The sequence below is a fragment of the Nitrobacter vulgaris genome (genome assembly GCF_031453995.1).
GTDB lineage: Bacteria > Pseudomonadota > Alphaproteobacteria > Rhizobiales > Xanthobacteraceae > Nitrobacter > Nitrobacter vulgaris.
On sequence record NZ_JAVDPZ010000009.1, the window covers coordinates 1 to 57,345 of the forward strand.

53 protein-coding genes and 1 tRNA gene are annotated in these 57,345 nt (G+C 58.9%); 25 read left to right on the forward strand and 29 right to left on the reverse strand.

The window, feature by feature from the left end; all coding sequences use genetic code 11:
* Positions 1-174 precede the first annotated feature (174 nt).
* Complete coding sequence (locus tag GGQ85_RS07465) at positions 175-483, reverse strand: hypothetical protein (protein ID WP_309773981.1); 309 nt, start codon at positions 481-483, stop codon at positions 175-177.
* A gap of 500 nt (positions 484-983) precedes the next feature.
* Positions 984-1,073: transfer RNA gene (locus GGQ85_RS07470), tRNA-Ser, on the reverse strand.
* 352 nt (positions 1,074-1,425) lie between these two features.
* Between GGQ85_RS07470 and GGQ85_RS07475 the strand changes: the two genes are divergently transcribed.
* The 13 genes from GGQ85_RS07475 to GGQ85_RS07535 all read left to right on the forward strand — a co-directional run bounded on the left by GGQ85_RS07475 (position 1,426) and on the right by GGQ85_RS07535 (position 14,324).
* On the forward strand, positions 1,426-1,629 hold the full coding sequence (locus tag GGQ85_RS07475) for a cold-shock protein (RefSeq protein ID WP_079446424.1): 204 nt from the start codon (positions 1,426-1,428) through the stop codon (positions 1,627-1,629).
* Positions 1,630-1,727: 98 nt separating this feature from the next.
* Positions 1,728-2,060, forward strand: coding sequence for a heme-degrading protein HmuQ (gene hmuQ, locus GGQ85_RS07480; protein WP_309773982.1), 333 nt, complete (start codon positions 1,728-1,730; stop codon positions 2,058-2,060).
* A 352-nt stretch (positions 2,061-2,412) separates the two neighbouring features.
* Positions 2,413-2,676 carry a PilZ domain-containing protein gene (locus GGQ85_RS07485; RefSeq protein ID WP_079446415.1) on the forward strand — a complete coding sequence of 88 codons (264 nt, stop codon included), beginning with the start codon at positions 2,413-2,415 and terminating at the stop codon, positions 2,674-2,676.
* Positions 2,677-2,858: 182 nt separating this feature from the next.
* Complete coding sequence (locus GGQ85_RS07490) at positions 2,859-3,791, forward strand: septal ring lytic transglycosylase RlpA family protein (protein ID WP_309774083.1); 933 nt, start codon at positions 2,859-2,861, stop codon at positions 3,789-3,791.
* Positions 3,792-3,914: 123 nt separating this feature from the next.
* Positions 3,915-5,156 carry a D-alanyl-D-alanine carboxypeptidase family protein gene (locus tag GGQ85_RS07495; RefSeq protein ID WP_309773983.1) on the forward strand — a complete coding sequence of 414 codons (1,242 nt, stop codon included), beginning with the start codon at positions 3,915-3,917 and terminating at the stop codon, positions 5,154-5,156.
* Entirely contained in the window at positions 5,156-5,830 is a 675-nt protein-coding gene (tmk, locus tag GGQ85_RS07500; protein ID WP_309773984.1) for a dTMP kinase, read from the forward strand. The genes GGQ85_RS07495 and tmk overlap by 1 nt, the downstream gene beginning before the upstream one ends.
* The gene (locus GGQ85_RS07505; RefSeq protein ID WP_309773985.1) at positions 5,827-6,867 is read left to right on the forward strand and encodes a DNA polymerase III subunit delta'; all 1,041 of its coding nucleotides are present in this window, start codon (positions 5,827-5,829) and stop codon (positions 6,865-6,867) included. Before tmk ends, GGQ85_RS07505 begins: the two co-directional genes overlap by 4 nt.
* Before the next feature lie 52 nt (positions 6,868-6,919).
* On the forward strand, positions 6,920-8,953 hold the full coding sequence (metG, locus tag GGQ85_RS07510; RefSeq protein ID WP_309773986.1) for a methionine--tRNA ligase: 2,034 nt from the start codon (positions 6,920-6,922) through the stop codon (positions 8,951-8,953).
* 430 nt (positions 8,954-9,383) lie between these two features.
* Positions 9,384-9,566 (forward strand): hypothetical protein, encoded by a 183-nt coding sequence (locus GGQ85_RS07515; RefSeq protein WP_079446410.1) that lies wholly within the window; start codon positions 9,384-9,386, stop codon positions 9,564-9,566.
* A 410-nt stretch (positions 9,567-9,976) separates the two neighbouring features.
* Positions 9,977-11,416 carry a porin gene (locus GGQ85_RS07520; protein WP_244553447.1) on the forward strand — a complete coding sequence of 480 codons (1,440 nt, stop codon included), beginning with the start codon at positions 9,977-9,979 and terminating at the stop codon, positions 11,414-11,416.
* A gap of 628 nt (positions 11,417-12,044) precedes the next feature.
* A complete protein-coding gene (locus tag GGQ85_RS07525; RefSeq protein WP_309773987.1) occupies positions 12,045-12,317 on the forward strand; it encodes a hypothetical protein in 273 nt (90 codons plus the stop codon).
* A gap of 415 nt (positions 12,318-12,732) precedes the next feature.
* Positions 12,733-13,524 (forward strand): TatD family hydrolase, encoded by a 792-nt coding sequence (locus GGQ85_RS07530; protein ID WP_309773988.1) that lies wholly within the window; start codon positions 12,733-12,735, stop codon positions 13,522-13,524.
* Entirely contained in the window at positions 13,521-14,324 is an 804-nt protein-coding gene (locus GGQ85_RS07535) for an MBL fold metallo-hydrolase (protein WP_079446406.1), read from the forward strand. Before GGQ85_RS07530 ends, GGQ85_RS07535 begins: the two co-directional genes overlap by 4 nt.
* Before the next feature lie 49 nt (positions 14,325-14,373).
* Here the strand turns inward: GGQ85_RS07535 and GGQ85_RS07540 are convergent, their stop codons facing one another.
* Positions 14,374-15,018, reverse strand: coding sequence for a cation efflux transmembrane domain-containing protein (locus GGQ85_RS07540; protein WP_309773989.1), 645 nt, complete (start codon positions 15,016-15,018; stop codon positions 14,374-14,376).
* A 522-nt stretch (positions 15,019-15,540) separates the two neighbouring features.
* A complete protein-coding gene (locus tag GGQ85_RS07545; protein WP_309773990.1) occupies positions 15,541-16,188 on the reverse strand; it encodes a TetR/AcrR family transcriptional regulator in 648 nt (215 codons plus the stop codon).
* 380 nt (positions 16,189-16,568) lie between these two features.
* Here GGQ85_RS07545 and GGQ85_RS07550 point away from each other — a divergent pair, with 380 nt between their 5' ends.
* Entirely contained in the window at positions 16,569-16,913 is a 345-nt protein-coding gene (locus tag GGQ85_RS07550) for a carboxymuconolactone decarboxylase family protein (protein ID WP_079446403.1), read from the forward strand.
* A 145-nt stretch (positions 16,914-17,058) separates the two neighbouring features.
* Here the strand turns inward: GGQ85_RS07550 and queC are convergent, their stop codons facing one another.
* Positions 17,059-17,775 carry a 7-cyano-7-deazaguanine synthase QueC gene (queC, locus tag GGQ85_RS07555; protein ID WP_309773991.1) on the reverse strand — a complete coding sequence of 239 codons (717 nt, stop codon included), beginning with the start codon at positions 17,773-17,775 and terminating at the stop codon, positions 17,059-17,061.
* 134 nt (positions 17,776-17,909) lie between these two features.
* Between queC and mazG the strand changes: the two genes are divergently transcribed.
* A complete protein-coding gene (gene mazG, locus GGQ85_RS07560; protein ID WP_309773992.1) occupies positions 17,910-18,758 on the forward strand; it encodes a nucleoside triphosphate pyrophosphohydrolase in 849 nt (282 codons plus the stop codon).
* Positions 18,759-18,830: 72 nt separating this feature from the next.
* Here the strand turns inward: mazG and GGQ85_RS07565 are convergent, their stop codons facing one another.
* The 9 genes from GGQ85_RS07565 to dusB form a co-directional block, all read right to left on the reverse strand.
* Positions 18,831-20,267 (reverse strand): NAD-dependent succinate-semialdehyde dehydrogenase, encoded by a 1,437-nt coding sequence (locus GGQ85_RS07565; RefSeq protein ID WP_309773993.1) that lies wholly within the window; start codon positions 20,265-20,267, stop codon positions 18,831-18,833.
* A 201-nt stretch (positions 20,268-20,468) separates the two neighbouring features.
* Positions 20,469-21,848: a GTPase HflX gene (gene hflX / locus GGQ85_RS07570; protein WP_374708857.1), complete on the reverse strand. Its 1,380-nt coding sequence runs from the start codon at positions 21,846-21,848 to the stop codon at positions 20,469-20,471.
* A gap of 23 nt (positions 21,849-21,871) precedes the next feature.
* Positions 21,872-22,120, reverse strand: coding sequence for an RNA chaperone Hfq (hfq, locus tag GGQ85_RS07575; RefSeq protein WP_079446421.1), 249 nt, complete (start codon positions 22,118-22,120; stop codon positions 21,872-21,874).
* 180 nt (positions 22,121-22,300) lie between these two features.
* The gene (locus tag GGQ85_RS07580) at positions 22,301-23,158 is read right to left on the reverse strand and encodes a D-amino-acid transaminase (RefSeq protein WP_309773995.1); all 858 of its coding nucleotides are present in this window, start codon (positions 23,156-23,158) and stop codon (positions 22,301-22,303) included.
* A gap of 22 nt (positions 23,159-23,180) precedes the next feature.
* On the reverse strand, positions 23,181-24,551 hold the full coding sequence (ntrX, locus tag GGQ85_RS07585) for a nitrogen assimilation response regulator NtrX (RefSeq protein WP_309773997.1): 1,371 nt from the start codon (positions 24,549-24,551) through the stop codon (positions 23,181-23,183).
* Positions 24,552-24,568: 17 nt separating this feature from the next.
* On the reverse strand, positions 24,569-26,869 hold the full coding sequence (locus GGQ85_RS07590) for a sensor histidine kinase NtrY-like (RefSeq protein WP_309773998.1): 2,301 nt from the start codon (positions 26,867-26,869) through the stop codon (positions 24,569-24,571).
* Between the two features lie 181 nt (positions 26,870-27,050).
* Positions 27,051-28,490: a nitrogen regulation protein NR(I) gene (ntrC, locus tag GGQ85_RS07595; RefSeq protein WP_309773999.1), complete on the reverse strand. Its 1,440-nt coding sequence runs from the start codon at positions 28,488-28,490 to the stop codon at positions 27,051-27,053.
* Between the two features lie 7 nt (positions 28,491-28,497).
* Positions 28,498-29,673, reverse strand: a complete 1,176-nt coding sequence (locus tag GGQ85_RS07600; RefSeq protein ID WP_309774000.1) for a two-component system sensor histidine kinase NtrB — start codon at positions 29,671-29,673, stop codon at positions 28,498-28,500.
* Positions 29,670-30,719 (reverse strand): tRNA dihydrouridine synthase DusB, encoded by a 1,050-nt coding sequence (gene dusB, locus GGQ85_RS07605; protein ID WP_309774001.1) that lies wholly within the window; start codon positions 30,717-30,719, stop codon positions 29,670-29,672. The genes GGQ85_RS07600 and dusB overlap by 4 nt, the downstream gene beginning before the upstream one ends.
* Positions 30,720-30,910: 191 nt before the next feature.
* Between dusB and GGQ85_RS07610 the strand changes: the two genes are divergently transcribed.
* Positions 30,911-32,107: a bifunctional 2-C-methyl-D-erythritol 4-phosphate cytidylyltransferase/2-C-methyl-D-erythritol 2,4-cyclodiphosphate synthase gene (locus GGQ85_RS07610; protein ID WP_079446393.1), complete on the forward strand. Its 1,197-nt coding sequence runs from the start codon at positions 30,911-30,913 to the stop codon at positions 32,105-32,107.
* Position 32,108: 1 nt separating this feature from the next.
* Positions 32,109-32,735, forward strand: a complete 627-nt coding sequence (locus GGQ85_RS07615) for a CinA family protein (RefSeq protein ID WP_079446392.1) — start codon at positions 32,109-32,111, stop codon at positions 32,733-32,735.
* Positions 32,736-32,747: 12 nt separating this feature from the next.
* Here GGQ85_RS07615 and GGQ85_RS07620 read toward each other — a convergent pair whose 3' ends face one another.
* Both GGQ85_RS07620 and lipA read right to left on the reverse strand, forming a co-directional pair.
* Positions 32,748-33,215: a type II toxin-antitoxin system RatA family toxin gene (locus GGQ85_RS07620; RefSeq protein ID WP_079446391.1), complete on the reverse strand. Its 468-nt coding sequence runs from the start codon at positions 33,213-33,215 to the stop codon at positions 32,748-32,750.
* Positions 33,216-33,226: 11 nt separating this feature from the next.
* Positions 33,227-34,186, reverse strand: coding sequence for a lipoyl synthase (lipA, locus tag GGQ85_RS07625; protein ID WP_079446419.1), 960 nt, complete (start codon positions 34,184-34,186; stop codon positions 33,227-33,229).
* A gap of 126 nt (positions 34,187-34,312) precedes the next feature.
* On the opposite strand from lipA, the gene GGQ85_RS07630 reads away from it, so the two are divergent.
* On the forward strand, positions 34,313-34,936 hold the full coding sequence (locus tag GGQ85_RS07630; protein ID WP_079446390.1) for a DNA-3-methyladenine glycosylase: 624 nt from the start codon (positions 34,313-34,315) through the stop codon (positions 34,934-34,936).
* On the opposite strand, the gene GGQ85_RS07635 is transcribed toward GGQ85_RS07630, so the two are convergent.
* From GGQ85_RS07635 to GGQ85_RS07650, 4 genes are all read right to left on the reverse strand, one after another.
* Positions 34,917-36,083 (reverse strand): MFS transporter, encoded by a 1,167-nt coding sequence (locus GGQ85_RS07635; protein ID WP_309774002.1) that lies wholly within the window; start codon positions 36,081-36,083, stop codon positions 34,917-34,919. The two genes, GGQ85_RS07630 and GGQ85_RS07635, sit on opposite strands and share 20 nt — an antisense overlap.
* Positions 36,080-38,938 (reverse strand): valine--tRNA ligase, encoded by a 2,859-nt coding sequence (locus tag GGQ85_RS07640; protein ID WP_309774003.1) that lies wholly within the window; start codon positions 38,936-38,938, stop codon positions 36,080-36,082. Before GGQ85_RS07640 ends, GGQ85_RS07635 begins: the two co-directional genes overlap by 4 nt.
* Positions 38,939-39,251: 313 nt before the next feature.
* Entirely contained in the window at positions 39,252-39,908 is a 657-nt protein-coding gene (locus GGQ85_RS07645) for a PopZ family protein (RefSeq protein WP_309774004.1), read from the reverse strand.
* A gap of 287 nt (positions 39,909-40,195) precedes the next feature.
* Entirely contained in the window at positions 40,196-41,605 is a 1,410-nt protein-coding gene (locus GGQ85_RS07650; RefSeq protein WP_374708859.1) for a TolC family outer membrane protein, read from the reverse strand.
* A gap of 525 nt (positions 41,606-42,130) precedes the next feature.
* Between GGQ85_RS07650 and rpmG the strand changes: the two genes are divergently transcribed.
* Positions 42,131-42,298 (forward strand): 50S ribosomal protein L33, encoded by a 168-nt coding sequence (rpmG, locus tag GGQ85_RS07655; RefSeq protein WP_007603295.1) that lies wholly within the window; start codon positions 42,131-42,133, stop codon positions 42,296-42,298.
* Positions 42,299-42,604: 306 nt separating this feature from the next.
* On the opposite strand, the gene GGQ85_RS07660 is transcribed toward rpmG, so the two are convergent.
* Positions 42,605-43,978 (reverse strand): PleD family two-component system response regulator, encoded by a 1,374-nt coding sequence (locus tag GGQ85_RS07660; protein WP_309774011.1) that lies wholly within the window; start codon positions 43,976-43,978, stop codon positions 42,605-42,607.
* Between the two features lie 10 nt (positions 43,979-43,988).
* Positions 43,989-44,354: a response regulator gene (locus GGQ85_RS07665; RefSeq protein ID WP_011314701.1), complete on the reverse strand. Its 366-nt coding sequence runs from the start codon at positions 44,352-44,354 to the stop codon at positions 43,989-43,991.
* 228 nt (positions 44,355-44,582) lie between these two features.
* Between GGQ85_RS07665 and GGQ85_RS07670 the strand changes: the two genes are divergently transcribed.
* Together GGQ85_RS07670 and GGQ85_RS07675 are read left to right on the forward strand one after the other, a co-directional pair.
* On the forward strand, positions 44,583-44,885 hold the full coding sequence (locus tag GGQ85_RS07670) for a DUF3572 domain-containing protein (RefSeq protein ID WP_079446384.1): 303 nt from the start codon (positions 44,583-44,585) through the stop codon (positions 44,883-44,885).
* The gene (locus GGQ85_RS07675; RefSeq protein ID WP_309774013.1) at positions 44,882-46,174 is read left to right on the forward strand and encodes a DNA polymerase IV; all 1,293 of its coding nucleotides are present in this window, start codon (positions 44,882-44,884) and stop codon (positions 46,172-46,174) included. The genes GGQ85_RS07670 and GGQ85_RS07675 overlap by 4 nt, the downstream gene beginning before the upstream one ends.
* An 88-nt stretch (positions 46,175-46,262) precedes the next feature.
* On the opposite strand, the gene GGQ85_RS07680 is transcribed toward GGQ85_RS07675, so the two are convergent.
* Positions 46,263-47,150, reverse strand: coding sequence for a cell envelope integrity EipB family protein (locus GGQ85_RS07680; RefSeq protein WP_079446382.1), 888 nt, complete (start codon positions 47,148-47,150; stop codon positions 46,263-46,265).
* Between the two features lie 222 nt (positions 47,151-47,372).
* On the opposite strand from GGQ85_RS07680, the gene GGQ85_RS07685 reads away from it, so the two are divergent.
* From GGQ85_RS07685 to GGQ85_RS07695, 3 genes are all read left to right on the forward strand, one after another.
* Entirely contained in the window at positions 47,373-47,840 is a 468-nt protein-coding gene (locus tag GGQ85_RS07685; RefSeq protein WP_079446381.1) for a RidA family protein, read from the forward strand.
* Between the two features lie 5 nt (positions 47,841-47,845).
* The gene (locus GGQ85_RS07690; RefSeq protein WP_309774014.1) at positions 47,846-48,598 is read left to right on the forward strand and encodes a glycerophosphodiester phosphodiesterase; all 753 of its coding nucleotides are present in this window, start codon (positions 47,846-47,848) and stop codon (positions 48,596-48,598) included.
* Positions 48,599-48,755: 157 nt separating this feature from the next.
* The gene (locus GGQ85_RS07695) at positions 48,756-50,000 is read left to right on the forward strand and encodes a GNAT family N-acetyltransferase (protein ID WP_309774015.1); all 1,245 of its coding nucleotides are present in this window, start codon (positions 48,756-48,758) and stop codon (positions 49,998-50,000) included.
* A 67-nt stretch (positions 50,001-50,067) separates the two neighbouring features.
* Here GGQ85_RS07695 and tsaA read toward each other — a convergent pair whose 3' ends face one another.
* The 4 genes from tsaA to rplM form a co-directional block, all read right to left on the reverse strand.
* On the reverse strand, positions 50,068-50,559 hold the full coding sequence (gene tsaA / locus GGQ85_RS07700; RefSeq protein ID WP_309774016.1) for a tRNA (N6-threonylcarbamoyladenosine(37)-N6)-methyltransferase TrmO: 492 nt from the start codon (positions 50,557-50,559) through the stop codon (positions 50,068-50,070).
* 130 nt (positions 50,560-50,689) lie between these two features.
* Positions 50,690-51,703: a lytic transglycosylase domain-containing protein gene (locus tag GGQ85_RS07705; RefSeq protein ID WP_309774017.1), complete on the reverse strand. Its 1,014-nt coding sequence runs from the start codon at positions 51,701-51,703 to the stop codon at positions 50,690-50,692.
* A 138-nt stretch (positions 51,704-51,841) separates the two neighbouring features.
* Entirely contained in the window at positions 51,842-52,318 is a 477-nt protein-coding gene (gene rpsI / locus GGQ85_RS07710; RefSeq protein ID WP_309774018.1) for a 30S ribosomal protein S9, read from the reverse strand.
* A gap of 2 nt (positions 52,319-52,320) precedes the next feature.
* Complete coding sequence (rplM, locus tag GGQ85_RS07715) at positions 52,321-52,785, reverse strand: 50S ribosomal protein L13 (protein WP_079446375.1); 465 nt, start codon at positions 52,783-52,785, stop codon at positions 52,321-52,323.
* Between the two features lie 499 nt (positions 52,786-53,284).
* On the opposite strand from rplM, the gene GGQ85_RS07720 reads away from it, so the two are divergent.
* On the forward strand, positions 53,285-54,562 hold the full coding sequence (locus tag GGQ85_RS07720; RefSeq protein ID WP_079446374.1) for an O-acetylhomoserine aminocarboxypropyltransferase: 1,278 nt from the start codon (positions 53,285-53,287) through the stop codon (positions 54,560-54,562).
* Positions 54,563-54,645: 83 nt separating this feature from the next.
* Here GGQ85_RS07720 and GGQ85_RS07725 read toward each other — a convergent pair whose 3' ends face one another.
* Positions 54,646-55,902 (reverse strand): MFS transporter, encoded by a 1,257-nt coding sequence (locus GGQ85_RS07725; protein WP_309774019.1) that lies wholly within the window; start codon positions 55,900-55,902, stop codon positions 54,646-54,648.
* Positions 55,903-56,189: 287 nt separating this feature from the next.
* Positions 56,190-57,272 carry a COX15/CtaA family protein gene (locus GGQ85_RS07730; protein ID WP_309774020.1) on the reverse strand — a complete coding sequence of 361 codons (1,083 nt, stop codon included), beginning with the start codon at positions 57,270-57,272 and terminating at the stop codon, positions 56,190-56,192.
* Positions 57,273-57,345: the final 73 nt, after the last annotated feature.

Consider the following 57,345-nt stretch of genomic DNA (forward strand, 5'->3'; position numbering starts at 1 on the left):
CGCTTCGCCGCCATGATCTGCTCCGTGACGAATCACGGAGCTCTATGAATCAGCGATCAAACCGATTGGGAATCCTGAATGTCGATCGGTTCTAGCCACCGACTTACTAATCCATAAGACAAAAAAAGCCCGCCGGCTAACCCCGGCGGGCTTCCCTTGTCGCTAAATCTTCTACTAGCGGCGATAACCTCGGTGATATCCGTAACCCCGGCGGTATCCGTAACCCCCGTGGTACCCGTAACCTCTGTGCGCGTAACCATAGCGGCGGACACCGCCGCCACCATAGCCGTAGCCACGATATCCGTAGCCGTATCCTCGGTAGACGGGCGCCGTGCGGATACAACCGTTGGGGCCGCAAGCCACGACAACATTCTCGACGTTTGAAGCGGGAGAAAGTGGAGCGACCGGCATTGCAGATGCGCTTCCCGCCGCCGCAAGGCCGAAGAGTGCCGTCAATCCAACAATTGCAAATTTAAGCTTCATGGTCTCCTCCTGTGGCATTCCGATCTTCACACAAAGTAGGAGGTTTAATGTGAACCCGGGATGAGCAACCCGGCCTCACTTAAATCATAAACAGTGCGCTGGGGAGGAGCTCAGTCGCTAAAGCCCGCCGGTCTCGACCGGCGAGTTATCGATCGTCGCTCTCAAACAGCGCATCAATGCGTGCGCATCGCGTCGTATGCGTGAGCAATGAATACGACGGCGCTGACCAAAAGCAGTGCGGCGACTGCGGCTTCCAACATGACGGCTTCCCATTATCGTTTTGGGGAGACGTAGCCGCTCAACGTTTCAGATAGACTTCATGAGACCAGGAAATTGGTTTCATTCCTAAGCCGGCAAGACGCTCGTTGGGTTTGACCAACCGGACCAATGTTTTCCCTTGGATGGATGTGCCGGCGTCGTCGGGCATTCTTCTCAGTCCAAGTCACTTGTTATGTCATGAGAAGAAAATACGACATAACCAATTGATTTTATTGATGATATGGCGGAAGGGGTGGGATTCGAACCCACGGTGGGCTTGCACCCACGCCGGTTTTCAAGACCGGTGCCTTAAACCACTCGGCCACCCTTCCAAACGGTTGACACTGTTTAGCTATCGTCGCGAGGCCGGTTGTCGAGAAAGGCCATTTGCTATTCAACGTCTCTGGTGCGCTTGTTTATGGCGGCACGTAACGCATCGTCAACCTGCGCCACGGCGTCGGCCTCCATATTCGGCAGGACATGCGAATAAAATCCAGCGTGATCCCGACCTTGCTATGGCCAAGCCGTCGCTGGCGATCTTCGGATCTGCCTCTTACAGCATACTGCAGGTCTCTTCGATGGCGCCGAGCAAAGAGACTCGCCGGCTTGAGCCGGCGGTTTTCCTTGCGGCCAGCGAAGCGAGCGCTCATGATAGCTCGATCGTTCCAAAAGGGAGTTGCGGCTGTGGCGACAGGTACAGTGAAGTGGTTCAATGCGACAAAGGGTTTCGGGTTTATTCAGCCCGACAGTGGCGGTAAGGACGTGTTTGTCCATATCTCAGCCGTGGAGAAAGCGGGCCTTAGCTCACTCAACGAGGGCGCCAAAGTGAGCTACGAGGAAGTAGCGAACAGGGGAAAGACCTCAGCAGAAAACCTGCGGGTAGGCTGATCTTCTTGCCCGCCGGCACTCGCCGGCGGGTGATTTTTCGTCGAAGGGAACGCGTTCTACACTCCCGAGACCGGTACAAATTACCAGGAGACTTTCCGATGTTCATTGCCATGAATCGCTTCCAGGTCATCAAGGGAAATGAAAAGGCTTTTGAACAAATCTGGTTCTCGCGTGACACCTATCTAGGGAGTGTGCCTGGATTCGTTGAATTTCATCTTTTGCGTGGACCTGAAGCTGAGGATCACACGCTTTATGCCTCGCACACGATCTGGAAAAGCCGCGACTCTTTCTATGCATGGACGAAATCAGAGGCGTTCCGAGCCGCTCACGCGAACGCTGGCAGCAATAAGCCACTCTATCTGGGTCATCCTCAATTGGAGGGATTCGAAACGCTCCAGACCGTGACTGGTTCTACAACTCAAGGTGAGTAACCCATTGGAAGTCACTCAGCGATTCGCTATCGACACTGCCGATTCCTTCAGCAGAAGGTCAGCTGCTTAATAGAAGGCTTTACGAAATATATTAAATTGCCGATCTTGATTTTAAGCTGCTCCCCATATTCCTCCCTTACCACCCTAAGGCGCCGCTGAACTCTTATAGAGTGTCGCGACCCGCTTCCGCGAGGAGGGCACCTGGCGCGTCCTGCACGGGGATGAGTGCGGCCCGAACATGTCGGAATTTCTTGCGATTTGTGTATTAGCTGGCCGCATGGAGCCATCCCGCACCTTCGGATGACGATCATAATGACGCTGTAAAACAGACACGCGTGCGGACGTACAGGCAATGAATGCACCAACAGAAGACCGCCGCAAACATCCGCGCGTCGAAATCGACGAGCCGGCTTACATTTCTACAAGCGGATTAAGCATGCGGTGCCGGCTGTTGAACGTATCTTCGCAAGGAGCCGCCATCGAGGTCCCAAATCCGGCCCTTGTCCCGTCGCGTTTCCAGCTGATGACCGAAAAGGATCGGGTGATTCGATTCTGCCGGGTCATCTGGATCAAGCAGGACCGGATCGGAATTACTTTCGATCCGCCAACTGCCTAGGCGGGCTCCGGCGTCCGAGTCGCGACCTTGATTGACCACCCGTTTCGCTTCTGAAGGGCTCACCCCATTTCCGCCTTGTTTGCTCTGCGATATGTTCACGGCTTGGTATGGTTATGGACCATATCGTGCTGACCGGCGCGGTGAAGTGGGGCAGTCTGCCGGGGACCGGGTCTTGGGGACGGATGAGGAAACCAAATTCAGATCGAGTTGGGCATGCTGCATGCGCTGTGGCCGTCGCGGGCGCGTGCCTGATGCTGGCCAATTGCGGTTCATCAAACAACCTCAGCCGGATCGATCCTAAGTATGGAGTTTCGAGCAGCCCTCGGGTGATCGCCTCTGGCGAGGCGGTGCCAAAAGGCGGCGGCACTTACCGGGTCGGCAAGCCCTATACAGTCGCCGGGCGCATTTACGTTCCCGAGGAAAACACCAAATATCGCGCCGAAGGTCTCGCTTCCTGGTATGGCGATAACTTCCATGGCCGTCTGACAGCCAACGGCGAGGTTTTTGACATGGCCTCGCTGTCTGCTGCGCATCCAACCCTTCCCTTACCGTGTTATGTCCGGGTGACAAACCTGGGCAACAGCAAATCCCTGGTGGTCCGCGTCAACGATCGCGGGCCGTATCACGGTAACCGGCTGATCGATGTCTCGAACAAGGCCGCCGAGTTGCTGGAGTTCAAGCAAAATGGTGTCGCGTCGGTGCGGGTCGAATACGTCGGACGCGCGCCGCTTGAAGGTTCTGATGATCGGCAATTGATGGCGACCCTGCGAACGGGCGTGCCCGCGCCGTCGCCGTCCACCGTCAGGATCGCCTCCGCGCGGCCGTTTGTCCCTGAACTCACGCCATCCGAACGCTCAACCGGTGGCGATGTCGCGACTCCGCGAGGCCGCTCCTATACGCCCGACCATACCTTGATGGACGTCGCATCGATCAACGCCGATTCCGAGATGTCTGCGTCCGGCCGCACCCCGGCGCGTCGGCAGGCCATGGAAGGACCGCGGGAGGTTTCATACGGCGAGGGCAACGTTGCAGGCCATGTCCGCCCCGTCACCGCTTATGCGCCGGTGGACCAGCGCGGACCGAGCGAGCTACTCTCGGGCCGAGGGCTCTATTAAGGGTCGCGCACCTACCGGGAAAGCTTGAAATCTGCTTTGATTTTGTCCGGCCGCGCCATAGGCGCGGCGCCATGTTGTTTGCGACCATTCCAACTGATAAAAGGATCTACTCGGAATCGCACCATGACAACCAGATCTTCCACGCCCGACAGACGCGGGGGATTCGCCTGGCGCAGTCTGGTGGCCGCCGCCGTCCTCACGATCGGCCTCGACGGAATCGTGCTGGCTGCCAACAATAGCGTTCAGGGTGCCAAGAAGGAAGAGATCTACGAGACCAGCGCCCCGACCGCAATTTTGATCGAAGCAAAAAGCGGCAGCGTTCTTTTCGAGAAAAACGCAGACGAACTACGTGCACCGTCCAGCATGATGAAGCTGATGACGGTTGAAGTCGTGTTCAACGCCATCACGAAAGGCGAGATCAAGCTCACAGACGAGTACGTCATCAGCGAAAACACCTGGCGCAAGGGCGGGGCGCCTTCCGGCGGATCGACCATGTTCGCCGCGATCAACAGCCGCGTCGCAGTCGACGATCTCCTGCACGGGGCAATCATCCAGAGCGGCAATGACTCCTGCATGGCGCTTGCGGAGGGTATCGCCGGCAGCGAAAGCGCCTTCACAGAAAAGATGACGGCCCGAGCGCGGGAATTGGGCATGACCCGCTCCACCTTCGCGAATTCCAACGGTCTTCCACATCCCGACAACAAGATGACCGTTCGAGAGCTTGCGGCACTCGCGCGCCACATCATTTTGACCTACCCGGATTTTTACAAGCTGTTCGGCGAACGTGAATTCACCTGGAACAAAATTCGTCAGTTGAACCGCAACGCGCTTCTGACTGCGATGGACGGAGCCGACGGGCTCAAGACCGGCTACACCAAGGAGGGTGGATACGGCATGGTCGGCTCGGTGGTCCAAAACGGCACCCGGCTGATCGTTGTCGTGAACGGCCTCGAAAGCGCCGACGACCGAGCGGCCGCCGCCAAGAAGCTGCTGGAATGGGGTTTTCGAAATTTCGAAATCCGGACCCTGTTTGCTGCGGACCAGCCGGTCGGCTACGCCAAGGTATTTGGCGGTGATAGCGGCTCCGTTCAGGTCGCCACGTCAGACCCGGTTCAAATCATGGTTCAGAAGAACGGCAGCGACAAACTGCTCGCGCGCATCGTCTATACCGGGCCGGTCCGTGCGCCGGTTGCGCCGGAGCAGCCGATCGGGGTCATCAAGGTATGGCGAGGCAAGGAAGTGGCGGTCGAGATGCCGGTTCATGCCACGAAAGCCGTCGGTGTCGGCTCGACCGTGCGTCGCGCGTTGGATGGAGCGATCGAGCTTGTCATTGGGATGGTGCGCTCGGGCGCCGCGAAACTCTAATGGCCGACGCCACGCCCAAAGCCGACCCGCCGCGCGGACGTTTTATTACCTTCGAAGGCGGCGAGGGGTCCGGAAAATCCACGCAGATCAAGATTCTCGTCGAACGTCTTCAGGCGGCGAAGCTGCATGCCATCGTCACGCGAGAGCCCGGAGGATCGCCGGGCGCCGAAATCATTCGACACCTCGTCCTGTCGGGCGTGGGCAAACTGCTCGGCGCTGACGCTGAAACCCTGCTGTTTGCGGCGGCGCGCGATGACCATGTTCGCACCGTCATCAGGCCTGCGCTGGAGCAGGGCATATGGGTGCTCTGCGATCGGTTTGCCGATTCGACCCGCGCCTATCAGGGTCAACTGGGGAACGTGCTACCCGGCGTGCTGAACGCGATGGAGCGGGTAACCATCGGCGATCTCAAGCCTGACTTGACGGTGATCCTCGATGTCCCCGTTGAGGTAGGTTTGCAGCGCGCAGCCGCTCGCCGTGGCAGCGGCGCGCCGGATCGCTTTGAGGCGGAGGACCTTGCTTTTCACCGGAAACTCCGTGACGCCTATCGCGAGATCGCAGCGAGCGACCCGCAACGCTGCGTGGTGATCGATGCCGACGCCGACGTCAATACCGTCGCAGCGCGAGTGTGGACGGCACTGCGCGACCGCGTGCTAACGGCGGACACCGCATGATCGCGCGCTCAGCCACCGCGGAAATGCCGGTCCCGCATCCGCGCGAAACCACCGTGCTTTTCGGTCACAGCGAGGCGGAGCGGACGTTGCTCAATGCCTATCGCGGGGGCCGTATCCCGCACGCCTGGCTGATCGGTGGCGCGCCGGGGATCGGCAAGGCGACGCTCGCCTACCGGATGGCGCGATTTGTGCTGGCGCACGGCGATCCCAGCATGTCCGATGTGCAATCAGCGGAAACGCTCAAACTGGACCTGACGCATCCGATTGCACGCCGCATCGCGGCCGATACGCATGGCGGGCTCCTGACGCTGGAGCGAACGCCCAACGAAAAGGGCGTTATGCGCACGGTCATCAGCGTCGAGCAGACCCGGGAGACGATCGCTTTCTTCGGCTCGACCGCCACCGGGGATGGGTGGAGGGTGTGCATCGTCGATACTGTCGACGAACTCAACCCCAATGCCGCCAATGCGCTACTCAAGGTGCTCGAAGAACCGCCGCACCGGTCGCTGTTTTTCTTGATAAGCAATGCTCCGGCGCGGGTATTGGCGACGATGCAATCGCGCTGTCGCAAGCTGATGCTGCGCCCGTTGGCAGCAGACGATGTGATCCGCGCGGCCGCGGAAGCAGCGCAGATCGCGCCCGACGATACGTCCTTGCAAGAAATCGCCTACGCGGCCGAAGGAAGCGTCGCGCGGGCGCTGGCGCTCCTGGGAGGCGGCGCGCTGAAGCTCCATCAACGGACGACGGCGTTGTTGAACAGCCTTCCGCAAATCGACCCGGGCGAACTTCACGCGTTGGGGGACGCCATCAGCGGCAGTGAGCGCGCCTCGCTTGGCGCTTTCGTCGACAGCGTGGACCGCTGGATTGGCGAGCGGCTCCACACCAGCGATGCGAACGCCGATCTTCCTCGTCTTGCACGGCTCGCGGAGGTATGGGAAAAGATCAACAACGCCGCACGCGAGACAGAGACCTATAATCTCGAGCGAAAACCCCTGGTTTTTTCGGTGTTCGGGCTTCTCGCAGAAGCTACCCGATAAGCACTCGGCTCCTGACCGTTCTTTTTCCTGCCTGACCGATAAGGATTTTGTTGTGGCTCCCGCTAAGAAGAAACTGGCCAAGAAAGCCCGCGTGAAGGCGCACAAGTCGCGTCCCGCCGCCACCGGCCGTAGCCCGGCAGCTAAAACGCGCAGCAGGACGGCGGTTAAGAAGACCACCAAACAGAAGAAGACGAGCGCGAAGGCGACAACGAAAGCGCGCGCGCCGAAGACGGCTAAAAAGGCGGTAAAGAAGAAGACAGTCAAGAAAACGATCAGGAAGACCGCCCGGAAAACCGCAAGGAAAGCGGTTAAAAAGCAGCCGGCGACAAGAACCCCGAAAAAGGTCGCGACCAAGAAGACAGCGTCAAAAAAGGCGACGCCGAAGAAAGCCGCACCGAAGAAAGCAACGCCAGAAAAAGCCGCGCCGAAGCGATCCGTCACCACGCGTCCGGTGAAAAAGACAACGCCGCGATCGCCGGGCAAGGTTGGCGCCAAGGTCGATACGACCGCTGCATCGCTCCCCTCGAGCACGGCGTCATCGCACACCAATACGTTCTATATCACCACGGCGATCGTTTATCCGAACGGCGCGCCGCACATCGGCCACGCATACGAGGCCATTGCCACCGATGCGCTCGCGCGTTTCCAAAGGTTGGATGGCAAGGATGTGTTCTTCCTCACCGGGACCGACGAGCACGGCCAGAAAATGGTGCAGACCGCGCAGCGGGAAAACATATCGGCCCTTGAACTCGCCACGCGAAACGCCGAACTGCTTCGTAAATTGGATGAGACGCTGAATATTTCGTTCGATCGGTTCATTCGCACTTCAGAACCCGCGCACCATAGCTCGGTCCAGGAAATCTGGAGGCGCATGGCAGCGAATGGCGATATCTACCTGTCGAGCTACGCCGGCTGGTATTCGGTACGCGACGAAGCCTATTACGCGGAGGACGAGACGCTCGTCGGCGACGACAATGTGCGGCGCGGACCGCAGGGTACGCCGGTCGAGTGGGTGGAGGAAAAAAGCTATTTCTTCAAGCTGTCGGCCTATCAGGACAGGCTGCTTGCGCTGTACGAAAGCCAGCCTGACTTCATAGGTCCGGATTCTCGCCGCAACGAAGTGGTCAGCTTCGTGAAAGGCGGCCTGAAGGATTTGTCGATCTCGCGCACCAACTTCGACTGGGGCATCAAGGTGCCCGACGATCCCGAGCATGTCATGTACGTCTGGGTCGATGCGCTGACCAATTACATCACAGGCGTCGGTTTTCCAGACGAGAACGACCGCAACTGGCACTATTGGCCGGCCGACGTGCACATTATCGGCAAGGACATCATCCGCTTTCACGCCGTCTACTGGCCTGCTTTTCTGATGTCTGCGGGCATTCCCTTGCAGAAGCGGGTCTATGCTCATGGCTTCCTATTCAACCGCGGTGAGAAGATGTCGAAGTCGGTCGGCAATGTCGTCGATCCATTCAGTCTCGCCGCGCAATACGGCGTCGATCAGGTGCGCTATTTCTTCCTGCGCGAGGTGCCGTTCGGGCAGGACGGCAGTTACAATCACGAGGCGATCGTGGCGCGCATCAATGCCGACCTCGCCAATGACTTCGGCAACCTCGCGCAGCGCTCGCTGTCGATGATCGCCAAGCAGCACGGCGGCGTTCTGCCGGAGCCCGGAGACTTCAGCGACGCCGATAAGGCGATCCTCGCGCAGGCGGACGGCATGATCGCAATCACGCGCGAGGCGATGAATACGCAGCAGATTCACCAGGCGCTTAATGCAATCTGGACCGTCGTCGCCGAAGCCAACCGCTATTTTGCGGGCGAGGCGCCCTGGGTCTTGGCCAAAACCGATCCGGCGCGGCAAAGGACGGTGTTGTATGTCACCGCCGAGGTGGTGCGCCAGATCGCGATTCTGGCCCAGCCTGCGATGCCTGTCGCCTGCGCAAAGTTGCTCGATATATTAGGTATCCCGCAAGGCGAACGAAGTTTCGCGATGCTTGGTGGTCAAATCCGGATCAAACCGGGCACGGCTTTACCTGCACCGGTGCCGGTGTTTCCGCGCTATGTCGAACCGTCCGCAGCCTGAACGGTTTACGCTTATGCTGGTCGACAGTCAGCATGATGGCTGTTGCACCCGAAGCCTGGACTTGTGGGTGCAATGAGACGGTTGCTAGTCAGGATGTCGCGTGATGGCGAATCACACCGTTTCATCCTTCGACATGAAGTGTGCGTACCGATGGACTAACGCTTCCGGCCTGATTTCTGATCATCTTAGCTCTTTGCGGCTACGATGAACCAGAAATCCTCGCTTCGGAGGGGCCCCTCAATCTATCCAGGGTAACCGGTCGTTATAAGTCGTAGCCGCCAAAGGGCGCGAACAAAAGGTGCCGCTACAGGCGTAGCTGTTCCGAATGCCGTCATCATAGGCCATGGTTGGGTTGCGATAAGCGGAACAGCCCCACCTGTCGCAGCGATAACCATAGGCCCCGGTGCGCCAGCCGACCCCACGCACTTCGATGGTGTTTTTAGAACTCATCGATTTCAACGTCGCCGATTGTGTGGGCATCGGCCCGGCCTGGGCGCTCATGCCAAACATAGCGATGGTTGCAGCAAAAACAGCGGTGCGAAGAGAACTCGAAGACTTCATCCTCAATCTCCCGTGCATGTGGCGGCGCATTGGCGCGGCCGGCGCCGGCTAATGAGGGCCGACGGTTCCAGGCCATGCTGATCCTGAAAATAAATCTGTACTATGTGCCATTTTGTCGCAAAACCGTCATCTTAGGCTCCCGTTACAAAACTGTCATTTGAGGTTCACATTGGTCAGCCTTATCCGATTATTGCCGCCGCAGATTTGGCTCGCCTACCGAAAACCCTCTAATCGGATGGACCAGCCGGCACTCTCTCCAGATTGATTTGGTGACGTCCTGCAACTATCCCGATGCGAAAGTGTGGGATTGGAGTGACACATTCGCCTTCTTTCTGATCCCTCGCTCTGAGGGTTTGCCATGTAACAAGGGTGTCACATGCGACTGGAATAAAGCCCGCGTTTCAGCGAGTTCCAAAGAAAGGGAGCTCGAAATGGGGGGCAGAATTGATAACGATAAAGGGATTGAGCGCAGCAATATGCAGCGTTGGCTTAACGCTCGGAGCTTCCATTTTTGCCCCGGCCGACGCCCAACAATTGGACCTGTACGTCGATACGGTTACCAAGCAGGTTTATACGGCGCCCGGTAAAAACCGGGTGAAAATGGGTACCTTTCAGCAGGTGCAGAAAGAACCAGGCCAGCAAACAAAGAAGAAGAATTCAGGTCAGCCGGCACCAAAAGATTCAAGTCAGCAGGCACAGAGAGAACCGGGGCCAAGCTTCGTCCACGAACCGCTGCCTGTAAAAGCCAAGGACGAACACTGGTACGACAGAATTCACATGCGAGGCTATACGCAAATCCGCACCGGTAGCACCGTGAGTGGAGACAATAAAGAAGTCGTCTACTGGCCTGATAAATCGGTCGGCGATAACACCAATTTCTTGATCAGGCGGGCACGTCTGATTTTCTACGGTGATGTGACCGATAATCTCTATCTGTATTTCCAGCCTGATTTTGCCAGTACGCCGTCTGGATCCACCACAGGCAATTTCGGGCAGTTAAGGGATGCCTACGCCGATATCTCCTTCGATGACAAAAAGGAATTCCGTGTCAGGCTCGGGCAATCAAAAATCCCTTTCAGTTTTGAGAACATGCAATCCAGCCAAAATCGTCTTACACTTGATCGTGCTGACGGTATCAACACGTGCTGTCGGGATGAGCGTGACATCGGCGCATTCTTCTATTGGGCCCCAGCTGAAATACGCGAGCGGTTCAGAGACCTGGTGGCGAACAATCTGAAGGGATCGGGCGACTACGGCGTGTTCGCCTTCGGCGTCTACAATGGACAGGGCGCCAACCGCGTCGAGTTAAATAACGACATGCATATGGTGGCCCGCGTCACCTACCCCTATCAATTCAGCAACGGTCAAATTTTTGAAGCAGGCGTAGAGGGTTTGCACGGGCGCTTCGTTACATCGAACGGCCCTATAAGCATCGTTACACCGAACGGCCCTGTAAACATTACTCCGGTCATGGTCGCGCCCGCGCAAGGATTTGTCGATGAGCGTGTCGCGGTGCATGCTGTCCTTTATCCGCAGCCCTTCGGGTTGCAGGCAGAATGGAATTGGGGACGGGGACCTCAGTTAAACGCCGCTCAGAGGTTGATTACGGACTCCTCGCTCAACGGTGGCTATGTCCAGGCCACATACAAATACGATGCTGGAGCTTGGGGAATCATGTTCCCGTTCGTCAAATGGCAATACTACGAGGGCGGTCAGAAATTCGAGCGCAACGCCCCGAGAAACCTCGTCAATGATTTGGAGTTTGGCGTTGAATGGCAAGTCACCAAAGCAATTGAGCTCACAGCTGAGTATCACATGATGAATCGTACCGACGTGCTGAATGCCCCTTACAACCAATTCAGGGCTGATGTCGTGAGAGTCCAGGTCCAGTGGAATTACTGATACTCTCAAAGTTGCTCATCTCGTTCGTCCGCTCGGCCGCGATCTGCCGCCGAGCGGATCAGCGTTTGCCGGACGAACGGACCTGAAGACTGCGACCCGCCGGCAGAGTCCACTGGCGGGTTCCGCATGGAGGAAGGCTCGGGAGCCCGTCGGGTCAGGCCGGAAAGACGGTTGTAGAAAGACTAATCCATTCCTGCGTGAAATCTGGCCGTCAGGAATCATAAGCAGGTCACTGCTTGGACGCTAGGGCCTCCAACTCCTTTAGGCCAGCCGCTCCTAACTTGCCCGGCGCAATTGCAGCGCCGGGCTTTTTCTTTTGGGGCGAGACCGTGAGGCGATAGGCGACGAAAACTTCGGCATCACTGAATGACTCTAGCAGCTCACTACAGATCGGGCAGCGGAAATCCCAGCCTTGATTGGGCAACGATACCAGCTCTAGTCGTCTGAAGGCGGCCCCGCACTTGGTGCAAAAGACATCGGCTTGTCTCAAGGTACCCCTTTGTATGCCCGTCATGAATCAGAGGTAAACTGTCCCTATACTAGCGGGAAATCTTTGGCGTTATCCCGCTCGCCAAACGCCGGCCCGCACTTAATTTCCCGCGGGGCTTCACGCATCTAGGGCGATGAAATGAACCGGTTGCAAATGTTCGTTGAGCATAGTGTGACTGGCGGCTACAGGTCGAAACGCGCTGCATATGCGTTTGACCCCGAGAACCTGCCGCCGCCTGGCGAAAATCTGGAGTGGAAAGCGGTGTCCTCGTTTAACGCCGCCGACGAGATAATGCGGGACTCCGGTTTAAAAGACATCTTCATACTCGCGGTCGATAAGGGTTGCGCCATCGTAGAGGAAAGGGTCGAGCTCGCGCTTAACTTCGAGAATAGTCATCAGCGGTGCAGATGACCAAAGGCATCCAGCCATTCTGACCTCTGTTCCGTCCACTCACGGCGCCGGGTCATGACCGAGTGGACGGCCTCGATCACGGGCCTCTTGGGCCGGGTATGAACCAAAGTCCAAAGCCGAACGGCTGATCGAGGAGGGGCTGTTCCTTCTCCAGCACAAAAGGGCCGCACGCGACGTCGCCCGTTACCGGGCTCGCCTTTGGTAACGCTATCTACAGAATGAAATGACGATCTCGGCAGGATTCGAACCTGCAATCCGCGGAGTAGAAATCCGTTTCTCGCGCGGAATAAACGATGCAGCCCTTGACCTCGCGGCCTGTTGAAGGCACCTGTTGGCTGACTGGCGTTGTAGCCCCGTTTGTAGCCCGGCCAGAATCCCAACTGTCTCATGCCGTCTCCCGAGGGATCTGCCTGAAATGCTTGTCGACAGTCACTGCCATCTCGATTTTCCCGATTTCGCCGATGATCTCGACGGAATTGTTTCGCGCGCGGAAGCGGCGGGAGTTCGCCGCATGGTGACGATTTCGACGCGGGTGAGGGAGCAAACGAAGCTGATCGCAATCGCGGAGCGGTTTCCGAATGTCTATTGCTCGGTCGGCACCCATCCGCATCATGCCGACGAAGAGGACGGCATTTCTATCGACGAACTCATCGCGCTAACACAACATCCAAAGGTCGTCGCGCTGGGGGAGGCGGGGCTTGACTATTTCTACGAGCACGGCTCGCATGAGGCGCAGGCGCGGGGATTCCGCACTCACATCGCCGCCGCGCGCGCGACCGGATTACCCCTGGTGATCCACACCCGCGAGGCGGACGAAAATTGCGGTCACATCCTCGAGGAGGAAATGACGAAGGGTGCGTTTCGGGCGGTGCTGCATTGTTACACTGGTGGCCGAGAGCTCGCAATGAAGGCGGTCGCGCTTGGATTGTACATCGGCTTCACTGGAATTTTGACCTTCAAGAAGTCCGATGCGTTGCGAGCGCTCGCTGCGGAGTTGCCGGACGAGCGCATTCTCGTCGAGACTGATGCACCGTATCTTGCGCCTGGCAAGTTTCGCGGCAAACGCAACGAACCTTCTTATGTTGTGGAGACTGCGAAAGTGCTGGCAGAGGCGCGCGGCGTTTCGCTCGACAAAATTTCGCGACAGACCACCGAGAATTTTTTTCGGCTATTCTCCAAGGTGCCACACCCGGACGCAGCCGCATGACGCTGACGCTGACCATTCTCGGCTGCGGTTCGTCCGCCGGCGTGCCGCGTCCGGCATTGGGCTGGGGTGCCTGCGATCCCGCCAATCCGAAGAACCGTCGTCGCCGCTGTTCGCTGATGATGGAGCGCGCATCGAAGCAGGGGACAACGCGCGTCCTGATCGACACCTCGCCCGACCTGCGCGAGCAATTGATCGATGCCAATGTCGATCATATCGATGCGGTGTTTCTGACGCACGAACACGCCGACCAGACTCACGGAATCGATGACCTGCGCTCCGTCGTCCTGCATCAGCGCCGCCGGATTCCGGTCTATCTTAATCAATCGACGTCCAAGGATATCCTGTCACGTTTTTCATACTGCTTCGTATCGCCCGAAGGCAGCGGCTATCCGCCGATCCTGGACAGCCATTCCATCGAGGCGGGCGAAAGCCAAACGATTGACGGCAAGGGCGGCGCGCTCACACTATCGGCCTTTCTTGTGCAGCATGGCAATATCCCGGCGCTGGGCTATCGGATCGGCAACGCTGCCTATACGCCTGACGTGCATGATATTCCGCATGAAAGTTGGCAGGCGCTGGAAAACCTCAATCTGTGGATTATCGACGGCCTGCGCTACGCGCAGCATCCCAGTCATTTCAGTGTCGCGGATGCGTTGTCGTGGATCGACCGCTTCAAGCCCAGGCGTGCCGTGATCACCAACATGCACTCTGATCTGGATTATGAAGTCCTGCGGCGCGAGCTTCCAGAAAATGTCGCACCGGCCTACGACGGGATGCAGCTAGCGATCGATCCGGCCTGATGGATCGATCGGCTGAGATCTGGGACGCCAACCAATTCTGCTGAGGTGTCTACTCGGCTGCGGCCATGCGGCCGATGCGCAATTCGGCCGCCGCCTGCCGGATCACAACTGCCGAGCCCTGCAACGCCAGCCCGGCCATGATCGAGGCCACGACAACGTCAGGCCAGCCAGTACCCGTTCCGAACACACCCAAGGCGGCCAGTAGCACGGCCAGATTTCCCACCACGTCATTTCGGGTACAAATCCAGGCTGAGCGCATATTGGCGTCACCAGCCTTGTAAGCCCACAGAAGCCCGAACGACGCCGTATTAGCTGCAAGCGCCGCGAAGCCGACCGTACCCATCGTGAACGCGCTGGGCAGCGTTCCGTGGGTCGCGTGCCAGATAACCGTTCCGACAACCCACAGCCCGAATACGCCCATGGTGACGCCCTTGGCGAGCGCAGCCGTGGCCCGATAGCGAAGTGCCATGCCGACCACGAATAAGCTTACGCCGTAGTTTGCGGCGTCGCCTAGGAAGTCCAGCGCGTCGGCCTGAAGCGATGCCGAGCCAGCCGCAAGGCCTGCCGCGACCTCGACAACAAACATGGCCGCATTGATGATGAGCACAGCCCACAGCACGCGCCTATGGGCAGCATTCTGCTTTGGCGTGCTATTCAAATTCAGCGGCGGCGGCGCGCAACATTTATCGGCCATCTATTTGTTTTCCTTGCGCCTTCACCACGTCCATGAACGCCTTCCTCGTCAAGCTAAGTATCGCCTCATAATATTCCATAATATACCTTATGCGAATTATACGACGGGCGACACACGCCTGCGTTTGCGTTTGCGTTTGATTTGTCACTGATGCTTGGGCTGATCTGGTCATTGGGTCTCCCCCTGCTTTTCCTCGACTAAATCCGTCGTGGCTCCCGTTTACGCAGACGCCCACCTGTTCCGCCGGCCCGGAAGGCCCGTTGCATTTCTCGCGACCCAAAAAAAGCGCAGCTGCTCGCGGTAAGCGACCGTGTGTGCAATCCGGCTGCGGGACCGCGCCATGTCGTATCGGTGCAGCGACATGCCGCAGGCCAATCAGGCTTGCGACTCCAAACCCTGCGTCAGACCCAGACCTTGGCCGCACGTGGGTTCGCGCCAAACTTAAGCCGATGCCGAACCAGGTCATGGCTTATGGTTCAGCCGCCACTCAAACTCGCATCAAATCCGCAATCTGGTTGCAGTTTAATGAGTCGGTGAACTGTCACGGATCAGCGAAATCGCCATCAAGCGCGCTCGTTGAATCGCACCCGACTTAGGCCTAAACGCCGCAGTGACCAAACTGCCATCATAGAGGATGGAAAGTTGTTCAGCAATTTCCTTTGCTGGTTTGATCCCCGCGGAGGTAAGCATCCGTACGAACGCATCGCGCACGGCGACTTTGTGAATCCGAACCCAGCGAGGCGCGGGCAAGTTTCGACCATGCTGCTCAATTGCGGCAACAACAAATGCGCAACCTCGGAAGGTCGATTTCGACGCGGCCTCCAACAGCAAGTCGAATACATCGCTGATTTTTGATTCTAACGACGTAGTCTGGATTTCTATGCTCCGCAGCCGTTCGAGAGAGGCTTTATGACGCGATTCAAGGCAAGCCTCGACGAGATCGTCTTTGCTTGGAAAGGCTGAATAGAATGAGGCTTTTGCGACACCAGCCTGATCAATCAGCTTATTGATTCCTGTTTCGTGAATTCCTTCGCTAAAGAAAAGATCGTTAGCCGTCGCGAGAACGCGCTCTCTAACACCAAGGGTTCGACGCTTTGATCTGTCGAAATGCGATCTGCCGTGGATCGCGCGAGGTGAGAGTTCTGCTTTCTTACTATATCTGGTTCCCATCCGTTTATTATCGCTCCGTAATTAAGACGCCAAAGGCGAGACCTCCGCTCAAACGCCGGCGAGACTCGTCAATCGTCGTCGGACAATCGCGCGCTATGATCTATACCCGACAGATCAACGGTGGCGCATACATTGCAAGTCATTACTGCGTCCCGGCCAATAATAACTACCCCTCTTCTGTGCACCAGGCGTCCACCACCTTGTAGCCACTGAATCACGCGCAGAAACGCGGTTGACAGTAGCCGACGATTCGTTAGCATGAACAGACTTGTCTGTCTAACTTTGAAGACATTCGCACCTTGAGGAAACGAGGAGTGTGTAAGGAGGCCTCCGTTGCCCTCGGAGAGCAGCATCAAACACTAACGAACGGGAGATAGCGTATGCTTGATTGGGCTAATGTCAGGAGCAAGTTGTCGTCACGTGTCGGTGAACTACGCAAACTTTCGCCTGACACCGTGGATGCCTATCGAATGGCCGGTGGCGCGGGTGCCAAGACCGGACATCTTGATGAAAAAACGCGCGAGCTCATTTCGCTTGCTGTCGCGGTAACGACGCGCTGTGACGGCTGTATCGCCGTTCACTCTGCGAAGGCGGTGAAAGAAGGCGCAACGCGCGAGGAGATCGCCGAGGCGCTCGGTGTTGCTGTCGCAATGAACACCGGAGCCGCTGTCGTCTTTTCCGCAAGAGTTCTCGACGCATTGGATTCGGTCGAAGGCGCGCGCTAAGTCGCGCTCTCCATTGGTTTCGCGCCGTGCGCGAATGCAACTCTTCCGGCTCGGAGCTGATCCAAAGCAACTTCGAGTCGGTTCGGCGGGTGGGTCGGCCGCCGTTTTCATGCCGACCGTTTCAGTTCGGCACCGCCGGCTGTAGTTAAACGGAGCGCGCCACGTATTCGCGCCAACCTTTTGCGCGCAACCCGCACGCCGGGCAATCGCCGCAGCCATAGCCCCACTCGTGCCGCGCACCGCGCTCGCCAAGATAGCAGGTATGTGAGTGTTCGCGAATGAGATCGACCAATCCAGCCCCGCCGAGTTCATACGCGAGCGTCCAGGTCGCGCCCTTATCGAGCCGCATCAGCGGCGTATGCAGCTCGAACTGTCTGGTCATTCCAAGACTGAGAGCGACCTGTAGGGCTCTGATGGTTTCATCTCGACAATCGGGATAGCCGGAGTAATCGGTCTCGCACATGCCGCCGACGATATCTGTCACGCCGCGCCTGTAGGCCAATGCCGCGGCGAAAGTCAGAAACACCAGATTGCGCCCCGGCACGAACGTGTTGGGCAATCCGCCCTCGCCAATTTCGATCGCGACGTTCCGGGTCAACGCCGTGTCGGAAATCTCCGCCAGCGTCGGGATGGCAAGCGTATGACTCTCGCCGAGTTTATCCGCCCAATCCGGGCGCAGCGATTTCAGCCCCGCGAGCAGCTTGTCGCGACAGTCAAGTTCGATGGCATGGCGCTGGCCGTAGTCGAACCCCAGCGTTTCGACGCGCGCGAAACGTTGAAGCGCCCAGGCAAGGCACGTGGCGGAGTCCTGTCCACCGGAAAACAGAACCAGTGCGGTTCGAGAGGCTGGTTCGTCGATCATGGCGATGCCAATAGCATCCCTCGGTACCCCACGCCAATCGGCGGAGATTGCTTGGCCGGCTGCCTGCTTTTTGCTGGGATAAGGGTGCGGCTTCCGGCATAGAGAACGCGAAAGTTCTTCGAACCGGTGAACCGATGACCCCGTCCCGCGATATTTCACGTTTGATCGAAATCATGGAGCAATTGAGAACGCCCGGCACCGGCTGCCCGTGGGATCTTGAGCAGACGTTTGCGAGCATTGCGCCCTACACGGTCGAAGAATCCTACGAGGTGGCGGACGCGATCGTGCGCAACGATCTGATTGATCTCTGCGACGAGCTTGGCGACCTGCTGTTGCAAGTTGTCTTTCACGCGCGCATGGCCGAAGAGCAGGATGCCTTTTCATTCGGGGATGTGGTCGAAGCGATTACGCGCAAAATGATCCGACGGCACCCGCATGTATTTCCCGACGGCTCAGGATACATTGCGTCATCGGACGTGAAAGGAACCTGGGAACGCATCAAGGCGGAGGAAAAAGCCGAACGTGCTGCACGTAAGCCGATGAAGGAAGCGCCGGCCTCAAGCCTGCTCACGGGCATCAAGGCCGGACAGCCTGCGTTGGCGCGCGCAATAGCCCTGCAGCAAAAGGCCTCGACCGTTGGGTTCGACTGGAACGATCCCCGTGCCGTGCTCGACAAGATCCGCGAGGAAGCGGACGAGATCGAAGCGGCGCTGGATCATGGCGACAAGTCCGATATCGCGTCTGAGACCGGCGATCTCATGTTCGCGCTGGTCAACCTCGCACGTCATGTCGATGCCGACCCTGAAATGGCGCTGCGTGGAGCCAATGCGAAATTCGAGCGGAGGTTCGCTTACATCGAACAGGCGCTCGCTGCGAGAAATCGTTCTCTTGAGGAAGCGACGCTCAAGGAAATGGACGCGCTTTGGAACGAGGCGAAAGAGCGTGAGAAAGAGGGATCTTTCCGGATTCCTATATCGTCCTGAGACCTTCGCCGCTTGCGTTTTTGCCCGCACCGCCCCACGCCACAGCAGAAGGCATCGGTCGCGGGACTGCCCTTACACACCGGTCTGACTAATGAACTTGGTGATAAGATAGGATTCCATCGCCTCGGTTCCACCTTCCGAGCCGTAGCCGGAATCCTTGACGCCTCCGAAGGGATTTTCCGGCAGAGCCAGAGCGACATTGTTGATTCCGACCATGCCGCTCTCAATTGCAGCACCAATGGCAGTTGCTGTCCTGGTCGAACTGGTGAACGCATAGGACGCGAGGCCATATGGCAGCCGGTTCGCTTCCTCAGCGGCCTCGTCGAAACTCGAGAACGGCGAAATCAGCGCCAGCGGACCGAACGGCTCCTCGTTCATGGCGCGGGCGTCCTTCGGCACATCGGTGATCACGGTCGGCTCGAAAAAATAGCCCTTGTTGCCGACACGATGACCGCCTGCCGCAAGCTTGCCGCCCTTCCCGACCGCATCTTGAACAAGGCCTTCCACTGCGGAAACGCGGCGCGAATTGGCGAGCGGTCCCATGTTTGATTCAGGGTCAAGCCCGTTGCCAACCTTGATCGCCTTGGCGGCTTCCGTGAACCTGCCGACAAAATCCTTATAGACCTTGTCCTGCACGAGAAGGCGCGTCGGCGCGGTGCAGACCTGGCCGGCGTTGCGGAATTTGGCGCCCGAGATGATCTTGACCGCGCTTGTAATGTCGGCGTCGTCGAACACGATGGCCGGAGCATGACCGCCGAGTTCCATGGTCGCGCGCTTCATATGCAGTCCGGCGAGCGCTGCGAGCTGCTTGCCTACGGCCGTCGAGCCTGTGAAAGATATTTTCCTGATGATCGGATGCGGGATCAGATACTCGGAGATTTCGGCAGGCACGCCGAATACGAGATTGATCACGCCATCGGGCACCCCCGCATCGACGAACGCGCGGAGCAGCTCGGCGGGAGACGCCGGCGTTTCCTCGGGCGCCTTGACGATGATCGAGCAGCCGGCGGAAAGCGCGGCCGACAACTTGCGGCAGACCTGATAAATCGGAAAATTCCATGGCGTGAAAGCCGCCACCGGACCAACCGGCTCCTTGATCGCAATCTGATAGATACCCGGCCCGCGCGCCGGAATCACGCGGCCATACGTCCGTCGAGACTCTTCCGCGAACCATTCGATGACGTCGGCTGCGACCAGCGTCTCGGCTTTGGCTTCAGCAAGAATTTTGCCGTGCTCCATGGTCATCAGCGTCGCGATGTTGTCGATCCGCTCCCGCATCAAGGCGGCCGCTTTACGCATGATCTTGGCACGCTCGAACGGTGCGACCGCTCGCCAAAGCTTAAATCCCTTGTCTGCAGCGGCGAGCGCCTCGTCGAGGTCGGCACGGTCGGCATGAGCGACCGTTCCGATCTGCTCTTCGGTAGCGGGGTTGAAAACGGCGATAGTCTTGCCGGAGGCGCTGGAGCGCCACCTCCCGTCGATCAGCAGCGATGTGTTCTGATAGCTCAAGGAGATCTCCTGCGGCTTTCGTGAAATTGGTGGAGCATGGAATAGTCCGCAGCTTTGCTGGTCAAGACCGATCCTGCGCGATCCTGCTTTGCGAAAAGGAATCCGGTGACACAGCTCACAGAGTCGCGATTCAACTGCGTTGAATCAAACTCTGCTTTATTCTCTTTCAACTGAGCGGTTTCCACTTTTCGGGATCATACTCTAAAGCGGGCGTGGTACCGCGCCATATTGGTTGATGAGTATGTCTCGTTTTGTCTCATCGACCCTGACGGTCATATCGTAATGGCCGTCGCGCAGTTCCTTGGCGAGCACTTCGGAGTTTCGATGCAGCCAACTGATCGCCGCGCCATTCGAGGCATCGACCGAAAGGTCCAGCGTGGTTCGGGTTGCCGCAAGTTGATCCTCGATCGCCGCGAGCAGCGGCTCGACCCCCTCGCCAGTTTCGGCAGAGACGAGAAAACAGGGCACATCCGTCGAGCGCCGTGCAGCTATATTTTCCAGATCTTTGCGCTGATCCGCATCGAAGCGATCGATCTTGTTCCAGACCTCGAGAACGCGCGTCGTCCCTCCGGGGTCGATGCCAAGTTGATGCAGCACCGTTTCGACGTCGTGCTGCTGCGCCTCGGTATCCTCGTGCGAAATGTCACGAACATGAAGGAGAATGTCGGCCTCTATCACCTCCTCCAGCGTCGCGCGAAACGCAGCGACGAGCTGAGTTGGCAAATTGGAAATGAATCCAACGGTGTCCGATAGCATTGCCTTTGCACCGTGAGGTAACACAAGCGAGCGCAGCGTGGGATCGAGCGTCGCGAACAGCATGTCCGCTGCCTGAACATCGGCGCGCGTCAATCGATTGAACAGCGTCGATTTGCCGGCATTTGTATACCCGACGAGCGCGACCACACGATATGGCACGCGTTGCCGCCCGGCGCGATGCAGCCGTCGCGTCGCCTGTACCTTTTTGAGTTCGCTTTCCAGTCGCGTGATGCGATCGCCGATCAGGCGCCGGTCGGCCTCGATCTGAGTTTCGCCGGGTCCGCCCATGAAGCCGAAGCCACCACGCTGCCGTTCAAGATGGGTCCAGGAGCGCACCAGACGGCTACGCTGATAGTTGAGATGGGCGAGCTCAACCTGAAGCGCACCCTCTTTTGTCTTGGCGCGGCGCCCGAAGATTTCGAGAATCAAGCCCGTCCGATCCAAAACCTTTGTGCCCCAGGCTTTTTCCAGATTGCGCTGTTGAATGGGTGACAACGCACAATCCATCACCACGAGACTCGCTTCATCGGCGACGATCAAGCCCTTCAACTCTTCGACCTTGCCCTTGCCGAGATATGTGGCAGGCCTGATCTGGCTGACCGGAGCGACTATCGCTTGAACCACATGGAGGTCGATCGCCCTCGCGAGGCCGGCGGCTTCATCCAGCCGCGCGTCGGTATTGCGCAGGGTGCGTCCTGTCCGGGGCGTCTCGGCATCGCCGCTCCGCGCCCGTACATAGGGACCGATGACGATCGCTCGTCCGGTCGGCTTGTTCTGCATCGACCCCGATGGGTCGATGCTCCCCTCTAATTGTCGGGTTTCCAATCAGGAAACTTTCAAATGCATGCTCAAAGCGGAGCGTCCTCGCCACCCTCAAACAACTGAATCGGAGCACCCGGCATGATGGTCGAAATCGCGTGTTTATAGACCAGTTGCGAATGGCCATCGCGTCTAAGGAGCAGACAGAAATTATCGAACCAAGTAACAATTCCCTGTAGTTTGACTCCGTTCACCAGAAAGATCGTCAGGGGCGTTTTCGTCTTGCGAACGTGGTTGAGGAAAGTGTCCTGTAGGTTTTGTGCGCGCTCTATCGCCATTTTTGTTATCCGCAGTTTAGCTTTGTTTTTTGAGCCGGAAACAACCCTCCCGGAGCGTCCCATGGCCGCCGGCTCCCTCTGAGTTCCTCCTCATGGATCCGGCACCCTGGATTAGAGGGCAGAGCATGATGTTACGCAAGCCAGTTCGGGCCATAGGTTCGCCCGGATTTACAAAAACCATCAGGAAAATGCTGAAAAGCGGTGGAATTCTTCCCGAAGCTGCCTTGTGATACCGCCCGGCTGACCATTTCCCACCACCTGACCGTCGATCGCGACGACAGGCATGACGATCTGAGAGGCCGAAGTTACAAAGGCCTCCGCCGCCTCGCGCGCTTCCGCAGGTGTGAACGGGCGTTCTTCCAGCCTGATCTGAACAGCCCCCATGACTTCCACGAGCACGGCCCGCGTGATGCCTGCGAGAATGCCACGGTCCACTGACCGGGTGACAGCGCGGCCGTCCTTCGTCACGATCCAGGCGTTGCTCGACGCACCTTCGGTAACGAATCCATCGCTGTCGACATACCACGCCTCATAAGCCCCCTTCTCGCGCGCTTCCTGCTTCGCCAGCACATTAGGCAGCAGCGACACCGACTTGATATCCACCCGCGGCCAACGATTTTCCGCCAGCGTGATCACCTTGATGCCGGTAGCGGCGGTTTGCTGCTTTTTTTCGTAATCGAGCGCACGGGCTGTGACGACGACGCTCGGTTTCACAGAGCTTGGCGGAAATGCATGATCACGCCGAGCGACACCACGAGTCACCTGCAGATACACTATCCCGTACGTCACGCGATTCCGCCGCACCACCTCTCGCATAATGATCGCGAGCGCCGTGATCGGCATCGGTTCGTCGATCTGCAACTCGCGCAGCGACCGCTGCAAGCGGACCATGTGCCGGGGAAAATCAACCAGCCTCGCGCCGCGCACTTCGCAGACCTCATAAACGCCGTCAGCAAACTGATAGCCGCGATCCTCGACATTGACGCAAGCATCGCGCAGATCGCAATATCGGCCGTTGACATAAGCAGTTCGTGACATGCGGCGAGTTCGCTTCAGGGTTCTAGTTGACGCCGAGCGCCTTGAGTTTGCGATGCAACGCCGAGCGCTCCATGCCGACAAACTCCGCGGTCCGAGAGATATTATTGGAGAAACGGCTGATCTGAGCGATCAGATAGTCGCGCTCGAAAACCTCGCGAGCCTCGCGCAGCGGCAAGCCCATGATGTGCTCACCATTGACGCCTGACGGCATTGCCGGAACCATGGAGCCCACATCCTGCGGCAACATATCCGCGGTGATGATAACCTCGGGACCTCCGCCGGCCAGGATCATCACGCGCTCGACGTTGTTTCGGAGCTGCCGAACATTGCCGGGCCAGACATGAGATTGCAGCACCGCCATCGCGTCATCGCCGATCTTTCGCTTCGGTAGCCCGCTTGCGGCAGAGATATGATCCATGAAAAATTCAATCAGCTCGGGAATGTCCTCGCGGCGTTCGGACAGTGCCGGAACGCGGATCGGCACCACTGATAACCGATGGTAGAGATCTTCACGGAACCGGCCTGCGGCAATCTCCTCCTCCAGATTGCGCGCTGTCGACGAGATGATGCGCACATCCACCTTGATCTTGGTCGTGCCACCAAAGCGTTGAAATGTCTGATCGACCAGAACCCGCATGATCTTGTTCTGAGTCTCGCGCGGCATATCGCCGATCTCGTCGATGAACAGCGTCCCGCCATGCGCTTCTTCCAGCGCGCCGGCCTTGCGGGGCTGCTGGCCGTCGATCTGCTCGACGCCGAACAGTTCGGACTCCATGCGTTCCGGTGTAATCGCCGCAGCGTTAATGACGACAAACGGTCCTTCAGCACGGCTCGACTGATTGTGAAGCGTTCGCGCTGCCAGTTCCTTACCGGATCCGGACGGGCCGACGATCATGATGCGGCTGTTGGCTTTCGCCGCGCGCTCGATGGTTTGCCGAAGTTGATTCACGCATGGCGAACGTCCGACCAGCGAGCTTGCCGCTGGCGCAAGCTGCTTCAGTTCACGCACCTCGCGCTTTAGACGTGACGTTTCGAGGGCACGCGTCGCCACTAGAATCAGGCGATCGGATTTGAAAGGCTTTTCAATGAAGTCATAGGCGCCGCGTTTGATGGCCGCGACTGCCGTTTCGATGTTGCCATGACCGGAGATCATGACCACCGGCATATCGGGACTGTCCTGCTTGATCATTTCGAGCAGTTGCAGCCCGTCAAGCTTACTGCCTTGCAACCAGATATCGAGAAACACCATGTGCGGACGGCGGTTTGAAACCTCCGCAAGTGCTTCATCGCTGTTACGCGCAGTTCGGGTCGTGAAACCCTCGTCTTCCAGGATGCCTGCAACGAGGTCGCGAATGTCCGCCTCGTCGTCAACAATGAGAATGTCGTGTGCCATAAATTGGATCCGCCTCGTCAGTCGCCGGTAGCGACCTCAGTCTTTGTTTTTTCTTCGGTCACGTTATCGCCGTTAGTCGCTCCATCCTTGCTAATGGTTCCAACATTCGCCTGCCCTGCTACTGCAAACCGCAACCGCATCCAGGCTCCCCGCGCCTCCGGTTTTATCGCAGAAGCGTCGTTGAGTTCGAGCTTGCCGCCATGGTCTTGCAAGACGCGCCCTACAATCGCTAGACCAAGGCCGGTGCCCTTCTCGCGTGTCGTTACGTAAGGCTCCAGCAGCCGCGCGCGCGCAACTTTCGGTAAGCCAACACCATTGTCGATCACGTCAATGACGATGTCGTCTTCTTCCCGCGCCACGATAACATCGATCCGGCCTTTTCCGAGTATCTCCGGCGGCACGGCTTCGATGGCTTCGGCTGCGTTCTTGATGATATTGGTCAGCGCCTGCGAGATCAGCCGCCGATCAAACTGCGCGCGCATCGGTTCATGCTTGATGTCGGCTTCGATATCGATCTCGGGATATCCGACACGCATCAGGAAAACTGTCTGGCGGACCGTATCAGCGACATCCTCTCCTTCCATCACGGGCTTCGGCATTCGCGCGAAACGCGAAAACTCATCGACCATCCGCCTGATATCCTCGACCTGACGCACGATCGTATCGGTGCACTGCTCGAAGATTGTCTTATCCTGGGTAATCGCCTTGCCGAATTTGCGGCGAATGCGCTCGGCCGACAGTTGGATCGGCGTCAACGGGTTCTTGATTTCATGAGCGATTCGTCGCGCCACGTCGCCCCAGGCAGACGTGCGCTGCGCGGTCACCAGCTCCGTGATATCGTCCAAAGTGATGATGTAGCTGTCACGTGATTGACTGGTTTGCTCGGCACTGACGCGCACCGAGATGTTACGCTCGCTGCCGTCTCGATTGAGCGTGAGCTGGCCCTGCACCAGCCGTTGCGTTCCTTCCCTCGCCGTCTGCATGAGTTCGCTCAGCTCGGGTACTACCTCGGACAACGGATGCCCCAGAGTTTCCGATTCGGAATGGCCGATCAGCTTCTCCGCCGACCGGTTCAGGATGCGGATGGTATTGGCGCCGTCGACGCCAATGATGCCGGCGCTGGCCGACGACAATACCGCCTCGATGAAACGCCGCCGGCTGTCGATCAAGCCGCTCGCGCTAACGAGTTCGTCGCGCTGAGTTCGCAACTCGGCCGTCATTTTGTTGAAGGTTTCGCCGAGCTGCGCCAGGTCTCCTTCGGATTTCAGGACGGGCACCTGAACGTTCAGGTCGCCAGTGGACACGATGTTGGCTGCGTTCATCAGACGCCGGACGGGCGCGACGAACCGGTCGGCGAAGTTCAGGCCAAGCAATACCGACGCCATCAGAATGGTCAGCGCAATGACGGCAAACATCAGCGCGAGCGCTACCTGGATGCCGAGGCGCCGAGCCTCGATCGTGGCGTATACGGCAAGGCTTGATTCGGTCTGTTTCAATTGCGCGACGACGTAGGGGTCCAGCAGTCTTGCGACATAAAGAAAAGTGTCCTGGAAAGCGCTCAGGCGAATGACGGCGGCGACATAGTTTGCCTCTGGAATTAACGCGATCTGCGGATCGTCCTCGTTGACATTCTTGAGAAAGTCGGGGTTCGGTGTGTTGTAGGCCAGCTTGATGCCGGTTTGCGCCGATACAAGCATGTGGCCTTCTTTATCAATCAGCATCGCACCCCGAAGGTTGCGGGCATTGGCGCTCGAGGTCAGGAGCTGGAGAAATGTCTTGCGGTCCTGGTCGTATAACGGCCGCGCGTTAGAGATGTCATTGGCCATGCCGAGAATGTCGCCCCGAATCAGTTGGGCGTGTTCGTTCGCATAGGCGTGTGCGACGATCCGCGAGTTCTCAATGACCTCCTTGATCGGTCCTGAAAACAGACGGTCGAGTCCGCGATCGATCGTGATGCTGGCAACGACCGAGACCACGACCGCCGGCAGCACGGCAATGACCGAGAACAGACCGACCACCTGAACATGCAGCTTCGCGGCGGCGCGACCGCGGCGGCGTGCTTGCACGACACGCCAGACTTCGCGAGCGATAATGCCAACGAGCAGAAGGATGATGCCCGCGTCTATCAGCAGAAACGTGATAACGACTCGGTGGGTCGGCTCGATCGGCGTGAGACGAACCAAAACCACAAACGTCAGGAATGCCGATAGCAACGCTAAGCCGATCGCGACTGGCGCCAATAGTCGGCGCATGGTCCAGCCGCGCGACTCGGCGAGTGTCGGATCGTGTGATGGAACCGGCGTGTCTGCTGTGGTCATTCGCGAGAAGGTTGAGTGTTGGGGCTGGCGTCGGTCAAACCAGCGAACTGATGCAATCGTACAACAATGTTGCACAATTGGGACATTTCCGCGGCGCAAACATCGGGCGCGAACCGGCAAAACAACTGGAATCGTCAATCAAACGTGAGCAGTGGAAAACTGACCGGATAGCCCCCCGCTTCTACCCTGCGGACCGGTAGACTTGGATGTCCAGATCGCGAATTTTTTTGCGGAGCGTGTTGCGGTTCAAACCTAGAAGGTCGGCTGCCCGGATCTGGTTGCCATGGGTAGCCGTCAGCGCGGCGGTGAGAAGCGGAACCTCAATCTCCCTGAGAACACGGTGGTACAAGCCCGGCGGCGGGAGCCCATTCGGGAAGCTGGCGAAAAGGGACGACAGGTGCATTTCGACGGCGCCACTGAGACCGTTGATACTATGTCCGCCGGTTCCGGAGGCCACCGCAGGTGATGCAAGTTCGCAATCGATCACCGGGCCGGTGATGATATCTTGCGGGTAGAGCGCCGCAAGCCTGCGCGCCAGGTTTTCCAGCTCGCGGACGTTGCCGGGCCAGCGGTGCCGCTTCAAGCGCTCGAGCGCAAGCGTGTCTAGCTTCTTGGGCGGCAGCCCATCCCTTTCAGCGAGGACAAAGAAGTGCCGGATAAGATCCGGCAGATCCTCGATGCGTTCGCGGAGCGGCGGCAAGCGCAGCGGTACCACGTTAAGGCGGAAAAAAAGATCCTCGCGAAATAGCCCCTGCTGGATCAGGATACGGAGATCCTTGTTGGTTGCCGCAACGATGCGGACATCCGTCTTGATGGCGGTCCTTCCCCCGACAGTGCAATATTCACCCTGCTGAAGCACGCGGAGCAGACGTGTCTGCGCCTCCATCGGCATATCGCCGATTTCATCGAGGAAGAGGGTCCCTCCTTCTGCCTGCTCGAAACGGCCTGACGCGCGAGCGTTTGCACCTGTGAACGCGCCGCGTTCGTGGCCGAACAATTCCGACTCGATAAGGTCGCGGGGAATTGCCGCCATATTCACGGCTACGAAGGGACCGTTGCGACGCTTGCCGTAGTCGTGAAGCGCGCGCGCGACCAGTTCCTTGCCGGTGCCGGACTCGCCGGAGATCATCACGGTCAGGTCGGTCTGCATCAGCCGCGCCAGCACGCGGTAGATTTCCTGCATGGCGGGGGATCGACCGATCAACGGAAGGGAATCGCATTCGTTCTCGTCGCTGCCGGTGGCCGCGCGCTCCTTGGGCTCAGCGAGCGCGCGGCCCACGATTGCGATCAGCTCCTTGAGATCGAACGGTTTGGGGAGATATTCATATGCACCGCGCTCGGAAGCGCGGACCGCCGTCATGAAAGTATTCTGCGCGCTCATCACAATGACCGGCAAGTTCGGTCTGATTTTCTTGATGCGCGGCAGCAGGTCGAAAGCGTTCTCGTCTGGCATCACCACGTCAGTGATGACGATATCTCCTTCGCCCTGGCTGACCCATCGCCACAGCGTTGCGGCATTGCCCGTCAGGCGCACATCATATCCAGCACGCGACAAAGCCTGATTGAGCACCGTGCGGATGGCTCCATCGTCATCGGCGATAAGTATGTTGGCTGGAGGCATTTTGTCCTCATACTGGATGGCGTGCGGCGCGTGACGACATTCCGGATGCGGTAACGTCATTGCCAAGCTGGTCTACTGGACTGGAATCGAACATCGGTAGCAGGATCCGGAAAGTGGTCTTGCGCGGCTGCGACTCGCACTCGACAATGCCACCGTGGTCCCCAACGATCTTGGCGACCAGCGCGAGGCCGAGCCCGCTCCCGGTCTGCTTGGTGGTTACGAATGGATCGAACAGGTTTGGCAGCAAATCCTCCGCTACGCCGGGACCATTGTCCTTGACGCAAAATTCCAGCGGCAGCGAAACCCGCGCTTTCTTGCCCGGGAGGGAAAGGTGCAAGCCTGGGCGGAATGCGGTCGTGAACTGGATTTCCCCCTCTTCTCCGAGATCAGAAACGGCTTCCGCAGCATTTTTGACAAGGTTCAGAAAGATCTGAACCAGCTGATCCCGGTCGGCGAGGACCGGCGGAAGCGACGGATCGTAATCCTCGGTGAATCTCACCTTTCGCGCGAAGCCCGACTGCGCAAGCCGTTTGACATGATCGAGGACAGCGTGAATGTTGACTGGCCCCCACCTCATCGGCCGCTCGTCGCCGAATACCTCCATGCGATCAACCAGCGTGACAATGCGGTCCGCCTCGTCGCAGATCAGGCGAGTCAGCATTCGGTCGTCCAGCGTCGCCCCCTGTTCGAGAAGCTGCGCCGCGCCGCGAATGCCGGAGAGCGGGTTCTTGATCTCGTGCGCGAGCATGGCCGCAAGCGCAATCACCGAGCGCGCCGCGCTACGATGGGTCAGCTGCCGATCCATCTTGTCAGCGATGGTGCGCTTTTGGATCATCACCACCACATGAGCGGGCCGTTCCGTCAGGGGCGCGACATGCAGGTCGACCTGACGATCCCGGCCGATCCTCGGCGTGCCGAGATCGACCTTGAACTCGTTTACAGGCGCACCGCTCTCGCGAACCTGATCGATCAGGGTCAGGAGCGGGCTGCCGAAGGGGATAAGCTGCTTCAGCGGCTCGCGTTGCAGGAACTGCTTCGACATCTCGAAGAAGGACTCTGCCGCGATGTTGGCGTCGACGATCCGACCATCGGGCGCGACCAGCAGCACGGGGTTCGGCAGTGCGTTGAGAATAGCCTCGCCATCGCTGGGCGCGACGCGCGGGCGCTGTGCGATCGAACTCATGCCGCAGCCCTCCACGCGAAGTCCTCGAACGCATCCACCAGTGATCGCTGTACGCAGGCCGGATCATCAGCCTTCAGAATTTTCTCCCGCCACGTCTTCAAGATCGGTGTTGGTACAGCACGAAGCGCTGCCGCCGTATCGAGCGCCCAGCCGAGATGTTTTCGCGCATGACGAAGCCCTATGCGCAGGCCATAGTGCAGGAGCAGGTCGTCATAGAGCGTGCGGATATACGCCAACTGGTCCGCGAGCGGAGGATGCGGTTCTTCGATACCGGTTTCGAGCTGCCGCCCAATCTGACCAGGCATCCAGGGTCGGCCCTGCGCACCGCGCCCCACCATGACAGCATCGGCCCCCGACGCCTCCAACGCAGCGACGGCTGCATCGAACGACGTGATGTCGCCGTTGACGACGACGGGAATGCGGACCGCTTCTTTCACCGCTCGCACGGCCTGCCAATCGGCGTGCCCCTTGTAGAACTGGCAACGCGTACGGCCGTGAACCGTAATCATGTGCACGCCAGCGGATTCGGCGCGCTGCGCCAGCGAAGGCGCATTGAGCGAGCCATCGTCCCATCCGAGGCGCATTTTGAGTGTGACCGGTACTTTCACCGCACCGACCGTCGCCTCGATCAGATCGAGGGCATGATCGAGATCGCGCATCAGCGCCGAACCCGACTGACCGCCTGTCACGTGGCGAGCGGGACAACCCATGTTGATATCGATGATGTCGGCGCCGGCCGCCTCGGCGATCCGGGCGCCTTCCGCCATCCAGCCTATCTCACAGCCGGCAAGCTGAACGACGTGCGGTCCGTGACCGGTGGCTTCACAGCGGAGCACGGACATGGGCCGCCCCCGGACGAGATCGTCGCTGGCAGTCATCTCGGAAACAACGAGCCCTGCCCCCAGCGCTTCGGTAAGGCGCCGGAAGGGCCGGTCCGTGATTCCCGACATCGGCGCGAGAAGAACGCGGTTACAGATGGAAATACCTCCAACCGCGAATGGCTTGAGCCCTGATGACGGAGCAGGACCGGTCGGGCTCGTGCTCATGGTCCAACTACTCCGTCGTAGCCTTCTGACCGAAAATCAGCTTATTTATTAGGCAAAATAGATGCATGCCTATACAATAGCCAGTTTCCGGTATCTTGCAACTGCTGCAACGATTAATTCGCCACCTGCAGTTTTGCTACCTTCATGGTAAGGGCTTGCTCAAACAACCTGATTCCTTAACAGCGAGTCCAATGCTCACCTCAAAACGAACTGCCGCCATCATCGTTGCCGCTGGCCGGGGCCTGCGCGCTGGTGCTGGAGGCCCTAAACAATACCGGACAATTGGCGGACGAACCGTGATTTCGCGGGCGATGGAGGCGTTCTGCCAGCACCCCGACGTATTTGCCGTTCAGCCGGTGCTCAATCCCGATGACCTTTCCATGTTCAATCAGGCCGTCGCCGGATTCCGCTATCGCGAGCCGGCGAATGGCGGGGCCACCCGCCAAGCCTCCGTTCGCGCAGGCCTCGAGGCATTGGCAGCCGACGCACCGGACATCGTGCTGATCCATGATGCCGCCCGCCCGTTCGTAACACCGGCACTGATCACGCGCGCAATCGACGCCGCGGATAAAGCCGGCGCAGCGGTGCCCGCTATTCCCGTTACCGACACCATCAAACAGGTTGATGCATCCGGCGCGGTCAACGCGACCCCCGACCGTGCAAAGCTGCGGATCGCGCAGACGCCGCAGGCATTTCATTTCGATATGATTCTCGATGCGCATCGCCGGGCGGCGCGCGAGGGCCGCGACGATTTTACCGACGACGCCGCGCTCGCCGAGTGGGTAGGATTGACGGTTGCGACATTTGAGGGCGATGCTGCAAACATGAAACTAACGACTCCCGAAGATTTCGTGCGCGAGGAAGCGCGCCTCGCGGCATCGCTCGGCGACATCAGGACTGGCACCGGCTATGACGTGCACGCCTTCGGCGACGGCGATCACCTCATGCTGTGTGGTCTGAAGGTTCCGCACAATCGCGGTTTCCTGGCGCACTCCGATGGCGATGTCGGGTTGCACGCGCTCGTCGATGCCATTCTCGGAGCGCTCGCGGACGGCGACATTGGTTCGCATTTCCCTCCCAGCGATCCTCAGTGGAAGGGTGCGGCTTCCGATAAATTTCTGAAGTACGCTATCGACAAAGTTACCGCGCGCGGCGGCCGCATCGCCAATCTCGAAGTCACCATGATATGCCAACAGCCGAAGATCGGACCTCTGCGCGACCAGATGCGCGCTCGCATCTCGGACATCACTGGGGTCGCCATCTCGCGTATTGCTGTCAAGGCGACGACCAGCGAACGGCTCGGCTTCACCGGGCGTGAGGAAGGAATCGCGGCGACCGCCAGCGCCACTGTCCGCCTGCCGTGGAACGACAAGGGCTGGGGCACCTGACATGAGCGGCAGCGACACACGCGCCCTGTCGCGTTCGCTGCTCGACCTTTGCCGGATGCGCAAGCTTACCATCGCAACGGCCGAATCCTGCACCGGCGGACTGGTCGTCGGGGCACTGACCGAGATTCCCGGCTCCTCGGACGTCATCGATCGCGGTTTCGTCACCTATTCCAATGACGCCAAGCGCGCGATGCTTGGCGTTAAATCCATCACGCTCGACAGTTTTGGCGCTGTCAGCAAGGAAACCGCGACCGCAATGGCAGTTGGCGCGCTGGAACGCGCCGGCACCGATCTGGCCGTCGCCATCACCGGGATCGCCGGTCCCGGCGGCGCGACACCCGGCAAGCCCGTGGGCCTTGTTCATTTCGCGGCCGCAGCGCGTGACGGCCGCCTGATCCATCGCGAATTTCGCTTTGGTGCCATCGGCCGGAGTTCAGTACGGCAACGTTCGGTTGTCGAAGCCCTGCGGATGCTGATGGAATTAGCGCGCGGCCCGAAGCCGCCTGCGAAAGCCCGCCGCGAAAGCGTTAGCCGATCACGACCGCGAGCAGCGCGTACGCCGGCGCGTCGCACTTCCGAGCGGCGGCGCACCACAGGACCGGTGAAACCTTCTCCAAAGAAAACCTAAGACCGTATCGCGTCAACTCACCACCTTCGGCGAACCGTAGACAGCGTCTGCTCGTTTCTCGAATGCCGCTGCAAAGCGTTGGAATGCGGTGTCGAACATCGCGCCCATCAACATTGCCAGCATCCGGCTTTTGAACTCATACGTGATGAAAAACCCGACATCGCAGCCTTGATCCGGTTTCGGCTCAAAGGTCCAGCGATTTTCCATGTGGCTGAACGGCCCGCGCAGATATTCGACGAAAATTTTGAGGTTCGGCCTATCCAGCGTCACCCTGCTCGTAAAGGTCTCGCGCACGAGCTTGAACGACACGGTCATATCGGCGACCACGACCTCCTTACCGTCGGCCGCGGTGGTACGCTGACGCACCTTCAGCGACTGGCATAGCGGCACAAATTCCGGATAACGTTCGACGTCCGCCACCAGATCGAACATCTCGTTCGCGCTGTGACGAACGCGGCGTTTGCTTGAAAACAACGGCATCGTTGTAGCGCTTACCGCAATAACTTCGCGCGCGCGGCCCGCAGCTTTGCAAAATCCTCGCCCGCATGATGCGACGAGCGAGTCAGCGGACTCGCCGACACCATCAGAAAGCCCTTGGTGTAGGCGACGGTCTCATAATTCGAAAACTCCTCTGGCGTGACATAGCGCATCACGGCGTGATGCTTGCGGGTCGGCTGCAGATACTGTCCGATGGTGAGAAAGTCGACATCGGCCGACCGCAGATCGTCCATCACCTGCAAGACTTCATGACGCTCCTCGCCAAGCCCAACCATGATGCCTGACTTGGTGAAGATCGCCGGATCGATCTCCTTCACTCGCTGCAGCAGGCGGATCGAGTGAAAATAGCGCGCACCGGGCCGAACGGCGAGATAGCGCGACGGCACGGTTTCGAGATTGTGGTTGAAGACGTCGGGCTTCGCCGCCACGACCCTTTCCAGCGCCCCCTTCTTGCGGAGGAAATCCGGCGTCAGGATTTCGACGGTCGTGGTCGGGCAACGCTCGCGTATCGCGTGAATTGTCTCGGCAAAATGCCCTGCCCCGCCGTCGTCGAGATCGTCGCGATCAACAGATGTGACGACAACGTGGGCCAGACCAAGTTTGCGCGTCGCCTCGGCCACATATTCGGGCTCCGAAGCCTGCAACGCGACCGGCATACCCGTCTTGACGTTGCAGAAGGCGCAGGCGCGGGTGCAGGTGTCGCCCATGATCATGAAGGTGGCGTGCTTCTTGTCCCAGCACTCGCCGATGTTCGGGCAGCCGGCCTCTTCGCACACCGTGACGAGACCGTTCTCCTTGACGATTCGGCGCGTGTCCGAATAGCCGCGCGTGTTCGGCGCGCGCACACGGATCCAGTCCGGCTTCGGTGGCGACAGCGCGTCGGGCCGGTTGACCTTTTCCGGGTGCCGCGGCCGGACGGGGTCGGCGGAAACCGTATCGAGGATGACGACCATGGAATGATCCGGTTGTGCAGGAGACTTTAGGTAATCTGCGCGACGCAGGGCTGCAACCCGCTTCGCCAGATCAGTCAGATATGTAACATATCCCATTATGACCCGACCGCCCGCCTGCCTTGGAAAATGACCCCAAATCCCTCCCCATCCGACAGTCTGACGCCGCCTGCTCTTGGCAAGCCGATCAAACGCGGGTTTTTCAGTCGCAGCGTGCATGACGTGGCCCCGGACCTGATCGGCGCGACCCTGCTGGTCGAAGGCATCGGGGGCATCATCGTCGAGGTGGAAGCCTATCACCACACCGAGCCAGCCGCGCATTCCCATCGAGGACCGACGCCGCGGAACATGGTGATGTTCGGCCCGCCTGGATTTGCCTATGTCTATCGCTCTTACGGCATCCACTGGTGCGTGAACTTCGTCTGCGAAATGGATGGCTCTGCCGCCGCGGTTCTGATCCGCGCGCTACAACCTACCCACGGCATTCCGGCGATGCGAACCCGGCGCGGGCTGCATGACGAGCGCCTCTTATGTTCGGGGCCAGGCAAATTATGCCAGGCGCTCGGCATATCGATCGCGCATAACGCGCTGCCGCTCGATGCGCCGCCGATTGCGGTCTTTCAGCGCACGGACGAGGTTGACGTCGTCGCCGGCGTGCGCATCGGCATTACCAAAGCCGCCGACCTGCCATGGCGATACGGACTGAAAGAATCGAAATTCCTTAGCAAGCCGTTCAAGAACGCTGGGTTCTGAAATCAATCCCCAGTGGCAGCACGATCATCGGTACGACGGCAAGACCGATCGGCACGAACGCAAAGGCGGCATTGCCGGTGATATCCCAGACCATCCCGCCGACGATGGAGACCAGCATGGCGATCCCGTAACCGATGGTGAACATTCCGGCCGAGTTGTGAGGCACGTCATCGGGAGCGACCAGCAGAACCGGTAACGTCAACACAAGAGTCAGACCCACGGCGCAGGTGAAGCCCACCAGCGCCGTCGAGCCAACGATCACCCAGAGACTTGTACTCGTCGCGACGCCGAGAACAGAAAGCAGGCCGAGCACGCCGCAAAGAATGAGCGGCCATCTTTTCCGCTCCAGGCGACTCGCCATCAGCATAAGGAGGGCCGACCCCGGCAACTGCCCGAGGTTAAGCGCCGACAGCGCAGGCCCAATCAACTCAGTATGACCAGTTTGCAGCAGCAGGCCCGGCAGAAACGCGTTAGTGCAGAAATAGAGCTGGTTGTTTGCGCTGGCGACGAGGCCGACTTTCCAGAGCAGCGGATCTCGCCAGTCCGGCATCCAGCGGCTGTGCTGAGCGGATGTATGTTCGCCGTCCGGCCGCGCAACGAAGATGATTAGTGCGATCACTGCCGCCGCGATCGACCAGAGTTCGAGACTCCCGCGCCACCCACCACCCAGCAAGAGCACGGCGACCGCTGCGAGCACGACCGGAAAGATTTCGCCGCATAGCAAACCGTTGGTGTAGACGGCTGTGGCAAAGCCAATCCTGCGAGGGACCCATTGCCGCACCAGCGGTGGAAACGCCGGTTGCATCACAGCGACGCCCGCCGCCATCAATGCTGTCGCCGCGAACAGAGTCATTGCGCCGACGGCAAAACCGCGTAGCGCCGATCCGACCGCTGCAATCATGAGGCCGACTACCAGCGCCCTGACAGCGCCAACGCGCGCGATCAGCAGCGATCCGGGTACCGCGACAAGCGCGAACAAACTCACCGGAATGGCATTGAGAATCCCGACCTCTGTTCCTGACAGTGCAAGATCGGAAATGATAAGCGCCAGTACCGGCGGCACGGCAAGGATCGTGAGCCGCAACCCTACGCCCCCAAGCCATAGCAGACTCAAAGGGCGCAGTGATGACGACCGAGCAGCACTCACTCAGCGGCCTTCAAACGCTCCAAAGCCTCGACAAATTTTGCCTTGCGTGCGACTGCGGCTTCCCGCTTTTCTTTTTCGTACTCGACGATTTCTTCGGGCGCGTTCGCAACGAAATTCTGATCTGCAAGCTTGGATCCCACGCGATCGATGTCGGCGTCAGCCTTGGCGATTTCCTTCTCTAAACGCGCGCGCTGGGCGGCGACGTCGACGATGCCTTTTAACGGCAGCGCGGCAACTTCGCCGCGGATCAGCAATTGCACGGCGCCTGCCGGTGCCCGGTCTGCGAATGAGATGTCCGCAAGCCGGGACATCCGCTTGATGACATCACTCCAGCGCTGCGCCCGCACCCTGCTTTCGGCGGATGCGCCTGCGAGCACCAGCGGCGCCAGGGTTGCAGGTGGAATGTTCATCTCCGCACGGACCGAGCGAATGGCTGTGACGAGATCGACCACCCAACCGATCTCGGCTTCGGCACCATCGTCGCGGAAATAGGGCTCCAACAGATCGGTCACCGGCTCTGGTCCAGCGAAGGGATCGGCGGCCGCGATCAGCGTCCGCCGCTTGAGGGTGAGATCTGCCTTGTTTGGCCACTCCGTCAGGGTCAGCAATTGCTTCCGCGCCGAAGTTACCGTCCATAACTCCTCTGTGATGAACGGCATGAACGGATGTAAAAGCTTCAAAATTTCATCGCGGGCCCAAGCGACCATCGCGCGGGTCTCAGACTTGGCGGGGCCATCCTCGCCCAAAATTACAGGCTTTGCGAGTTCAAGATACCAATCGCAGTAGACGTTCCAGACAAAGCGGTAGATCGTGCCGGCGGCGTCATTGAAACGAGAGGATTCAATGGCCTCGGTGACCTCGCACGTCGCGCGCACAGTCTCATGGACAATCCATCGATTGAGCGTTTCAGTTGCGGCGGTCGGATCAAACTGCGCAGGAACGACACAATCGTTCATCTCCGCGAATCGGCACGCGTTCCAAAGCTTGGTCGCGAAATTGCGATAGCCTTCGACCCTCTGCGGAGACAACTTGATATCGCGGCCCTGCACCGCCATTGCGGCGAGCGTGAAGCGCAGCGCATCCGCGCCGTATTTATCGACCAGATGCAGAGGATCAATGACGTTGCCCTTCGACTTCGACATCTTGGCGCCCTTCTCGTCGCGAACGAGCGCGTGAATGTAAACGGTCGCAAACGGGGCCTCCTTCATGAAATAGATGCCCATCATCATCATTCGGGCAATCCAGAAGAAGATGATATCGAACCCGGTGACGAGCACGCTGGTCGGATAGTAACGTTTCAACTCCGGCGTCTCATCGGGCCAGCCGAGCGTCGAGAACGGCCACAACGCCGAAGAAAACCAGGTGTCGAGCACGTCTTCGTCTCGCGTAATGAAGCCATCACGCTTTGCCGGATCGCTCGCCATTTCGGCGCCTTGCTCGACGGTGATGACACCTTGCTCAACGTAAAAGCCGAGCGCATGGCCGATCGCTTCTTCCTCCGTCTCTGCGACAAACACCTTGCCGTCCGGACCATACCAGGCCGGAATCTGATGACCCCACCAGAGCTGCCTCGAAATACACCAGGGCTGGATGTTCTCCATCCACTCGAAGTAGGTCTTCTCCCAGTTCTTCGGCACGAATGTTGTTTCGCCCGAACGAACGGCGGACATCGCGGGCCGCGCCAGTTCCTTGGCGTCAACGTACCATTGGTCAGTCAGATACGGTTCGATGACGGCGCCGGAGCGGTCACCGTGTGGTACTGTGTGCACATGAGGCTCGATCTTGTCGAGAAAACCGAACTCTTCGAGACGCGCCACGATCGCCTTGCGCGCGGCGAAACGATCCAAGCCGTCGAATTCTTCAGCCAGAATCAACGCGCCAGCCGGAAGGCCGCGCAGAAAATCCTCGTTGTTGGATAGCGTCAGCCGGCCTTCGCGATCGAGCACACTGATTTGCGGCAGGCGGTGGCGCTTTCCGACCTCGAAGTCATTAAAATCGTGGGCCGGAGTAATTTTGACGGCGCCCGTGCCCTTCTCCGGATCGGCGTAGTCGTCGCCGATGACCGGAATGATCCTGCCGACCAAAGGCAGCACGACGTTGCAATCGATCAAGTGTTCGAGCTTCTCATTGTCCGGATGCACGGCGACGGCAGTATCGCCCAACATCGTCTCCGGCCGTGTGGTGGCGACGACGACATAGGTTGAAGGATCACTCGGATCAAAGTTCTTACCCTCGACCGGATAGCGCAGATGCCACAGGCTACCCTTCACCTCGACCTGGTTCACCTCGAGATCGGAGATCGCGGTGAGAAGTTTCGGATCCCAATTAACCAGCCGCTTATCCTTGTAGATCAAGCCGGCGCGATGCAGTTCGACAAAAACCTTGGCAACCGCGCGTGACAGCCCTTCATCCATGGTGAAACGCTCACGCGACCAATCGCAGGACGCACCGAGCCGTTTCAGCTGGTTGACGATAACGCCGCCACTCTCGGCCTTCCACTGCCAAACCCGCTCGAGAAACCTGGCGCGGCCCATGTCGCGGCGGCCGGGCTCCTTCCGTTCCGCCAACTGCCGCTCCACCACCATCTGAGTCGCGATGCCGGCGTGATCGGTGCCTGGCTGCCATAAAACGTCGCGGCCACGCATCCGCTCGAAGCGACACAGCACGTCCTGTAAGGTGTTGTTCAGCGCGTGCCCCATGTGCAACGAGCCGGTGACGTTCGGCGGCGGAATGACGATCGTGAACGGCTCAGCCTCGCGGCGTTCAGGCTGGCCGGCTTTGAATGCACCGGCCTCTTCCCAAACGCGGGACATTCGATTTTCAATATCAGAGGGCTGGTAGGTTTTTTCGATCATGGCAATGCAATCACCGTCGGGGCGTTTCAGGTCAATTCACGGAATATATCCTCTGACCGCTAAAAGCCTTCCAGGGCGTATCAAGTCAACAAGATCGCCGAATAAACCGGCCTCAGCGCGTATTCCGCAAAAGTGGGTACCGGTTTTGCGATCGGAATACGCGCGAGTTATTGATTGGGAGCATTTTCTTACGGCTAACCGGATTCCACTTAGCCGGAAAATGCTCTGGAGCGCGGATGCGAGCTCAAGGACGTCAGGGGGGCGGGACTTTCCCCGCTCCAATGGCCGCGGCTTTCCCGGCTACGGGAATGGATTACGGACGACCGCGCGAGACCCGCTCGATTTCAGCCTTGACGATGCGTTCCACCAGCCCCGGCAGATTGTCATCGAGCCAGGACTTCAGCATCGGGCGCAGCATCTCCTTGACGAGGTCCTCAAGGGTGCGGGCGTTATTAGTCAGCACCGTACTGGCAAGCGAGCTGAAGGCCGTTTCGACTGCGGAAACCGTCGAATGCGACAGAATTTCCGCTGCTGCGGCATTTAGACTGGACGGTCGAGCCACGGTGGCGGGATCCGGCGGCATAGCCGGAACCTGCGCAATTTCGGCGAATTCCAAATCGTCCTGAGGCTCGATCTTCTGAAAAACGGCTTGCGTTGCATTTGGCACGGCCATCTCATCCGTCAGTTCAAACACCTCCTCAGCCTGGACGGGCCGGACTTCCTCTTCGGCGCTTGCGGCATCGAAGCTCGCAAGCATCGCGTCAATATCGTCCTGGCTATTGGCGCCGTCAGCGTTCGCGGCTGTCGCCGGCTTAGGGATCGAACTGACAGATCCAGGTTTTGCTACAGTTGCGTCAGCAACGACGGTCCTTCCAGCCGCCGCGGGCTTCTCATCGTCCGCTATAATGCGGCGAATCGACGCCAGAATCTCCTCCATAGAGGGCTCTTGGACCTTTGCAGGCTGCGTCATGTCCAACTCCACATCTGTCACGATCCTGGCCAGCGCGTTGGCCTCAAGCGAAAAAGGATTTTTCCGGCTCCAGATGCGGCCGCCGATTTCGATCGCAACCGGATTTGTTGCCCGAGAAAGCATTGTGAACCGGTGACAACATCAATTCTCAGCCCGGACTTCCGCGGCAAGACCGATAGATAAACGCCGACTATCGCTCGAATCGCTTCATGCCCTTGCGTAAAGGTATGGCATGGTAACAATTGATTGCAAGCAACTGACTGTGAACGCGGCCGCCGTCGGCGCGATCACTGTCCATCCGGCGTACGCATACCACCCCAACTGTCGCGAACCTGATGGTAGTGGACACTCGGATCGTACACCGTGGTGTTTAGCTTAAGCACCTGGGGCGACAGCCGACCAACGGCATTCAAAACCGCGTAAGAGGCGACCACGCGATCGTGTTGAGCAGTCACCAGCGCCACCCGCGCGGTGACGAGCGTCTGTTGCGCAACTAATACATCGAACGTAGTGCGTTGCCCGGCCTTGGCCTCTTCGCGGATGCCGTTGACCGCGATCTCGGATGCCTCAACCTGTGCCTGCGCCGACTGCACCTGTAATTTGGTCGCGACGAGTTGGCCCCACGCCTGCACCACGCTGGCGCGTGCCTGAGTGCGGACCAACTCGAGGGTGAGACGCTGTTGCGCCAGCGTTTCCTTGGACTGTCGGATCAGCGAATATTCAGCGCCACCCTGATAGATCGGCACCGTTACCTGCGCGATCGCAGACGCGATAAGTTGGCTCGGTACCGTGAGCTGTTGATTGTAGCTCTGTTGCACATTGGCCTGGAGGCTAACGTTCGGAAACAGCGCACCCTCCGCAACTTTGACCTGCAAGTGACTGACGTCGATTCCATACATCGCCGCGGTCACATTGGGATTTTGGATAAGCCCAAGATCCACGGCGGCCGAGAGCGTCGCCGGCAAGAAGCGATCGACCGGCGACCCCGGTGCTAATTGCCCCGGTTCGTTACCAACGATGCGCCGATAATTCGCGCGGGTGGTCGTGAGGTTGGATTCAGCGGCCATAAGCTGGGTGCGACCGGCGGCGAGCTGCGCTTCCGATTGCGCCACGTCGGTGCGGGTCACCTCGCCGACATTGAAACGATCACGCGTCTGCTTCAGCGTCTCCTCAAGCACGCGGACATTGCTGCGCTGAACTTCCACAATGGCAGAGTCTCGCAAATAATCCATATAGATCGTTGCTGCCGCGAGTAGTACGGTTTGCTCGAGAACCCTTAATCCCTCGCGCGATGCCGAAACTTGTCCTTCTGCCGCACGGGTCTTGTTGGCGGTCTGAAAACCGTCGAAGAGCGTCTGTGAAACCGTGGCGCCGTAAGCCACTGGTGTCCGATCACCCTTAAGCTGGGCCTGTATGTTTCCCACCAGTCCCTGACTTGGCAGACCCTGGGTGACGCTAAAATCGTTATGCTGAAAGCCGCCGCTGGTGGTTATGGCGACTTTGGGTCGATAGCCCGACAAGGCTTGCGGTACGCTCTCATCGGTAGCGCGAACCGAGGCGCGCTGGGCATTGAGCTGAGGGTTGCTCTGGTAGGACCGCACCAGTGCAGACTCGATGGTATCGGCGAAGACCCGTGTCGCCGCTCCTGGCAAAGCAGTCGCAAGAGCCAACACGGCGGCGCCGGCCACCAGTCTCATACCACCCATCCGCGGAATTCCATTCTTTTCTTCATTCCCCAGACGCAAACGAGGCGGAGCCTCTACGCCGGATCATCCCTCGAATCACTCGTCTCGACGCAACATATTTCTTTCCCCAAACGAGCATAGTCGTCGTCTGGGTGCCATGGAACCCCTTGCGATCAGTCTCAGCAGAAGTTCCGTGTCTGGGGCGTTAGAGCCACACTTGACGCTTCGACCATAATTGGAAGGCCACCCACAACCCTACAAGCTCATTCCAATTCTCTTACCTTTTCATAAAATTAATAAATGAACAGAATCCGAAAGAATACACAAAAGCGGACAATACTATGACAATCGCCTTTGCCTAGGCAGGACGGCTTCGAAAGCCGCCTGCCCTCGGCGAGGCAATGTGCCGTCGTGGGCTGATTTTTACGTCACCAGCCTCGAAATCCTTGACTTTCGATGTTTCGAGGCTAGTTTGCCGGCCAAATGCAGGCCTGATGCAGGCCGGCTTTTCCGTTTCCCGACATCAAGGGTTTGCACATGGCCAAGGCGGTCACCATCAAGGTCAAGCTGGTTTCCAGCGCTGACACAGGCTTCTATTACGTAGCTAAAAAGAATTCGCGCACCATGACCGACAAGCTGGTCAAGAAAAAATACGATCCGGTCGCGCGCAAACACGTCGAATTCCGCGAAGCCAAGATCAAGTGACGATCACGTTAGATCGCTTCATCGGCGGTGAATTGAGCGGAGCTTTCGGGCTCCGTTTTGCGTTGGCTTGATGCCGCCTTCGGCGTCACGGCTGGCGTTGCGGCCACCGGGGCTCAGCCGAGTGCCATGCACTCGCCCATACGCTCGTCAATTCAAGATGGAAGCGCGTGCGTCATGTCTCGCCACCGTCTCGCTGGCACGACCGACGGCCAAGACGCATTTAATAGTGCCGGAGAAGAAAGCTGCGACCGATCGTTGGTTCGACGATGCACCACACGCGGGATCAAAATCGCATTGATATAATGACTACGCCGCCTCCGCCACGACGCGGTTTCGGCCGTCATGCTTGGCGCGGTAAAGCGCGACATCGGCGCGCTTGAGAACGTCAGAGACAGGCTCCCCCTTCCGCTCCAGGGTTGATAGTCCGATCGAGATGGTCACCTTGATCCGCTTCATCCCCTTGTGGACGGAAAACGGTTCGCCAGCAATCGCGCGGCGCAGACGTTCGGCCACCATGCTCGCGACATGCAGATCGGCCTCCGGCATCACGACCACGAACTCCTCTCCGCCGTAACGGCAGGCGAGATCGATGCCTCGAATGGTTTTGCGGATTCGCAGCGCGAACTCTCGCAGAACATCGTCACCGGCATCATGACCGTAGCTATCATTGATCGACTTGAAGTAATCTATATCGAGCATCATGAGCGCTGATGACTTGCCCCGCAGCGAGGCCTGCTCGGCCAGCGTCGCCAGATGGCTTTCCATGTAACGTCGGTTGTGCAGCCCGGTCAGTCCGTCCGTGACAGCCATTTCGATCGAACTCTGCATTTTGTCACGCAGGTGAACGGTGTAGCGGCGGCGGCGAACTTGCGTGCGCGCGCGGGCAAGTAACTCGTTCTTGTCGATCGGCCGCATCAAATAATCATTGATGCCAATCTCAAGACCACGCAGCAATCGTCCATTGCCGTCGGCATCAGCAACAGCCAGAATCGGAACGTGCCGCGTCCGCTCCAGCGAGCGCGCTTGACTGCACAACCGCAAACCGTCGAAATTTTCCAGCCCGAGCGAGACGATAAGGAGATCGTAATTGCTTTCGGCGGCACGAAACAGCGCTTCGGAGGGTTCGGTTTCAATATCAACGGTGTGTTCGGCGCTCAGCATCGATGCCAACCGCTCGTACGATGAGGGGCGATCGTCGACCAACAGGATACGCCCGCCCTTCCCGTTATCACCAACCGCCTCGCGCTCCGGCGCCTGCACGCCGATTTCGAGCGAGGTCACGGCCCTCATGCGGAGTTCGTCGGTCATCATCTTCAGACGCGTCAACGAACGGACTCTTGCGGTCAAAACCACATCCGATACCGGCTTTGTCAGGAAGTCATCGGCGCCGGCTTCGAGACCGCGCACGCGGTCGGACGGACTGTCCAACGCCGTCACCATCACCACCGGAATAAAATGGGTTGCCGGGTTTGCTTTCAGCCGGCGGCAGACCTCAAAACCGTCCATGTCAGGCATCATCACGTCGAGGAGAATGATGTCGTACTCGGCACGGGCGCAGGTCTCCAGTGCTTGCGCGCCATTAGAAGCGGTTATGACATCGAAATATTCCGCCGATAATCGTGCTTCAAGGAGCCGGACGTTGGCGGGGATGTCGTCGACGACCAGAACACGCGCAGACACTCTTGTCTCCTCAACCCACGAACCGGCGGACGGTCTCGATGAACTTGCCAACCGAAATCGGCTTTGACAGGTAAGCCTCGCAGCCGCCCTCGCGGATACGTTCCTCGTCGCCTTTCATTGCAAATGCGGTCACAGCAACAACGGGGATCGCGCGCAGTTCAGGATCGTCTTTGATCCAGCGCGTGACATCGAGACCGGACACCTGCGGCAACTGAATATCCATGAGGACCAGATCGGGACGAAGTTTGCGAACCAGATCGAGCGCCTCGAAACCGTTGCTGGTCCCGGACGTGTGGTAACCATGAGCCTCCAACAGATCGCGAAAGAGCTTCATGTTAAGCTCGTTGTCTTCCACAATCAGGACCGTCTTGGCCACCCTGGCCCTCCAGTCGACTCGGTGCTCATCCACGCTGGTGAGCGAAAACATGCCGGCACAGCAATACTTATCCGCTAACTGGAGTTAGATTTGCACTAGAATTCGCTCTAAGCTGTTAAGACGTAAGACGATCTTTATGCGAGCGGATTAGCACTTGTTTGAAGGTTTCGGGACTCGGTCATGCTGGTTCCAAAGTAGAATTGATAGGTTACGGAAAGGCAAACGGTCGTGACGACAAAGCGTGTGCAAAACCCGCGCGAAGCAGCTGAATTGGTAGCAATTCAGGCCCTTTCGTTTGTCGCGGCCGACGCCGAAATTTTAGGCCGATTTCTAGCCGAGACCGGAATTGGTCCTCAAACTCTGCGCAGCTCTGCCTCCGATCCGCACTTCCTCACCGGCGTGCTCGATTTCATGCTGCGCGATGACGCAACCGTGGAGGCATTTTCGGAGTTTTCCGGACATCATCCCACCACTATCGCAGCCGCCCGGCTGGCGCTCAGCGAATCCTTTCAGAAACGCGACGTCCCGTGACCGCAGGTCCGTCCGATGGTCCCTTATGCTTTTGCCGCGATTGTCTTGATGACCTCAGCTTTACGGCGCCCCGTTGCAGCGCGTGTGGCTCACCCCGGCTGGTGCGACATCGGACGCTACCGGCACTGGCCCTCGCCCACATCGATTGCGACGCGTTCTACGCAACGGTCGAAAAGCGGGACAACCCGGCCTTAGCAGACAAACCCGTAATCGTAGGCGGTGGTCGGCGCGGCGTGGTTCTGGCCGCCTGCTATACTGCTCGGACGTATGGCGTGCATTCTGCAATGCCGATGTTCAAGGCCCTTGCGCTTTGCCCCTTTGCGACCGTGGTTCCGCCCGACATGGCGAAGTATGTGCGGGTCGGTCGTGAGGTGCGCACCACCATGCAGGCGCTGACGCCGCTGGTAGAGCCGCTGTCGATCGACGAAGCCTTTCTCGACCTGAGCGGCACCCGGCGTGTTCACGGCATGATTCCAGCCAAGGTGCTGGCGAAATTTGCAACTGACGTCGAGCGCGAACTCGGCATCACGGTATCGGTCGGACTGTCGTGCAATAAGTTCCTCGCTAAGATCGCCTCTGACCTCGATAAGCCCCGCGGATTCACGGCGCTCGATCAGGACGAAGCGTGCATTATGCTCGCGGACAAACCTGTAAGTTTCATGTTCGGCGTCGGTCCGGCCACCCAGGAGCGTCTGTCGGAACGCGGCTTTCGGACAATCGGCGATCTGCAGCGTGCCAACGAAATGGAAATGATGAAGCAGTTTCCGGCCGAGGGTCGCCAATTGTGGCGGCTGGCACGGGGCATCGACGACCGGCGGGTGATCGCAGATCGCGGCGCCAAGACCATCTCGAGCGAAACAACGTTCGAGTCCAACATCCGCGATTTCGCCACGCTCGAACGGTTCCTCTGGCGGCTGTCGGAGAAGGTCTCCTCGCGACTGAAGGCAAGTGAGCTAGCGGGATCGACCATCACGCTGAAACTCAAGACCGCCGATTTCCGGCAACGGACCCGTTCGCAATCAATCCCCGTTTCGACGCACCTTGCGGTAAAGATTTTCGCAACGTGCCGAGAAATGCTGACGAAGGAAATCGATGGCACAGCTTTCCGCCTGATGGGAATAGGCGTCAGCGCGCTCCGGGCGGAATCGCAAGCTAACGTGGCCGATATGCTGGATCTTCGCTCAGCTCATGCTGAGCGGGCAATGGATGACCTTCGCAAGAAGTTCGGGAGCGCGGTCGTAATCCGCGGCCTGGCCTATGAAGGACCCGAAAAACCACGTCAGCAATAAGACAACGTCAGTAAAATGACTGGCTCATATTCCCAAAATACCCGGAAGCCATCGTTCGGGAGCATCCGTGAATATCTTTTGCCTGACATCACTTGCAGGGCCTGGCACTCCTGACATCGCTGACGTCGAATTTATCCATCGTCCCGGAAATCACGAAATCATTGTAGTCGAGCACCAACGCCCGCGACACGCCATCCTCGAACAGCTCGAAAGACATGGAGTAATTCGGGATCTGTTCACCGCCGGTACGTGCAGCGTCGCGTTCGTAGTAGCTGACAGTGACGGGCCATCGCGTCAGGGTCTTCATCTGACTATGGGTGGTCGATGGATCGGGCGACGATCTCGTCGCTTCCCCCCGTATGGGTTTTCCGATAACCGAAAAAGTGTTGTAGACTTTTTCACCGTTGTCGGCTCCGTCATACACGGTTAGCTCGAGCATCGACTTTCCTTCTTTTGCAGCCGCGATGATCCGCTGGATCTGTTCGGTCGGAAACACCGCCTTGCCGTCGACGGTGAACGTTTTGGTCGACGGCCGTTTCAGTTTCACGGTAATCTTGTCACCGGTGCGCTCAGCGACTCCGTCAACCTCGCTCTGATCGTCATCGTTCATGCGAGTCATGATCTTGAAACGGTAAGTCCTTCCCTCCGCGTCCTCCCAGCTCGTGGACTGCATATCGCTCAGCGTGGTTTTACCTTCGCCGTTGTCCATTTCTGAAACTTGCCTGAAATCAGACGTATAGCCCTCGCAAGTGCTTCCGGAAAACTTGTAAAGGATTCGTCCGCGGGCGCTGTCCAGAGACGTGCTGCCACGAGACTTCGCCAGGCTCAAATTATACAGAGCCTGGTGGGATAGAAACGGAACGCCGGCAGCGGCGTGCGCGGCATCACCAGATGTCGGCAGGAAGGCAGCGGCTACGGTCGCCGCCAGAAACCCTGACCAAAGCCACAAGGCGGAGCGATGGAAATGATGGCGCATATCGTCTCTCGATGGACCGAATCCGACCATAGTCACCGCTCCATTGCGCTGCAACTGGGGAGGTACGGCCGCACACTGCGATTTTGCGGCCTATCCCGAAAGTTTGATCGCCCGTCAGATACTTGCCCGAACTCGGCATTGGCTTGCATGTCGTACGACGATAGGCGAGATAGGCTCCTCAACGGATTTCGAGTGGAACATCCATTACTGGGGGGGGCTGACATGGCGGGAGTGATTGAGCAGAAGTTGGCCGCGCAGGGCATCACCCTGCATGAACCAGCATCGCCCGTGGCGAATTACGTCGGCTTTGTCCGTACCGGTAACCTGCTGTTCGTATCCGGACAGCTCTGCCTCGATTCCGACGGCAACTTGATCGCGAAGGGCAAGCTGGGCGCAGGCGTTACCGTTGAAGAAGGCAACGCCGCTGCGCGCGGCTGCGCCCTCAATCTGCTGGCGCAGGTCAAAGCCGCGCTCGGCGATCTCGATAAGGTTGTCCGCGTCGTCAGACTGGGCGGCTTCGTCAACTCCGCTCCCGATTTTCTCGATGGACCCAAGGTGTTGAATGGCGCATCGGATCTGATGGTTGCAGCGTTTGGCGACAAGGGCCGCCATTCACGCAGCACCGTCGGCGTCGCCTCCCTTCCCGCAGATGCGGCGGTCGAAATCGAAGGCCTGTTCGAAGTCGCCTGACTCTGATGCGCGCACCCGACTGGCTGACAGCACGCCCGATCGCCCACCGTGGCCTGCATGACCACGCTCGCGGCATCGTGGAGAACATGCCTGAGGCGATCCGGGCGGCCATCGCCGGAAACTTCAGCATCGAGGTGGATATCCAGCTTACCGCCGACGGCGAGGCCATGGTCCACCATGACGATGAACTTGGCCGACTGACCGAGGGATCGGGAGCCTTGCAGACCCAGACCGTGGCCGAACTCAAGCGGGTCGTTTTCAAGAACACGTCAGAAAGAATGATGTCGCTCGCGGAACTCTGCGCGATGGTCGGCGGCCATGTGCCGCTGGTGATCGAGGTCAAAAGTCATTTCGATAGCAGCACGCGGCTGGTGCGCCGCATGGCGGAGGTGCTGTCCGGCTATGACGGGCCGGCAGCCGGTATGTCTTTCGACCCGGATCAGGTCATGGCGATGCGCGAATTGATGCCGTCGCGCCCGCGCGGTATCGTCGCCGAACGCCATTACACGAAGACCGACTGGCCGAAGACTACCTCGCTCCAGCGCGCCGCGATGACCCATCTGCGTCATGCTTTTCGTACCCAACCGCATTTTGTAGCTTACAACGTGAACGAACTTCCAGCTCTGGCACCTTGGATTGCAAGAAACATTTTCAGATGTCCCTTGCTGACGTGGACGGTGCGCACTGCGGAACAGCGCGCTCGTGCCGCAAGACACGCCGATCAGATGATCTTCGAGGGTTTCCACCCGAACACATGATCCGGCGACCCTTGATCTTGTCTACATCGCGTCCAACCTCTGATGTCGTGTGATGGAATCAAAGGTGTCTCCATAGGTTTGATTTGACAAATTTTTTCGCGATAATCCGGTGTCTACTTCTTCGCTCGGAAACACTATAGGACCAGTTCAACCCCTGATGTCGTCATCCGAAATATCGCTCGCAGCCGTTGGATCCGTCAGCGAAATTCCGGCTGGCGACTGGGATGCTTGCGCCAATCCAGCGGTCGCTCCCAGCGGAGCGCCCGGCGGTGCGATCTCAGCGCCACCTCAAAATTCATTTTCAAGTTCAAAAGAAACATACAATCCATTTGTTTCGCATGCCTTTTTCTTGGCTCTTGAAGAATCCAACTCGGCTTGTTCCCGAACCGGTTGGGGACCGCGCCATTTGATCGCGCGCCAAAATGGAGCAATCGTAGGTCTCGTTCCCTGCTATCTGAAGTCACACTCGCAGGGTGAATATGTCTTCGATCACGGCTGGGCAAATGCCTACGAAAGCGCCGGGGGACGCTATTATCCCAAGCTTCTGGCTTCGGTTCCGTTTACGCCGGCTACCGGTCCGCGGCTTCTAATCTGCCCCGGCAGCGACCAAGCGGCCGTCTGCGCCGCGCTGGCCGGTGGCCTCGTCGGCTTGTGTGACGCGACCCGCACGTCGTCGGTCCACGTCACTTTTGCCCGCAAGGAAGAATGGACGTTCCTCGCAGAGAACGGATTCCTCCAGCGTACCGACCAGCAGTTTCATTGGCAGAATAACGGCTATTCCAGTTTCGAGGATTTCCTCGCCAGCCTCAACTCGCGACACCGCAAGGCGATCCGCCGTGAACGTCGCGATGCGCTGGCCAACGGCATCACCATCCACGTCCTCACCGGCAGCGATCTCACAGAGGAAATCTGGGACGCTTTCTTTCAATTCTATATGGAAACGGGATCGCGCAAGTGGGGCCGGCCCTATCTGACTCGGCCGTTCTACTCCCTGATCGGGGAAAACATGGGCCGGGATATCGCTCTGATCATGGCCCGGCGTAACGGCCGCTGGATCGCGGGCGCCATCAACTTCATCGGCTCGGACACGCTGTTTGGACGACACTGGGGCGCCATCGAGCATCATCCTTTTCTGCATTTCGAGGTCTGTTATTATCAGGCGATCGATTTTGCCATCCATCGTCGCTTGAAAACCGTGGAGGCTGGCGCTCAAGGCGAGCATAAGATCGCGCGCGGTTATCTTCCGCAGACCACCTACTCGGCGCACTATATTGCCGATCCGGGGCTGCGCCGCGCGGTGGGTGACTACCTCAATCGCGAACGTCAGTATGTCGCCGCAGCGGCCAGCGAACTTACGGAGGCCGGCCCATTTCGCAAGACCGGCGACGATGGCGTCTCATGACCTCCTGAGCACAGGCATCGGGAAGTCATGACAGGCTCTGATCCCGGCGCACGGGAGAACTGAACCGTCAGCCGGTTTCGAAATCGCCATCCTGCGGCGGAGCAATCGGCGTGAATTGGCAGCGGTTTGGTTTGATATCGATCAGCGGTGTTTCGTCGAGGCAATCCAGTCCGCGCACCAGCACGGTCGATCCCTCGATGCCGACCAGCTTGACCAGCGACGTTCCCAGCGGATTGGGACGCACCGGGGATCGTAACGAAAACGTACCGTGGGTCGCGCCACTGCTTTTTGGGGTCTGTAGAACGATGTCGCGACGCGACAGGTGCAACCAGTAGATGACTTCGATGCTCGTGTATCGATCGAGCCCCTGCAATGCAGGCTTCCAGGGATCAAAAATCTCGAGACGGCAAACCGGGCCGTCTTCACGCCCTTGACGCGGGGTCTTCAGACGGGATGTCCACGGCGTACGAATACGGCCAATGAACACCAGGCCGGCATCCGTCAGCGGCGGTAGCTCGACGACGACCTCTCCTGCCCTGACTTCGCTTTCTCGCACCATCGCCGTTAGCTCCTCGCATCCCTGATATCACGATCCCGACCGTTACTCATCGCCAAGTATAACCAATCTCGCCCTGATGACACAGGGGGCGCATGCCGAACGGCGTCGCGCACCGCCGTGGATACCGGGTTTAACCTTTCACGTGCGGGTTTCGCAGCACAAGGCAGGCACCGCCAGCACGCCGAATCTGTTTGCATAGACCATCGGCTTCCGGGCGTGTATCGGCCCCGATCCGCACCTGATAGAATGTCCGGGTACCGCGGCTGCGCCATATCGAACCCAAAAGACTCGGATCGCGGTCGCCGATCACGGCGCCAAGCCGCCGGATGGCTCGTGCGTACATGGCCATGGCGCGGACGCGGCTGAAGCCGGCTGCGAGTTGTACGCCCCATAACTTGTCGGCACCGAGCTTCACATGCTGTTCAAGCTCCGAAACGAAAGGATTGGGCGTGCGCGTCAACAACGCCATCAACTCACGGCAACTCGTCGTCGATGGCTGCGCTGGTGGCGTGCCGCTCCTACCGGCGGCAGCCCAGTCCTCAACCGGCGATCCCGTGATCGCGACAACGTAGTTGCGCGTCTCCGCCGGCATGCCCCCCTTGCCGTCAAGCCAGTCCTGCACCCGGCGCGGTCCGGCATTATAGGCTGCGGCCGCCAATCCCAGATTGCCGAACTGCCCGCGCAACTCGTTCAGATATTCGGCTGATTTCGGCAGAGCCTGTACCGGATCGAACGGATCGAGCAGCCGTCGCTCATTTGCCGTCCCCGGCATAAACTGCGCAATGCCCTGGGCGTGCTGACCGCTGCGCGTCAACGGTCCCACCGCGTCGGGCTGAAACCGGCTTTCTTGCCAGATCACGCGCGCGAAAAATTCCAGCGGCAAGCTCTCGGCCTTCGCCGCCGACTCGACCATCAGACAGATCGATTCGCGCGTGTCTTGATCTGCCTTATCGGTCTTGTCGGTTTTGTCTTGATTTGTCTTGTCGGCCTTGACGGCAGGTTCGGGATCAGCCGCTGTCTCCGCGCCGACCTGCGCTAGGGCACTTGGCACCAGCAGCGTGATGGCGAATGCGCATCGCGCGAGAACCAGCAGACGTGGAACCACGCCGATTCTCTTCCCAGACGGCGACGAAGCCAGCTTCATCCCGCAAGCATAACAGGCTTCTTGAGGAGCCCGATATACCCTCTCCGGCCCCGGAAGGGATCATCGCGTTGGATTCCGAGAACCGGCGTTCGCTGCCACCAAGCAGCAGCGAATGCCATGAACGATCCAATTGCGCCTTTAGCGTTTCGAGAACTGGAATGAGCGGCGGGCTTTCGCCTTGCCGTACTTCTTGCGCTCAACCACGCGGGAATCGCGGGTCAGGAAGCCACCCTTCTTGAGTACGCTACGCAATTCGGGCTCGAAGTTTGTCAATGCCTTGGACAAACCGTGACGGACAGCTCCCGCTTGACCAGACAGGCCGCCGCCGGCGACGGTGCAGACCACGTCATATTGACCGGCGCGCGCGGCGGCAACAAGCGGCTGCTGAATCATCATTCGCAGCACAGGACGCGCGAAGTAAATTTCGACCTCTCGGGCGTTGACGAGAATTTTTCCGGCGCCCGGCTTGATCCAGACGCGGGCAACCGCGTCCTTGCGCTTGCCGGTGGCGTAAGCACGGCCGTACTTATCGACTTTCTTGGTGTGCTTCGGCGCTTCCGACTCGGCCGACTTCAGCGACGACAACTGATCGAGAGACTGCATGGTATCGGACATAATTATGCGGCCCTCTTGTTCTTGCGGTTCATTGCGCCGATATCGACGACTTCCGGCTGCTGGGCCTCATGCGGATGCTCCGCGCCGGCGTAGACACGGAGATTGCCAAGCTGCACGCGTCCCAGCGGTCCACGCGGGATCATACGTTCAATGGCCTTCTCGATGACGCGCTCCGGGAAGCGACCCTCGAGGATCGACTTCGCAGTGCGCTGCTTGATGCCGCCAATATATCCGGTGTGATTGTAATAGACCTTGTTGTCACGCTTGCGGCCGGTGAGAACCACCTTGGCGGCATTGATGATGATGACATTGTCGCCGCAATCGACATGCGGCGTATAGATCGGCAGATGCTTACCACGCAGCCGCATCGCAACGAGTGTGGCGAGCCGTCCGACCACCAGTCCGCTGGCGTCGATCAGCACCCACTTCTTCGTCACTTCGGCGGGCTTAGCCGAGAACGTTTTCATGTGAGAGATCCGTGAAAAGAAACCTCGGCGCCCACGCACCGAACCATTGGGGTTCTAGAGAAGCGACCATCTCTAGTCAACGCCTCTAATAAGGTATTTCTATATAATAATCATATACTTATGAAAACGGTTCTATATTACCTGTGAAATTTCCAAATGTTCGGAAGAGAATAGGTAGATGTCGCATGTGCGGTTGGATCGGGCGACGTGCCAGAATAGCGTTCCCTTCCCGACCACTAGCTTGCCGAGTTGGAGCTAACGCAAAACCTCATGATCTGTTCTGGACCACCAGATGAGTCACGATGCCTCCGACGACAGCATATCCGCGGGACTTTCAACAAGGAGCGGCTCGGCGTGAGCGCGTGATTTTGGTTTAAAGCATCGCGGCCATCGTCGCGACGCGCGGAAAAAGCCGGTGCTTGAGGCAGCGCCTTGACGGCGACCCGCGATCCCATCAGCATCCACCGTGTCACATTCGACCGAGCACACAGGACACGAGATGACCGATCGCATCCCAGGCTTTGCAACGCTTGCTGTCCATGCCGGCGCCCAGCCTGATCCGACCACCGGCGCACGCGCGACGCCGATCTATCAGACCACCTCGTTCGTGTTCAACGATGCCGAGCACGCGGCCTCGCTGTTCGGATTGCAGGCATTCGGCAACATCTATACCCGCATCGGCAATCCGACCAACGCGGTGCTGGAAGAGCGAGTCGCCGCGCTCGAAGGCGGCACTGCAGCGCTCGCGGTAGCCTCGGGACACGCCGCGCAGGTCATCACGCTTCAGCAACTCATGAAGCCCGGTGATGAGGTCATCGCCGCGCGCAAGCTCTATGGCGGGACGATCAATCAGTTCACGCACGCATTCAAGAGCTTTGGCTGGAACGTGGCGTGGGCCGATCCGGACGACGTCGAGACTTTTGAACAAGCGGTCACGCCGCGAACACGAGCGATCTTCATCGAATCCATCGCCAATCCGCGGGGCTCAATCACCGATATCGAAGCCGTCGCCACTGTGGCACGCAAGGCCGGTGTCCCCCTGATCGTCGACAATACGATGGCGAGCCCATACCTGATCCGGCCGATCGAACACGGCGCCGATATCGTGGTTCATTCGCTCACAAAATTCCTCGGCGGCCATGGCAACTCGCTTGGCGGCATCATCGTCGATGCAGGTACATTCGACTGGTCGAAGGACAACAAGTTTCCAATGCTGAGCGAACCGCGTCCGGAGTATCATGGAATCCGGATACAGGAGACATTCGGAAATTTCGCATTCGCGATTGCTTGCCGTGCGCTTGGCCTGCGCGATCTCGGCTCGGCGCTGTCGCCGTTTAATGCATTCATGATCCTGACGGGTATCGAAACGCTGCCGTTACGGATGCAGAAACATTGCGAGAATACGCAGGCGATCGCTGAATGGCTGGCCGTCCACCCTGCGGTCGCGGCCGTCAACTACGCTGGATTGCCCGGCGACAAGTACAATACCCTTGCCCGCAAGTATTCGCCCAAGGGAGCGGGCGCGGTCTTCACGTTCAGCCTGAAAGGCGGATATGACGCCGGCGTCAATCTGGTGTCGAAACTCAAGCTGTTCTCGCACCTTGCCAATATCGGCGATACCCGATCGCTTGTTATCCATCCGTCATCGACCACGCACAGCCAACTCGACGATGCGGCTAAGACCAAAGCCGGTGCCGGACCCGATGTCGTTCGCCTGTCAATCGGCATCGAGGACAAAGAAGATCTGATGGCCGACCTCGATCAGGCCATGGCGTGAAGAAGTGCATATGGTCGTCTGCTGCCCAACCTGAGCTCCGATTCAACTGCGTTGCATCAAACTGTGTTTTTTTGGATCATGCTTTAACGCGATAAATCCGTCGCCGGAGATCGTGACTTTTCTCCCATGACCGGCGCCTTCCGGACTTCGGTCAGATAATTGAGGGTCAGCGACACCCAGATGATGCCGTAGAGCAGCATGAAGCAGCTCGAATTGATGCCGAGCCAGTCCAAGATCGCACCGAACGTGATCGGCAGCAGGAAACCGCCGAGGCCGCCCGCCATGCCGACAATGCCGGACACCGCGCCCATGCTGTCGGGAAAGTCGTCGCCGATATATTTGAACGTCGAAGCCATGCCGCAGGCAAAGGCGATGCCGAGCGTGAAGAGAAGCATCGTGAAGAACCACGACGGCAGAGCGATGCTGAAACTCAGAGGATCGCGGATCGTGTGCACGATCAGGTCGGTCTTGGGATAGGACAGCAGGAACAGGCAGACCCAGGCAACCCACAGCACCCACCACGTCACATTATGAGCGCCGAAACGGTCCGACAACCAACCGCCGAGGGCGCGGAAGGCGCCGCCGGGGAGCGAGAAGCAGGCGGCGAGAAGCGAGGCCTGCGCGATGGTGAAGCCATACTCCGTCTTGAAATATTGCGGCATCCAGATCGACAGCGCGGTGAAGCCGCCGAAGACGATCGAGTAGTACTGGCAGTATTTCCAAACCCGCGGATTGCGCAGCACGGACAACTGCTGCCACATCGATGCGACTGGACCGCCAACGCCAGGATCAGGCTTGGACAACACCCAGAACAAAAGCGCCGTGACCAGCAGCGCGACCGCATAGACCTTGGGAACCATCTGCCACCCATAGGCCTCGATCAGCCACGGCGCGACGAACATGTTGAGCGCCGCGCCGATTGTTCCTGCACCGAAGAAGCCCATCGCGAAACCGCGGCTCTCTTTGGGAAAGAAGCGCGCGACGTAAGGTGTGCCGACCGAAAATGAAGCGCCGACGAGACCGAGCGCCAATCCGAGCAGCAAAAAATGCCAAAGCGCGGTCGCATAGGCGGACAGCCAAAGCGGGATCGCGCAGGCAATCAGCAACAGCAGCATGATGATCCGTCCGCCGAAGCGGTCGGTCCAGATGCCCAATGGCAAACGAAATATCGCACCGGTGAGGACGGGTGTCGCCGTGAGGAGACCGAACTCGGTCGAACCAAGCCCAAGCTGCGCGCGGATCGGGATGCCGATCACGCCGAACATCATCCAGACAGCGAAGCAGACGGTGAAGGCCCAGGTGCTGATAAGCAGGACCGACAGATTGCCTGATCTCGCCATGATTGACCCCAATTCAGACCCGCCAACGACCGGGAGAGAATTTTGCGGTTTCCGCGTTATCGATGCTGACTATGACTCCGACATCATGATGCAAATTCGCGAATCCGCATAGCGCCAGATATTCGGCTTTGTGTCAGGTTGAGGTTAAGGTGACGATTTTAATCAATCGTAGCCGCTTCAGCATAGCCCGGAGTCATGCGGCCTCAAACTCGCGAGCAGCCGACTTGCGATCTCGTACGGACCAAAACAGAAAACCAGGTCGCGCGGAACGCCCACCAGGACCGATCTTATCCCGCCGCCACGCGCAGTCGTTGCCCTTCCAGCGCCGTGTTACCGGCCATCAACCGTTCCGCCTGAACAACCGCGAGCGTGAGGACGAGGATCGCAACCCCCTGATGCACCAGCGCGAGCGGGATCGGAACCTCGTGCAGGAGGGTCAGGATACCAAGCGTCGCCTGTAGCGTCATTGCTGCGGCGAGCCAAAGCGCACCGCGAACGACGGCGGAACTTGCCCGCGACACGGGCGCATCAATCAGATGAAAAACAGCAATCGCAAACAGCGTATACGCCATCATGCGATGCTCGAACTGCACCGTGAGCGTATTGTCGAACAGATTGCGCCACCACGGTTGTTCGAAAAACAGCCGCGCGGAGGACGGAATGAACGATCCGTCGATGTCGGGCCAGGTGTTGAAGACCTTGCCGGCGCGCAATCCGGCAACCAGCGCTCCGAAATAGAGCTGCACAAAAACGAGCACCAGCAGTATGCCGCTGGTCACGCGCAACCGCATCGGCGACAGCAACGTTGGACGATCCGACAATCGCCGCACGGTCCAGACGATGGCCGCGAAAATCAGCAGAGCCAGCACCAGATGGGTCGCGAGACGGTACTGTGAAACCTCGATGCGCTTGGTGAGGCCGGACGCGACCATCCACCAGCCGACCGCGCCCTGAAGTCCGCCAAGACCGAAAATGATCCAGAGCCGCCGCTTCAGATCCGACGGCAGCGCGCCGCGCCACATGAACCAGAGAAACGGCAACAGGAACGCGATACCTATAAAGCGTCCCAGCAGACGATGGCTCCACTCCCACCAGAAGATCGTCTTGAACTGATCGAGCGTCATGCCCGCGTTCATCTCGCTATACTGCGGTATCTGCTTGTAGCCCTCGAAGGCCTGGGCCCATTCCTCTTGCGAGAGTGGAGGCAGCGTGCCGGTCACGGGCTTCCATTCGACGATCGAGAGACCGGATTCAGTCAGCCGCGTCGCGCCTCCGACCAACACCATCGCGGCAATCAGCAGCGCTATGAACACAAGCCACCCGCGCACGGCGCGCAGATGGAATTCCTTTTTTGCGATCGGACGGGTCATCAAAAAAGCCACAGTTGAAGGTATTTTTCGTGCCCTTTATAGTCCACCGCAGCCCCGGCGCAAGCCTCGTCCC

Coding starts and splice junctions, on each gene's coding strand:
- GGQ85_RS07525 (WP_309773987.1), top strand. CDS start 12,045: ATGAACCGGTTGCAAATGTTCGTTGAGCATAGTGTGACTGGCGGCTAC.
- GGQ85_RS07650 (WP_374708859.1), bottom strand. CDS start 41,605: ATGAGACTGGTGGCCGGCGCCGCCGTGTTGGCTCTTGCGACTGCTTTG.
- GGQ85_RS07580 (WP_309773995.1), bottom strand. CDS start 23,158: ATGTCACGAACTGCTTATGTCAACGGCCGATATTGCGATCTGCGCGAT.
- queC (WP_309773991.1), bottom strand. CDS start 17,775: ATGATCGACGAACCAGCCTCTCGAACCGCACTGGTTCTGTTTTCCGGT.
- tmk (WP_309773984.1), top strand. CDS start 5,156: ATGGCCGACGCCACGCCCAAAGCCGACCCGCCGCGCGGACGTTTTATT.
- mazG (WP_309773992.1), top strand. CDS start 17,910: ATGACCCCGTCCCGCGATATTTCACGTTTGATCGAAATCATGGAGCAA.
- tsaA (WP_309774016.1), bottom strand. CDS start 50,559: ATGGTGCGAGAAAGCGAAGTCAGGGCAGGAGAGGTCGTCGTCGAGCTA.
- GGQ85_RS07550 (WP_079446403.1), top strand. CDS start 16,569: ATGCTTGATTGGGCTAATGTCAGGAGCAAGTTGTCGTCACGTGTCGGT.
- GGQ85_RS07600 (WP_309774000.1), bottom strand. CDS start 29,673: ATGAGTTCGATCGCACAGCGCCCGCGCGTCGCGCCCAGCGATGGCGAG.
- GGQ85_RS07720 (WP_079446374.1), top strand. CDS start 53,285: ATGACCGATCGCATCCCAGGCTTTGCAACGCTTGCTGTCCATGCCGGC.
- GGQ85_RS07465 (WP_309773981.1), bottom strand. CDS start 483: ATGAAGCTTAAATTTGCAATTGTTGGATTGACGGCACTCTTCGGCCTT.
- rpmG (WP_007603295.1), top strand. CDS start 42,131: ATGGCCAAGGCGGTCACCATCAAGGTCAAGCTGGTTTCCAGCGCTGAC.
- GGQ85_RS07490 (WP_309774083.1), top strand. CDS start 2,859: ATGAGGAAACCAAATTCAGATCGAGTTGGGCATGCTGCATGCGCTGTG.
- GGQ85_RS07705 (WP_309774017.1), bottom strand. CDS start 51,703: ATGAAGCTGGCTTCGTCGCCGTCTGGGAAGAGAATCGGCGTGGTTCCA.
- GGQ85_RS07695 (WP_309774015.1), top strand. CDS start 48,756: ATGTCGTCATCCGAAATATCGCTCGCAGCCGTTGGATCCGTCAGCGAA.
- ntrX (WP_309773997.1), bottom strand. CDS start 24,551: ATGGCACACGACATTCTCATTGTTGACGACGAGGCGGACATTCGCGAC.
- GGQ85_RS07730 (WP_309774020.1), bottom strand. CDS start 57,272: ATGACCCGTCCGATCGCAAAAAAGGAATTCCATCTGCGCGCCGTGCGC.
- GGQ85_RS07530 (WP_309773988.1), top strand. CDS start 12,733: ATGCTTGTCGACAGTCACTGCCATCTCGATTTTCCCGATTTCGCCGAT.
- hmuQ (WP_309773982.1), top strand. CDS start 1,728: ATGTTCATTGCCATGAATCGCTTCCAGGTCATCAAGGGAAATGAAAAG.
- rplM (WP_079446375.1), bottom strand. CDS start 52,785: ATGAAAACGTTCTCGGCTAAGCCCGCCGAAGTGACGAAGAAGTGGGTG.
- hfq (WP_079446421.1), bottom strand. CDS start 22,120: ATGGCGATAGAGCGCGCACAAAACCTACAGGACACTTTCCTCAACCAC.
- lipA (WP_079446419.1), bottom strand. CDS start 34,186: ATGGTCGTCATCCTCGATACGGTTTCCGCCGACCCCGTCCGGCCGCGG.
- GGQ85_RS07645 (WP_309774004.1), bottom strand. CDS start 39,908: ATGACGCAGCCTGCAAAGGTCCAAGAGCCCTCTATGGAGGAGATTCTG.
- GGQ85_RS07615 (WP_079446392.1), top strand. CDS start 32,109: ATGAGCGGCAGCGACACACGCGCCCTGTCGCGTTCGCTGCTCGACCTT.
- GGQ85_RS07680 (WP_079446382.1), bottom strand. CDS start 47,150: ATGCGCCATCATTTCCATCGCTCCGCCTTGTGGCTTTGGTCAGGGTTT.
- GGQ85_RS07610 (WP_079446393.1), top strand. CDS start 30,911: ATGCTCACCTCAAAACGAACTGCCGCCATCATCGTTGCCGCTGGCCGG.
- GGQ85_RS07630 (WP_079446390.1), top strand. CDS start 34,313: ATGACCCCAAATCCCTCCCCATCCGACAGTCTGACGCCGCCTGCTCTT.
- GGQ85_RS07620 (WP_079446391.1), bottom strand. CDS start 33,215: ATGCCGTTGTTTTCAAGCAAACGCCGCGTTCGTCACAGCGCGAACGAG.
- GGQ85_RS07725 (WP_309774019.1), bottom strand. CDS start 55,902: ATGGCGAGATCAGGCAATCTGTCGGTCCTGCTTATCAGCACCTGGGCC.
- dusB (WP_309774001.1), bottom strand. CDS start 30,719: ATGAGCACGAGCCCGACCGGTCCTGCTCCGTCATCAGGGCTCAAGCCA.
- GGQ85_RS07485 (WP_079446415.1), top strand. CDS start 2,413: ATGAATGCACCAACAGAAGACCGCCGCAAACATCCGCGCGTCGAAATC.
- GGQ85_RS07690 (WP_309774014.1), top strand. CDS start 47,846: ATGCGCGCACCCGACTGGCTGACAGCACGCCCGATCGCCCACCGTGGC.
- rpsI (WP_309774018.1), bottom strand. CDS start 52,318: ATGTCCGATACCATGCAGTCTCTCGATCAGTTGTCGTCGCTGAAGTCG.
- GGQ85_RS07515 (WP_079446410.1), top strand. CDS start 9,384: ATGGTGTTTTTAGAACTCATCGATTTCAACGTCGCCGATTGTGTGGGC.
- GGQ85_RS07590 (WP_309773998.1), bottom strand. CDS start 26,869: ATGACCACAGCAGACACGCCGGTTCCATCACACGATCCGACACTCGCC.
- GGQ85_RS07505 (WP_309773985.1), top strand. CDS start 5,827: ATGATCGCGCGCTCAGCCACCGCGGAAATGCCGGTCCCGCATCCGCGC.
- GGQ85_RS07495 (WP_309773983.1), top strand. CDS start 3,915: ATGACAACCAGATCTTCCACGCCCGACAGACGCGGGGGATTCGCCTGG.
- GGQ85_RS07540 (WP_309773989.1), bottom strand. CDS start 15,018: ATGGCCGATAAATGTTGCGCGCCGCCGCCGCTGAATTTGAATAGCACG.
- GGQ85_RS07640 (WP_309774003.1), bottom strand. CDS start 38,938: ATGATCGAAAAAACCTACCAGCCCTCTGATATTGAAAATCGAATGTCC.
- ntrC (WP_309773999.1), bottom strand. CDS start 28,490: ATGCCTCCAGCCAACATACTTATCGCCGATGACGATGGAGCCATCCGC.
- GGQ85_RS07685 (WP_079446381.1), top strand. CDS start 47,373: ATGGCGGGAGTGATTGAGCAGAAGTTGGCCGCGCAGGGCATCACCCTG.
- GGQ85_RS07545 (WP_309773990.1), bottom strand. CDS start 16,188: ATGGGAACCAGATATAGTAAGAAAGCAGAACTCTCACCTCGCGCGATC.
- GGQ85_RS07535 (WP_079446406.1), top strand. CDS start 13,521: ATGACGCTGACGCTGACCATTCTCGGCTGCGGTTCGTCCGCCGGCGTG.